This is a genomic window from Tropicibacter sp. S64 (assembly GCF_049803835.1).
Taxonomy (GTDB): Bacteria; Pseudomonadota; Alphaproteobacteria; order Rhodobacterales; family Rhodobacteraceae; genus Pacificoceanicola.
Genome location: NZ_JBNAGK010000002.1, coordinates 212804 through 268067, shown reverse-complemented (window position 1 = coordinate 268067; position 55264 = coordinate 212804). Strand labels below are relative to the sequence as shown.

Genomic DNA, 55264 nt, shown 5'->3' with positions numbered 1-55264 from the left:
CGCGAGCCGAAGCGGGCGTCGACCGATCTGGACCTCGGTCCGCTGGTCGAGACCCATATGACCCGCTGCATTTCCTGCACCCGCTGCGTGCGCTTCACCACCGAGGTTGCGGGCATCACACAGATGGGCCAGACCGGGCGCGGCGAGGATGCGGAGATCACCTCCTATCTTGGCCAGACGCTCGACTCGAACCTGCAAGGCAACATCATCGACCTCTGCCCGGTGGGTGCGCTGGTCTCGAAGCCCTACGCCTTCACCGCCCGTCCGTGGGAGTTGACCAAGACGGAGTCCATCGACGTGATGGATGCCCTGGGGTCCTCCATCCGTGTGGATACGAAGGGCCGCGAAGTCATGCGATTCCTGCCGCGCAACCATGACGGCGTGAACGAAGAGTGGATTTCCGACAAGACGCGCTTTGTCTGGGACGGGTTGCGCCGCCAGCGCCTTGACCGGCCTTACGTGCGCGAGAACGGCAAGCTGCGGCCTGCAAGCTGGGGCGAGGCTCTGGCAAAGGCCGCGGAGGCGATCAAGGGCGCTAAGGCGCTGGCCGGGATCGTTGGCGATCTGGCACCTGTGGAGGCGATCTATTCGCTGAAGACGCTGATCGAGGGGCAGGGCGGCGTGGTGGAATCGCGCACCGACGGGGCGAAGCTGCCCGCCGGGAACCGCTCCGCCTATGTCGGCACCGCGGCCATCGAGGATATCGACACGGCCAACGGCATCCTGCTGATCGGCTCCAACCCGCGCGAGGAAGCGCCGGTGCTGAACGCCCGCATCCGCAAGGCCTGGGCGCGGGGTGCCAATGTCGGCGTGATCGGGCCGGTCGTGGATCTGACCTATGACGTGCACCACTTCGGCACTGGCCGCGCGGCGCTGGCCGAGCACCTGGAACTTGCGAAGAGCGAGCCGGTGGGCGAGGGCGAGCGCGGCATCGTGATCGTGGGCCAGGGCGCACTGACCGAGGCGGATGGCGCGTCGGTTCTGGGTTATGCCATGGCAATTGCCGAGGCGCGGGCGGCGAAGTTGCTGGTGCTGCACACGGCGGCCTCGCGTGTTGGGGCGCTCGACGTCGGCGCAGTCAATGACAAGGGCATGGAGGCGGTTCAGGCCGCCGATGTGATCTACAACCTTGGCGCGGATGAGGTGGAAATTGGTGACGGGGCCTTTGTCATCTATCAGGGCAGCCACGGCGACCGGGGCGCGCACCGCGCGGACGTGATCCTGCCGGGTGCGGCCTATACCGAGGAGCAGGGGCTCTTCGTCAACACCGAGGGCCGTCCGCAGCTGGCGCTGCGTGCCGGGTTTGCCCCGGGCGAGGCGAAGGAGAACTGGGCGATCCTGCGGGCGCTGAGCGCCGAGCTGGGGGCGACCTTGCCGTGGGACAGTCTCGCGCAGCTGCGTCAGGCGCTGGTGGGCGACGTACCGCATCTGGCGGAGATCGACACGGTGCCGGAGAATGACTGGCAAAAGGTGGACGCGGGCAAACTGGGCGACGCGGATTTCCGCCACGCCATCAAGGACTTCTACCTGACCAACCCGATTGCCCGCGCCTCGACGCTGATGGCAGAGCTGTCGAAGAACGCAAAAGACCGGGCCAGCGCCCCGCTGGCGGCCGAGTGATCTTGCGCGGTCTCCTCCTCATAAGCCTGATGGCGCTGCCGGTCGGCCTTGCCGCCTGTGCCGCGCCGCAGACCGGGCCGTTCACGCCCGTCTACGAGGGGATCGAGACCCGCCTGCTCGAAGGCGATCTGGTGCAGTTCGACGTCACCATGCGCGGCGCTCGGAACAACACGGACGTGGCGGATTACGCCGAATGCGCGGCGGCGCAATATGCGCTGATCCGGGGGTACGGCTTTGCCCGGCACCTCAGGACCAACGTGACGCAAGAGGACGGGACATGGCGCGGGGATGCGGTCTATACCATCTCCGCCGCGCTGCCCGAGGGGCTGAGGACCATCGACGCCGAAGTCGTCGCGCTGGCCTGTGCCGAAAACGGAATACCGATGGTGTGAGGACCTGATGGCAGAATTCTTTACCACGCCGCTTGGCACCCTGGTGATCATCTTCGCGCAATGCCTTGCGGTCTTGGGCTTCGTGATGATCTCGCTGCTGTTTCTCGTCTACGGCGACCGCAAGATCTGGGCCGCGGTCCAGATGCGCCGGGGGCCGAACGTGGTCGGGGCCTACGGGCTGCTGCAATCGGTTGCCGACGCGCTGAAATATGTCGTCAAGGAAGTGGTCATCCCCGCCGGGGCGGACCGTCCGGTCTTCATGCTGGCGCCGATGACCTCCTTCGTGCTCGCCGTGATCGTCTGGGCGGTCATTCCCTTCGCGGACGGCTGGGTGATCTCGGACATCAACGTCGCCATCCTCTACGTCTTCGCCATGTCCTCGCTGGAGGTCTACGGCGTGATCATGGGCGGCTGGGCGTCGAACTCGAAGTATCCCTTCCTCGGCTCGCTGCGCTCCGCCGCGCAGATGATCTCCTACGAGGTTTCCATCGGCCTCATCGTCATCGGCATCATCCTCTCCACCGGCTCGATGAACTTCGGTGACATCGTGCGGGCGCAGGACGGCGACTTCGGCTTCTTCAGCTGGTACTGGCTGCCGCATTTCCCGATGGTCTTCCTGTTCTTCATCAGCGCGTTGGCGGAGACGAATCGCCCGCCCTTCGACCTTCCCGAAGCGGAATCGGAACTGGTCGCGGGCTATCAGGTCGAATATTCGGCAACGCCGTTCCTGCTGTTCATGGCCGGGGAATACATCGCCATCTTCCTGATGTGCGCGCTGACCTCGCTGCTGTTCTTTGGCGGCTGGCTCTCGCCGATCCCGGGCCTGCCGGACGGGGCGCTCTGGATGGTGGCGAAGATGGCCTTCTTCTTCTTCATCTTCGCGATGGTCAAGGCGATCACCCCGCGCTACCGCTATGACCAGCTGATGCGTCTGGGCTGGAAGGTCTTCCTGCCGTTCAGCCTCGTCTGGGTGGTCTTCGTCGCCTTCGCGGCAAAATTCGGCTGGTTCTTCGGGGCGTATGCCCGTTGGACGACGGGAGGGTGAGGATGTTGTTCATCGCAGGAACAGTCTTGTTGCTGGCGTCGTCTGCCTTCGCAGTTTCTGCGGCTTCGAAAGTCCGCGCTGCGGAAACCATCGGTGATCTGGAGACCTCGGTTTGCCGAAGTGAGTTCAAGGACGTAGCGAAATCGCTCTACGGTCTCGGCGGATATCGGTCTGTGACGGATTTCTACGTCGCCGAATATGAAACGAACAAGACGCCAGCTGGCTTCGGAACCGTCATCGAAGGAATGGTTTCGCTTGCACGACGCGCGGCCACTGTTCGCAATGCGGATCGCTGGGACGCTTTGCATGCGTGCCTGTCGAGGCAGCTTGGAGGGAAAACACAATGACCCAGATCGACTACGGCCGCGCGGCCAAGTATTTCCTGCTGTTCGACTTCATCGAGGGCTTCCGGCTCGGCCTGAAGTATTTCTTTGCGCCCAAGGCGACGCTGAACTACCCGCACGAGAAGGGGCCTCTCAGCCCGCGCTTCCGCGGTGAACACGCGCTGCGCCGCTATCCCAACGGCGAAGAGCGCTGCATTGCCTGCAAACTGTGCGAAGCCATCTGCCCGGCGCAGGCGATCACCATTGACGCCGAGCCGCGCGAGGATGGCAGCCGCCGCACCACGCGTTACGACATCGACATGACCAAATGCATCTATTGCGGCTTCTGTCAGGAAGCCTGCCCGGTGGATGCCATCGTCGAAGGGCCGAACTTCGAATTCTCGACCGAAACCCGCGAGGAGCTGTTCTACGACAAGGACAAGCTCTTGGCGAACGGCGAGCGCTGGGAGGCGGAGATCGCCCGCAACCTCGAACTGGACGCGCCGTACCGATGAGCGATCCCAAGACCCCCTTCGAGCTGATGATGGAGCAGGCGCAGGAGATGGCGAAGGCCTTCAACCCGGCGCTGTCCTCGTTTGATCCCAAGGGCTTCGAGAAGATGTGGCCCACCATGCCGAAGGACGCCATGGAGATGTGGTTCGGCAAGGGCATCTCGAAAGAGGGCCTCGATGCCAAGACCCGGCTGCTGCTGACGATCGCCGGTCTGACCATGCAGGGCGCACAGGCGGAGACGCCGTTCCGGATGACCGTGCGCCATGCTTTGGAAGCGGGCGCCACGAAAGAAGAGATCGCCGAGACCATCGCCCAGATGTCGATGTTCGCCGGCATTCCCGCCATGACCCGCGCCATGGATATGGCCAAGCAGGTCATGGAAGACAAAAAGGATGACGAGACATGATGGCCTTTGCCTTCTACCTCTTCGCGCTTGGCGCCATTGCGGGGGGCCTGTTCACGGTCGTCAGCCGCAACCCGGTGCACTCGGTGCTCTGGCTGATCCTCGCCTTTCTCTCGTCGGCGGGCATGTTCGTGCTGATGGGCGCGGAGTTCGTCGCCATGCTGCTGGTGATCGTCTACGTCGGCGCGGTGGCGGTGCTTTTCCTCTTCGTCGTCATGATGCTCGACATCGACTTTGCCGAGCTGAAGGCGGAAATGGCGCAATACATGCCGCTGGCCCTGCTGATCGGCATCGTGATCCTGATGCAGCTGGCCATGGCCTTTGGCGTCTGGGAAGCCTCCGATCTGGCGGCGGGCCAGCTGGCCAACCCGGTCCCGGCGGATGTGCACAACACGGCGGCTCTGGGGCTGATCCTCTATGACAAGTACTTCCTGCTGTTCCAGCTGGCCGGTCTGATCCTGCTGGTCGCGATGATCGGCGCGATTGTCCTGACCCTGCGCCACCGCGCGGACGTCAAGCGGCAGGACATCGTCAGCCAGATCCTGCGCGATCCGAAACAGCAGATGGTGCTGAAGGACGTGAAGCCGGGGCAGGGGCTCTGACATGATGGGCCTTCTGGCATCGCTCAAGGGGACCTTGGCGGTGCTGGGCGTCGGCGGGATCGCGGCGCTCTATGCGGTAAAGCTCTTGCTGGGCGTGGCGCTCTGGCGCTGGTGGAAGGCAAGGCGGGCGCCCCGGGTCTGAGGCCCGCGCGACGCAGACCCGGACCTGATCCGGGTCCTCCCCGGATGGGCCGGGGCAAGACATGAGGTCCCGGGTCAGGCCCGGGACTGCGGTGCGCCAAGGCGGGCCGTGACGAGACAGAACGACAATCGGGCAAGACCCGGAGGGACGTGAGATGATCGGATTGGAACATTACCTGACGGTGGCGGCGGTGCTGTTCGTCATCGGAATTTTCGGGCTTTTCCTGAACCGCAAGAACGTGATCATCCTGCTGATGAGCATCGAATTGATGCTGCTGGCGGTGAACATCAACCTCGTGGCCTTCTCCACCCATCTGGGGGATCTGACGGGGCAGGTGTTCACGCTGTTTGTTCTGACCGTGGCCGCCGCCGAGGCCGCCATCGGCCTTGCGATCCTCGTCTGCTTCTTCCGCAACCGCGGCACCATCGCCGTGGAAGACGTCAACGTGATGAAAGGCTGAGTCCATGGCAACGATCATCCTCTTTGCGCCACTCATCGGTGCGCTGATCGCGGGCTTCGGCTGGCGCTACATCTCCATTACCGGGGCGCAGTATGTCACCACGGGTCTGCTGTTCCTCGCCTGCCTGCTGTCGTGGATCGTCTTCTTCACCCACGGGCCCGAGACGCAGCACATCCAGGTGATGCGCTGGATCGAGAGCGGCTCGCTGTCGACGGACTGGGCGATCCGCCTCGACCGTCTCACCTCGATCATGCTGATCGTCGTGACGACCGTCTCCTCGCTCGTGCACCTCTACAGCTTCGGCTATATGGCGCATGACAACAACTTCAAGAAGGGCGAGGAGAGCTACCGCGCCCGTTTCTTCGCCTACCTGTCCTTCTTCACCTTCGCCATGCTGATGCTGGTGACGTCCGACAACCTCGTGCAGATGTTCTTCGGCTGGGAGGGCGTCGGCGTCGCCTCCTACCTGCTGATCGGCTTCTACTACCGCAAGCCTTCGGCGAACGCGGCGGCGATCAAGGCCTTCGTGGTCAACCGCGTGGGTGACTTCGGCTTTGCGCTCGGCATCTTCGCGCTGTTCTATCTGACCGACTCGATCAAGTTCGACGATGTCTTCGCCGCCGTGCCGGAGATCGCGAACACGCAGCTCGATTTCCTTTGGGGCACGTTCAACGCTGCCGAAGTGGCCGCTCTGCTGCTGTTCATCGGCGCGATGGGCAAGTCGGCGCAGCTGATCCTGCACACCTGGCTGCCGGACGCCATGGAAGGCCCGACCCCGGTGTCGGCGCTGATCCACGCCGCGACCATGGTGACCGCGGGCGTCTTCCTCGTCTGCCGCATGTCGCCGCTGATGGAATACGCGCCGCACGCGACGGCCTTCATCACCTTCCTCGGGGCGACCACGGCGTTCTTCGCCGCCACGGTTGGCCTCGTGCAGAACGACATCAAGCGCGTGATCGCCTATTCGACCTGTTCGCAGCTGGGCTATATGTTCGTGGCCGCAGGCGTCGGCGTCTACTCGGTCGCCATGTTCCACCTCTTCACCCATGCCTTCTTCAAGGCGATGCTCTTCCTCGGCGCGGGCTCCGTGATCCACGGCATGCACCACGAGCAGGACATGCGGAACTACGGCGGCCTGCGGAAAAAGCTGCCTTATACCTTCTGGGCCATGATGATCGGCACGCTGGCCATCACCGGCGTCGGCATTCCGCTCACCCACATCGGTTTTGCCGGTTTCCTGTCGAAGGACGCGGTGATCGAGAGCGCCTGGGCCGGAACGGCGGGCGGCTATGCCTTCTGGATGCTGGTCATCGCGGCGCTGTTCACTTCCTTCTACAGCTGGCGGCTGATATTCCTCACCTTCTACGGCGAGCAGCGGGGCGACAAGCATACGCACGATCATGCCCATGAAAGCCCGATGGTCATGCTGATCCCCCTGGGTGTTCTGGCGCTTGGCGCGGTGTTCTCGGGGATGATCTGGTACAACAGTTTCTTCGGCGATCATGCCCGGGTGAATGCCTTCTTCGGCATTCCAGCGCACCATGAGGAGACCGCGGAGGCTGGGCATGGCACCGAAGAGGCGCAGAATGCGCCGGCCACCGCCGACAGCGGCGAGGGCGCGATCGAGGCGGCGGAAGCGGCCCGTGCGGACAGCGAGACCGCAGCCCTGCACGACGAGACGATTGAGTCCGAGGGCGAGGCGATGGGCGATCACGCCACGCTGACCGACGGCACCCATGTCGCAATGCCGGGCACCGCACCGGAGGGCGCGATCTTCATGGGAGCGGACAATCACGTCATGGACGAGGCGCACCACGCGCCGGTCTGGGTCAAGATCAGCCCCTTCATCGCGATGCTGATCGGATTTGCCGTGTCCTTCTGGTTCTACATCGTGAACCCGGCGCTGCCGAAGCAACTCGCGGAAAACCAGCGGCCGCTGTACCTGTTCCTGCTGAACAAGTGGTACTTCGACGAGATCTACGACTTCCTGTTTGTCCGCCCGGCGAAGGCGCTTGGCCGGATCCTGTGGAAGCGCGGTGATACGGATGTGATCGACGGCACCATCAACGGTGTCGCCATGGGCATCGTGCCGTTCTTCACCCGGCTCGCGGGCCGTGCGCAGTCCGGCTACATCTTCACCTATGCCTTTGCGATGGTGATCGGCATTGCCGTGCTGATCACATGGATGACGCTCAGCGGAGGAGCGCACTGATGGATAACCTTCTTTCCATTGTCACCTTCCTGCCCGCGCTGGCGGCGTTGATCCTCGCGGTGTTCCTGCGCGGCGAGGATGCGGCGGCGGATCGCAATGCGAAGTGGCTGGCGATGATCGCAACCTCCGCGACCTTCGTGATCTCGCTGTTCATCCTGTTCCAGTTCGACCCGGCGGACACCGGCTTCCAGATGGTCGAGGAGCGCGGCTGGCTGCTTGGCATGACCTACAAGATGGGCGTCGACGGGATTTCCGTGCTCTTCGTCATGCTCACCACCTTCATGATGCCGCTGACGATCCTCGCCAGCTGGGGCGTCGAGAAGCGGGTGAAGGAATACATGATCGCCTTCCTGCTGCTGGAGACGCTGATGCTCGGCGTGTTCATGGCGCTGGATCTGGTGCTCTTCTACCTGTTCTTCGAAGCGGGCCTGATCCCGATGTTCCTCATCATCGGCATCTGGGGCGGGGCGAACCGCATCTATGCCTCGTTCAAGTTCTTCCTCTATACCTTCCTCGGGTCGGTGCTGATGCTGGTGGCCATGGTCGCGATGTATTCGGACGCGGGCACGACGGATATCGTCAAGCTGCTCGACCACAACTTCGCCTCCGAGAGCTTCTCGATCCTCGGCATCCAGATCGTCGGCGGTTTGCAGACGCTGCTGTTCCTCGCCTTCTTCGCCTCCTTCGCGGTCAAGATGCCGATGTGGCCAGTACACACCTGGCTGCCCGACGCACACGTGCAGGCGCCGACCGCGGGCTCCGTGGTGCTGGCGGCGATCCTCCTGAAGATGGGCGGCTACGGCTTCCTGCGCTTCTCCCTGCCGATGTTCCCGGTTGGCTCGGAGGTCATGCAGACCCTCGTCTTCACCCTCTCGGTCGTGGCGATCATCTACACCTCGCTGGTGGCGCTGGTGCAGGAGGACATGAAGAAGCTCATCGCCTACTCCTCCGTCGCACACATGGGATACGTCACCATGGGTATCTTTGCCGCGAACCAGCAGGGCGTGGATGGCGCGATCTTCCAGATGCTCTCGCACGGCTTCATTTCCGGTGCGCTCTTCCTCTGCGTCGGCGTGATCTATGACAGGATGCACACCCGCGAGATCGACGCCTACGGCGGCCTCGTGAACCGCATGCCGGCCTACGCGCTGATCTTCATGCTCTTCACCATGGCAAACGTCGGCCTGCCGGGCACCTCCGGCTTCATCGGCGAATTCCTGACGCTGATGGGCGTGTTCCAGGTCAACACCTGGGTGGCGGCGGGCGCGACGACCGGCGTGATCCTCTCGGCGGCCTATGCGCTCTGGCTCTACCGCCGGGTGGTCATGGGCGACCTGATCAAGGAAAGCCTCAAGACGATCACCGACATGACCCCGCGCGAGAAGTGGATCTTCGCACCGCTCGTCGTCATGACGATCTGGATGGGGGTCTATCCCGCGCCAATCCTCGACCGCATCGGGCCGAGCGTCGCGGCGCTGGTGACCGAGTATGACACGGCCGTGGCAGCCGCCAACCTTGGCGGCGGGACCGACGTTGCCGCAGTTCAAGAACACTAAGGGGGCAGGGACATGATCTCGGCTGATCTCAACACCATCCTGCCGGAAATCGTGCTGGCGCTGTTTGCCATGGGTGCGCTTGTGGGCGCGGTCTACACCGGCAAGGACAAGCTGGCCCCGGTGCTGGTCTGGACGACCTCGGGGCTCTTCATCCTCGTCGCCCTCTGGATCGGCACCGCCGGCGGCACCGGCGGCGCGGCCTTCGACGGCATGTTCATCGACGATGCCTTTGGCCGGTTCGCCAAGGTGACGCTGCTGCTCTCCGCCGCCGCCGTGCTGCTGATGAGCGAGGGCTACATGGCCCAGCGGGGCCTGTTGCGGTTCGAATATCCGCTGCTTGTCGCGCTGGCGGTGGTCGGCATGATGATGATGGTCTCGGCGGGCAACCTGATGTCGCTCTACATGGGGCTGGAGCTGCAATCGCTGGCGCTCTACGTGGTCGCGGCGCTGCGCCGGGATTCGGTCAAGTCGACGGAAGCGGGCCTGAAGTACTTCGTCCTCGGCGCGCTCTCCTCGGGCCTGCTGCTCTATGGCTGCTCGCTGATCTACGGCTTTGCCGGGACCACGGATTTTGCCGGGATCGTCAAGGCGACGGGTGAGGGCGACCTCAGCGTCGGCCTGCTGATCGGCCTCGTGCTGTTGATCTCCGGCCTGGCCTTCAAGGTGTCCGCCGTGCCGTTCCACATGTGGACCCCGGACGTCTATCAGGGCTCGCCGACGCCGGTCACCGCCTTCTTCGCCACCGCGCCGAAAGTCGCCGCCATGGGCCTCTTTGCACGGGTGATGCATGACGCCTTCGGCGGTGCCACCCATGACTGGGGACAGGTCGTGGCGCTGCTCTCCGTGCTGTCGATGTTCTACGGCGCCGTTGCGGCGATCGGCCAGACCGACATCAAACGCCTGATGGCCTATTCCTCGATCGCGCACATGGGTTTTGCCCTGATGGGGCTCGCGGCGGGCTCGGCGCTCGGCGTGCAGGCGATGCTGATCTACATGGCGATCTACGTGACGATGAACGTCGGCACCTTCGCCTTCATCCTGTCGATGGAGCGCGACGGCCAGCCGGTGACGGATATCGCGGCGCTCGGCATGTACTCGAAGAAGGAGCCGGGCAAGGCACTGGCCATGCTGGTGCTGCTCTTCTCCCTCGCGGGTGTGCCGCCGCTGGTCGGCTTCTTCGGCAAGCTCTATGTGCTGCGTGCGGCCTATGAGGCGGACATGGCCTGGCTGGCGATTGCGGGCGTGGTGGCCTCGGTGATCGGCGCGTTCTACTACCTGCGGATCGTCTACTACATGTACTTCGGCGACGACCGGGAGGATGCACTCGATGGCGGCAAGTCGCCGGTGCTCTGGGGCTTCCTGATGGCCTCGGCGCTGATCATGGTGGTCGGGGTCGTCAACCTCTTCGGCATCGAAGGGGTGGCGCAGGCGGCAGCGGCGACGCTGGTGAACTGACGCCGCGCAGCGGTTGTCAAAAGGGGACGCGCCTTCGGGCGCGTCGCTTTGTTTTTGGATGAAAGGCCTGCGGCCTTCTGGAGCGCTGCTCCAGACCACGGGATATTTCAGGCAATTGGAAACAAGGGGCGGCACAGATGGCTTGGCCGGACGGATATGGGCGGCGGGTGCTGGCGGAGGTGGACAGCACCAGTGCCGAGGGGGCCCGGATTGCCGGGGCGCTGGCCGGGCCGGAGTGGATCCTCGGGCTGAGGCAGACCGCGGCGCGGGGGCGGCGGGGGCGCCCCTGGGTCAATCCGCCGGGGAATTTCGCCGCGTCGCTTGTGCTGCGTCCGCAGGAGCCTCCGGAGGTGATGGCGCTGCGCAGCTTCGTGGCGTCGCTGGCCCTGTACGATGCGCTTGAGGCCTTGGCGGGTGATGCATCCGGTCTGGCGCTCAAATGGCCGAACGATGTGCTCCTGCATGGCGGCAAGCTGGCGGGTATCCTGCTGGAGAGCGTGGCCGGGCATCTGGTCATCGGCATCGGCGTCAACCTGATCGCCGCGCCGGGGGTGGACCAGGTGGAGCCGGGGGCGGTGGCGCCTGTCTCGCTCCTGGCCGAGACCGGCAAGCGGGTCCTGCCGGAGCAGATGCTGGAGGCGCTGGCGGCGGCCTATGCCGTGCGGGAGGTGGCTTTTGTCACCTACGGCTTCGGGCCGATCCGGGAGGCCTGGCTTTCCAGGGCGGCGCGGCTGGGCGAGGAGATCACTGCGCGTACCGGGACACAGGTGTTTCGTGGTACATTCGAGACGGTGGACGAGAGCGGCAATCTTGTCCTAAAGACCAGCGAAGCCCGCCGCGCGATTGCCGCGGCGGATGTTTTCTTCTGAAAGGGGCGGCCATGCTGCTTTGCATCGACTGTGGCAACACCAATACGGTGTTTTCCATCTGGGACGGCACGAAGTTCCTTTGCACCCTGCGCACCTCGACCCATCACAGCCGCACTGCGGATGCCTATTTCACCTGGTACTCGACGCTTGTGACCCACTACGGCATCAAGGCGAAGATCTCCGATGTGATCATCTCCTCGACCGTGCCGCGCGTGGTCTGGAACCTGCGTGTCTTTTCGGACCGGTTCTTCGGTTGCCGCCCGCTCGTCGTCGGCAAGCCGGAATGCCGGCTGCCGAACGCGCCGCGCGTCGATGCCGGAACCGGGGTCGGGCCGGACCGTCTGGCGAATGCCGCGGCCGCGTTCGACCGGCACGGTGGCGACTGCGTGGTGGTGGATTTCGGCACGGCGACGAATTTCGACGTGGTGGCCGAGGACGGGGCCTATGTTGGCGGCGTGATCGCCCCGGGCGTGAATCTCAGCCTCGAAGCGCTGCACCAGGGGGCGGCGGCGCTGCCGCATGTGGACATCACCCAGCCGGACAAGGTCATCGGCACCAATACGGTTGGCTGTATCCAGTCCGGCGTGTTCTGGGGCTACGTCGGGTTGATCCAGGGGATCACGGAGCGCATCAAATCGGAGTACGGCAAACCGATGAAGGTCATCGGCACCGGCGGCCTTGCGCCGCTTTTCGCCAGCGGCGAAGTGCTCTTCGACGTGATCGAGGATGACCTGACCATGCATGGGCTGACCGTCATCCACACCTACAACAAGAGACTGACCGAGGCAGAGGCCAAAGACGTATGAGCGATGAACGACTGATCTATCTTCCCCTTGGGGGTGCCGGCGAGATCGGCATGAACTGTTATGTCTACGGCTATGGCAAGCCGGGGGAGGAGCGGCTGATCGTCGTCGACCTCGGCGTGACCTTCCCGGACATGGACGGCACTCCCGGGGTGGACCTGATCCTGCCGGACATCACCTGGCTCAAGGAAAACCGCAACCGCATCGAGGCGGTCTTCGTGACCCACGCGCATGAGGACCACGTCGGCGCCATCGGCCATACCTTCGAAGCGCTCGGCGCACCGATCTATGCGCGGGCGTTCACGGCGAACATCGCGCGGCACAAGCTGAACGAATATGGCATCGAGGGGAAGGCGGTCCGGACCGTGTCGAAATGGCCGGAGACCGTGACGGAGGGGCCGTTCACCGTGGGCTTCCTGCCGATTTCGCACTCGATCCCGGAAAGCAGCGCTCTGGTCATCGACACGCCCGCCGGACGGGTGATCCATTCGGGGGATTTCAAGCTCGATCCGACACCGCTGGTGGGCGAGCCATGGGACCCGGAGCTCTGGGCCGAGGTGGCGAAACCGGGCGTGAAGGCGCTGATCTGCGATTCCACCAATGTGTTTTCGCAGCATCCGGGGCGCTCGGAGGCCGAGCTAGGCCCGAACGTGCAGAAGCTGATCGCCGACGCGCCGCACATGGTGGTGGCGACAACCTTCGCCTCCAACGTGGCGCGGGTGAAGACGCTGGCGGATGCGGGTGCGCGGGCCGGGCGGTCGATCTGCCTCATGGGCCGGGCCATGCGGCGGATGATCGAGGCGGCGGTTGAAACCGGCGTCCTGAGCAGCTTCCCCACGGTGGTCTCGCCGGAAGAAGCCAGTCAGATCCCGCGCGAGAACCTGCTCTTGCTGGTGACCGGCTCGCAGGGCGAACGTCGCGCCGCTTCGGCGCAGCTGGCGCGGGGCAAGTACAACGGGATTTCGCTGAAGGAGGGCGATCTGTTCCTGTTCTCCTCCAAGACCATCCCGGGCAACGAGCGCGGCGTGATCCGCATCATGAACCAGCTCTCGGAGATGGGCGTGGATGTGGTGGACGATTCCAACGGGCTCTATCACGTCTCGGGCCATGCCAACCGGCCGGATCTCGAGACCCTGCAGGACGTGGTGCAACCGCAGATCGTGGTGCCGATGCACGGTGAGCACCGGCACCTGCGTGAGCACGTCAAGCTGACGGCGAGCAAGGGGCGCACCGGGGTCCTGGCGGTCAACGGCATGATGATCGACCTCACCGGCAACGCGCCGACCGTGGCGGAATACATCGAGACCGGGCGGACCTATCTCGACGGGTCGGTGCAGATCGGGGCGCTGGACGGTATCGTGCGGGATCGCATCCGGATGGCGCTCAACGGCCATGTGGTGGTGACGGTGCTGATCGACGAGGATGACGAGGTTCTGGGCGAGCCCTGGTGCGAGCTGATGGGGCTGGCGGAGATCGGCCGGTCCAATGCGCCGCTGACGGACATTCTCGAAGAGGACCTGTCGCAATGGCTGGGCCGTGCCGGGACAAAGACGCTGACCGACGATGACAAGATCGAGGAGGGCCTGCGCCGGATCGTGCGGCAGACGGCCCAGACCGAGATCGGAAAGAAACCCGAAGTGACGGTGGTGATCAGCCGCCTCATGTGAGGCGGCGGCGCTCAGAAGTATTCGGCGAGTTTCCGGCGGAGTGCGGACTGGTTCAGTTCGGACAGCGTGAAGATCACGCCGCCGCGGTCCCCGGCACGCCAGCGAAAGGTGGCGGGCAGTCCGCCGATGTGCGGGATGTCGAGCACTATGGGGCGGTCATGGATGGACTGCGTCGAGAGCGAGTCGAACTGCAGCTTGGCACCGCCGGGCGAGATGTCGAGGACGGTGCAAGGCACCCGGTAACCATCCTGCACCGCATGGGCGGCAATGTGGCAGTCGATCCGGTCGTCGGACCGCATCTTGCGATATTTGTCTTCGAGCGCGTCGGCGCGGCCTGGTCGCGCGCCGTCGGCTGGAAGGGGATTTGTCAACTCGGACATTGGTCGTTCCACTCATTACCATCGGGTTGACGGTACGGCATGGAACGTAAAGCTAGCCTTAACAGTGCATGACCATACGACCGGGGCCGGCCGAGATTTGCCTGCAGATTGAAGTGGATTGTCCGAAGCGTCCGCCGCGCCTCAGCTGGCGCGGCGTTCGTCGAAACTGAGCGCGATGAACTCGGGCATGTGGTCGCCCATTCCGACAACCGCACTGTCGCCGCCGCGGCGTTGGCCCCGGTCGCTGCGGTCATTGCGGTCCGGGCGGGGGGCGCGTTCGGCGCGGGGTTCGCTGCGGGCTTCGGACGGGGAGTCCTGGCGTGGTGCGCGGTCTTCGCTTGCGCGGGACCGGCTCCGGGAGCGGCTGGGACGGCTGCGGCCCTCGTCCTTCGGTGCGTCATCGGCTTCCGGTGCGCCGGTTTGAACCGGGCTTTCGACGCGCGTGATTTCTCTCTGGATCAGCGCCTCGACGGCGGCAAAGTTCTTCTCGTCGCGCGGCACAACGATGGTCAGCGCCTTGCCCGAGCGCCCGGCGCGGCCGGTGCGGCCGATGCGGTGCACATAATCCTCGGCATGACCCGGCACGTCGTAGTTGAACACATGGCTGACCGAGGGCACGTCCAGTCCGCGCGCCGCCACGTCAGAGGCGATCAGCAGCCGCAGCCGCCCTTCGCGGAAGCTGTCCAGCGTCCGGGTGCGTTGCGACTGGTCGAGATCGCCGTGGATGGGCGCCGCGTCATAGCCGTATTTCGACAGGGATTTCGCAACGATATCGACGTCGACCTTGCGGTTGCAGAAGATGATGCCGTTGGTCAGTTTCTCGCCCTCGCCGTCGATCAGGCCCCGCAGAACGCGGCGCTTCTCGGTGGCCTCGCGGTCCTTGCGGGACGCCTTGAAGATCACCGCGCCCTGGTCAATGGTCTCGGAGGCGGTCGCCTGCCGGGCCACCTCGATGCGGGCGGGCGAGGAGAGGAAGGTGTTGGTGATGCGCTCGATCTCCGGTGCCATGGTGGCGGAGAAGAACAGCGTCTGGCGGGTGAAGGGCGTCAGGCCGAAAATGCGTTCGATATCGGGAATGAAACCCATGTCGAGCATCCGGTCGGCCTCGTCCACGACCATGACCTTCACGTCCGAGAGGATCAGCTTGCCGCGCTCGAAATGGTCAAGCAGGCGGCCCGGCGTGGCGATCAGCACGTCGACGCCCTTGTCGATCAGGGTGTCCTGTTCCTTGAAGCTCACGCCGCCGATCAGCAGCGCCTTCGTCAGCTTCACGTGCTTGGCGTAGGTGTCGAAGTTTTCCGCCACCTGCGCCGCCAGTTCCCGCGTCGGGCAGAGCACCAGCGAACGCGGCATCCGCGCCCGGGCGCGGCCACGGGCCAGCATGGTGATCATGGGGAGGGTGAAGGAGGCGGTCTTGCCGGTGCCGGTCTGGGCGATTCCGAGTACGTCGCGGCCTTCGAGGGCCGGGGGAATTGCGCCCGCCTGAATCGGCGTTGGGGTCTCGTATCCGGCCTCTTCGATGGCCTTCAGGACCTTGGGATTGAGATTGAGATCCGCGAATTTCGGGGTGATATTGGTATCCGTCATGCCTGTCCGATCAATGCAGGCACTTGAAACCATGGCCTGCGCGTCCGTATGAGAGTCAAGGCCCGTATGACCCCGCGATGTGCCGCGTTCGTGACTCGTGTGCGCTGCCTTAGTCAAATTGTGCACAAAGGTCAATTGCAGGCTGGATTGCATTGGAAGCAACCGCCGCCGATTGTGTCCGAAACGGGGACAGTTCCCGGTTTCAGGCCGGAGTGTAGCCGGGGAAGTGCTTGTGCCGCAGGCCGGGCAGGGCCATGACGCGCCGCCTCAGCAAGCCATGCGCCTCCAGTTTGTCGCAAAGCGCAGGGGTGGCGGTGCAGACCTCGGTGTAGAACGCGCGGAGCGCATCCTCGCCGCCGTTCGCTTCGATCCGGGTGAACAGGTCGTGCAGGCTCAGCGCACCGTCCTTGCGTACCTGCGGTTTCAGCTCGGCGCGGTAGGAGCCTTTGGAGAGGCGGAAGCGGAAGGCGTTCAGGAAGTGCTCCCAAGTCGCTGCGTGGAAATGGCCCAATTCGCAGGAGGTCAGGTCCACCTGTCCGGGGTTCTGCACGCCGTCGAGGGTGACGTTGTGGATGCGGATGTCGAGGCCCTTCAGGCCGCTGCGGAAGAACAGCTTGCCCGCCACATGGCTCAGGAACCCGCCGGAGAGATGTGCACCCCAGGTCGGGAAACAGTCCTCCGCCGCCCGCTGGCGCTCGTGCTGGTCGAGGTGAAAGGCCTTGAAGGCGGTATCCTGCGGCGCGGTGCCTTTGCCGGGGGCGAGCGCTTCGACCGGGCGGATGCGGGCGCAGAGGGTGTTCAGGTCCAGCTCTGCCAGTTGTTCGGCAATCGGGTAGGCGGGCAGCAGGAATTCGTCCACGTCGATGTGACAGAGCCAGTCCACTTCCGGCGTGCGGTTGTTGGTATGTCGGGCGTTCCTGCACTGACGGACCTGGTGCTTCTCCGGCCTGCCGCCGCGCTTGTGCCACCAGGCCGCATCGGTTTGCCAGACCCTGATCTTCGGATGCGCCGCGAGCAGCGCCTGCGTCTCGGGCGCGGGATCGTCGAGATAGAGGTAGAGCCGATGCGCCCCGAGTTCGAGATGCCAGGCCGCGAAATCGAGCACGGCGGGCAGCGGCGCCTTGATGGTGGAGATCACGCCCCAATGCGGCAGGTCACTCATGGCAGCTCTCCGAACACACGCATCACGGCGGCGTCGAAGTCGAAGGCATGGGTCAGCAGCATGCCCCGTTCCGCGAGGCGGTCGCGCAGCTCCGGCGTATCGGCGCAGACCTCCTCGAAGACGGTGAACAGCCCCATGTCGCCCTCTTCCTCAGCGACGAATTTCAGCAGCTCCGCCTGTCCCAGTTCGGTCCGCTCCGAGCGCGGACGGTAGGAGCCTTTCTCCTGCCGGAATTTCAGGTGACGGCGGAAATGGTCCCAGCTGGGCGCGTGGAAATGCGCGAGGTAGAGGCCGGGCGGTTTGGTCCGGTTGGTGGTATCTTCGCCATTGTATTTCATGGTGTGGATGCCGAGGCGGGTATCGGGAATGCCGGTGCGGGCGAAGATCTTGCCCGAGGTGTGCGACAGGAACCCGCCGTAGAGGTGCATCCCGAAGGTGGGATAGACATCCTGCAGGACGGCCTTTGGCACGCCCGCCTGCTTGTGGGTCAGCTTGAAGTGCCGGGCCGTGCCGTCCTTCGGGGCCAGCGCCTCGGCGGGCGGGATGCGGGCGATGACGGTATCCGGATTGACGGTCGCCAGCTTGTCGGCGATGGGCGTGTCGCAGATCAGGAACTCGTCCACGTCGATGTGACCGAGCCAGTCGAGGCTGTCACCGACCTGCCGCAGCACGCGCGTGGCGTTGTAGGCCTGCCGGCGCTGGTGTTCCGCCATGCGGGCGCGGCCGGTGGCCTGCCAATAGGCATCGTCGCACTGGATGACGTGGATCGCCGGATGCCGGGAGAGGAAGGCGGCGGCCTTTGCGTCCGGCTCGTCCAGATGAATGTGCAGAGCATGGGCGCCCAGGGTGATGTGATGCGCGGCGAAACGGGCGATCTCCGGGAGCGTGGCCTTGATCGTGCTGACGAGGCCCCAGCGCAGCGTATCGGCGGTCAGAGACGCGGCGCGGGCGGGGGAGGGCGCGCTGTTCGATCCGGTCTTGTGCGCGGTCTCCCGCCGGGCCTTGCGCTGGCGCATGGTCATCAGGCGGCGCATCACGGTGCGGTCGTCCTCGATCAGCAGGGTCAGGAGGCGGTGGGCGAGGGGGCGGATCACCGCGTCCTGATCCGCCTCCTGCCAGAGGCGGGCGATCAGGTTGACGTCAAGCCCGCCGGAGGTGAGCGCGTAGCTGTCCATCTCCATCGGCAGCTTGGCCCGCGCCTTGCCGTCCAGAGTGAAGGGCTGGTCGGGCGTGTGACCGGAATAAAGACGCTCGGACTCGTAGAGCTTCATCGCCCCGAAGAGTGTGGAGAGCGCAAGGCCGGTGCTGCGCTGCGCGGGCGTTTCGCCATGGTCGCCGAATGTGGTGACGGCGGAGACAAGCCAGCGGGCGTCCAGCTGGTCGATCAGATGCGCCGCGTGCTCCGCCCAGAGACGGCGGAACAGCGCGGGGGCGTGATCGGGCCAGTCCCGCTTGCGCAGATGCGCGATGAGGATGCCGTTGAGACAGGCGAGTTCCGACAGGCCGGTGAGTTCCTGCCGGAGCGCAAACCGCTTGCGGTGGTAGGAGGACCGGAACGGCGGTGCTTCCGCCGGGTCCTGGCCTGGGTCGATGACAAGGCGATCCGCCAGCGGTGCGAGGGCGATGTCACCGGGCGGCAGCCCCTCTCCGGGGGCGTAATCGAAGGCGTCGCGGCGGGTCTCGTATTGCGTCAGAAGTGCGGGCATGCCGCCGGGGTATGTGCTGCTCATGGCTCCACTCTGGCGGGGCGGCGGGCGTTCGGCAAGCGGGTCTCTCCCACGCGGAGTGCCTTCGGCACGCTTTGTTCTGGCGCTGTGTGGCGAGGGAGCTGTGTTCCACGGGCGGCGGGGGCCGGGGCAGAGGGTGTTCTGGGGTATTTGGACCAAGAAGAAGCACAGGGGCTTTCCAAGGCCCTTGGCGTGGGGCTAATGGGAGGCATGACACAGACATCCTTCGAAGTTCAGGCGCGGGACGGGCGGGCGCGGCTTGGCGTGATCTCCACCCCGCGCGGCGAGATCCGGACCCCGGCCTTCATGCCGGTTGGCACGGCGGCGACAGTGAAGGGCATGTTGCCCGAGAGCGTGCGGGCAACCGGGGCGGATATCCTGCTCGGCAATACCTACCACCTGATGCTGCGGCCCGGGGCGGAACGGATTGCGCGGCTCGGCGGCTTGCACAGGTTCATGAACTGGGAGCGGCCGATCCTGACGGATTCGGGCGGCTTTCAGGTGATGAGCCTGGCGAGTTTGCGGAAGCTGACGGAGGAGGGGGTCCGGTTCTCGTCTCATATCGATGGGTCGAAGCATATGCTGAGCCCGGAGCGCTCGATGGAGATCCAGAAGCTGCTGGGCTCGGACATCGTGATGGCCTTCGACGAATGCCCTGCCTTGCCCGCGGACCGGGACCGGATCGCGGAAAGCATGCGGCTGTCGATGCGGTGGGCGCAGCGCTCGCGTGATTCCTTTGGGGATCGTCCGGGGCATATGCTCTTCGGCATCATGCAGGGCGGTCTCGAGCAGGACCTGCGCGAGGAGAGCGCGGAGGCTTTGAAAGCGATTGGCTTTGACGGCTATGCCATTGGCGGGCTGGCGGTGGGCGAGGGGCAGGAGGCGATGTTCGGTTGCCTGGATTTTGCGCCGGGGTTCCTGCCGGAGGACAGGCCGCGTTACCTGATGGGCGTGGGCAAGCCCGACGACATCGTCGGCGCGGTGAAGCGCGGCGTCGACATGATGGACTGCGTCTTGCCGTCACGCTCGGGGCGCACGGGGCAGGCCTGGACCCGGCGAGGGCAGGTCAACATCAAGAACGCCCGACATGCGGACGATCCGCGTCCTTTGGATGAAACGTGCAATTGTCCCGCATGCAGAAGCTATTCCCGTGCGTATCTGCATCATGTGTATCGCGCCGGGGAGATGATTTCCGGCATGCTGCTGACCTGGCACAACCTGCATTACTTTCAGGAGATCATGTTGGGGATGCGGGAAGCCATTGCGGCAGGCCGGTTCGACGCGTGGGAAGCGGATTTCCATGCAGAGCGGGCACTTGGGGATATCGAGGCGGTATGATGCGGATCGCGGTTTGTCTTGCGCTCTTGCTCCCCGGGATGGCGGCGGCGGAGGGGTTTTGCAACGTCACCGATGCGGCAGAGGTCTTTGCCCGGATCGAAGGGGCGTGGCTCAGGCGCGGCAGTCTTTCCATCGAAAGCGCAACCGACTCGCAGCTGATGGCGTCCCAGGTCTACAAGCTGACGCTGGATGGGGCGGGCATGGCGGAGTCCTCCTTCCTCGACGGCGTGCTCGGCGCACCGCAGCAGATGATGCTGGCCGATCCGCGTCCCTATGACGTGGACCGGGTGGACGATGTTCTCGACACCACGGAACGGCCTGACATCGCCGATACCCTGTCCGATACGCTCTGCGGACCGGAGGCCTTGCCGCAGCTGGTGATCCCGGTGGCGATGGCCTTTGGTGGCACGAAGATCGACGGGCAGGTGACGCTGATCCCCTATTTTGACGACCGTATTCTGGAAATCACCGAGTACATGGCGACGCTGGACGAGGGTGTCCTGCACGTCACCGAGACAGTGCTGCTGCGCCCCTGGCCAAAGCGGTAACCCAGACAGCCATTTCCCCGCAGGCCGACCATTCTTGTCCTTGCGCCGGATCGCGGCAAGCGGCATTCTGCCAGCCATCCCGATGGGGATGCGCGGGTTGATAATCCGTTAACCCACCCCATCTACATAATCCGAGACCGGAGGGTCCCGAGGCTGCCGCAATTCGGGGCCGGGACCCTTGCCAAGAACAGGATACGAGCATGAAACTTCCCCTCAATCCCTCTTACCCGGTGCTGCCGCTGCGCGATATCGTGGTGTTCCCGCATATGATCGTGCCGCTCTTCGTGGGGCGCGACAAATCCGTTCGGGCGCTGGAAGAGGTGATGAACGACGACAAGCAGATCCTGCTTGCCAGTCAGATCGACCCGTCCGAGGACGATCCGGAGACCTCCGGCATCTACAAGGCCGGAGTGCTGGCGAGTGTGCTGCAACTGCTGAAACTGCCCGATGGCACCGTGAAGGTGCTGGTCGAGGGGCAGAGCCGCGTGCGCATAACGCAATATCTCGACAATCCGAACTTCTTCGAGGCCTCCGCCGAGTATCTGACCGAGATGCCGGGCGATGAGGCCGCCGTGGAGGCGCTGACCCATACGGTCGCCGAGGAATTCGAGCGCTATGCGAAGGTCAAGAAGAACATCCCCGAGGAGGCGCTGACCGCTGTCGGCGAGGCGCAGGAACCGGCGAAACTCGCCGACCTCGTGGCCGGCCATCTCGGGATCGAGGTGCCGCAGAAACAGGCGCTTCTGGAGACGCTGGCGGTGAGCGAGCGGCTGGAGAAGGTCTATGGCCTGATGCAGGGGGAGATGTCCGTCCTGCAGGTCGAAAAGAAGATCAAGACCCGCGTCAAGAGCCAGATGGAGAAGACCCAGCGCGAGTACTACCTGAATGAGCAGATGAAGGCCATTCAGAAGGAACTCGGTGACGGCGAGGAGGGCGAGGGCGAGATTGCCGAGCTCGAAGAGAAGATCGGCCGCACGAAACTCTCCAAGGAAGCCAAGGACAAGGCAGAGGCGGAGCTCAAGAAGCTGCGCAACATGAGTCCGATGTCGGCCGAGGCGACGGTGGTGCGCAACTACCTCGACTGGATGCTCTCGATCCCGTGGAACACCAAGAGCCGGGTGAAGAAGGACCTGAACAAGGCGCAGGAGATCCTCGATGCGGATCACTACAGCCTCGACAAGGTCAAGGAGCGCATCGTCGAGTATCTCGCGGTGCAGGCGCGCTCGGCCAAGCTGAAGGGGCCGATCCTCTGCCTCGTCGGCCCTCCGGGTGTCGGCAAGACCTCGCTCGGCAAGTCCATGGCGAAGGCCACGGGCCGTGAGTTCATCCGCATCTCGCTCGGCGGCGTCCGGGACGAGAGCGAGATCCGCGGCCACCGCCGGACCTACATCGGCTCCATGCCGGGCAAGATCATCCAGGCGCTGAAGAAGGCGAAGACGACCAACCCGCTGATCCTGCTCGATGAAATCGACAAGATGGGTCAGGATTTCCGGGGCGATCCGGCGTCGGCCATGCTTGAGGTGCTCGATCCGGAGCAGAACTCGACCTTTGTGGATCACTATCTTGAGGTGGAATACGACCTCTCGAACGTGATGTTCGTGACGACCTCGAACAGCTACAACATGCCGGGGCCGCTGCTCGACCGGATGGAGATCATCCCGCTCTCGGGTTACACCGAGGACGAGAAGCTGGAGATCGCCAAGCGGCACCTGCTCGACAAGCAGATCAAGAACCACGGTCTGAAGAAGAAGGAATTCGTGGTCGACGATGGCGCTTTGGTGGACATCATCCGCTACTATACCCGCGAGGCGGGGGTTCGGAACCTCGAGCGCGACATCGCCAAGCTGGCGCGCAAGGCCGTGACGAAGATCGTCAAGAAAGAGGTGGAGACGGTGCACGTCACCTCCGAAAACCTCGACGACTTCCTTGGTGTGCGCAAGCATCGCTACGGTCTGGCGGAAGAGGAGCACCAGGTCGGTGTCGTGACCGGGCTGGCCTATACCTCCGTGGGCGGCGATCTGCTGCACATCGAGGCGCTGCGCTTGCCGGGCAAGGGCCGGATGAAGACGACGGGCAAGCTCGGCGACGTGATGAAGGAGTCGATCGAGGCTGCGTCTTCGTATGTCCGCTCCATCGCGCCGCAGATCGGGGTGAAGCCGCCGCGCTTCGACAAGATGGACATCCACGTGCACGTGCCCGACGGCGCGACGCCGAAGGATGGCCCGTCTGCCGGTCTCGCCATGGTGACGTCGATTGTGTCGGTGCTGACCGGCATTCCGATCCGCAAGGACATCGCCATGACCGGCGAGGTCTCGTTGCGGGGGAACGCCATGCCCATCGGCGGCCTCAAGGAGAAACTCCTCGCGGCGCTGCGGGGCGGTATCAAGACGGTGCTGATCCCGGAGGAGAACGTGAAGGACCTGGCGGAACTGCCGGACAACGTGAAGGACGGGCTGGAGATCATCCCGGTCAAGCACGTCTCCGAAGTGCTCAAGCTGGCGCTGATCGACACGCCGAAGCCCATCGAATGGGACGAGGAAGCCGAAGAGGCCGCCGCCGCTGCCGCCGCGAAGGCGAAAGAGGCGGAAGCGGGCGTCACCGCCCACTGAGCCGCCTGTCGGAAAAAGGAAAGCGCCGCGTGGATCACGCGGCGCTTTCGCGTTTCAAACCCAGCCCCGGGCTGTCAGTCGTAGAACAGTCGGTCAGATCCGCCGGAGCCGGACGAGACCGCCGCCGCGATAACGACGAGCAACATCAGCGGCACGAGGATGCCCGGTGCCGACGAGGATTGCTGTTGCCGCGTCGAGACGATCAGGTCGGAGAGCAGCGCGTCCTTCGTCATGGCGGGTTTGGCGGAGTCGGCATAGGCGTCGCTCGCCAATGCGCCGGCGATCACGCCAGCGATCAAGATTCTCATCATGGTGTTCCCCTCAGGTTGTTTGTCCGTGTACCGGATCACCATGTACCGACCATCGGCCCCCGCCGTGCCATCGAGACGCACCGCGTGGGGCCATGCCGCCCCGTCACAGGCGGCACAGTGTCTCTTGTCCGGTTGTGACCGCGCCCGAGCGCCGATCAGCGGATCAGCTTCAGTTCGGCGTCGATGGCGTCGTAGTTGACCAGCAGAACACCGGATTTGTGCCGCTTCACCGCCTCGGGCCGCAGCTCCAGCAGGTCCTGCGCCATGACGCCTTCGAAGACGTTCGGATAGCCCTTGTAGCGATAGTGATAGAGCGGCAGGCCAGAGGCGGTCTGGCCGACGCGGGTGATGTCGGTCTTCATCGACGCGTCGCTGACGTAGTAGCCGTAATCGCTCGGGTTGATGTAGTAGTGACCGCCACCGCCGCCGCTGGCCGCAGCGACCCCGAGGATCACGAGGAACATGAGCGGCACGAGCAGGCCGACGCTGGATGAGGATCCTGCCGATTGCGACGAGACGATCATGTCGGATCGCAGCGTCTCCTTCGCCATTCTCGGCTGTGCCTGTTCGGCATATCCCGCCCCGGCAATCCCGGCGGTCAAGGCAGTGGTGAGCAAGAGTTTTTTCATGGTGTCCCCCGACAACGGATTGTTTGAAAAATGGGTTTTGCGGACTCAAGGCAGCGATCCCGCATGACGTAGGGTAACTCCAAGTTGGCATTCTGCAAAGGAATTCTTTGAAACAAGAGAAAACGCAGCGGGCCGGGACCTGCTGCGTTCACATCGTCTTGCCGGGTTGGGGCGCGGTCTCAGTGGGACAGCGCCGCCCCGAAAACCGTCAGGGTGGCGAGCACCATGACGAGCGTCGCCGAGGGCGCGCTGCTCTGTGCGGCGGCCTCGCGGATCACCACGGGTTCGACGATCGGGTCGGCGTAACCATCCGCGCAGGCGGCGGTGGCGGCGACGGTGAGAGCCATGGCAGTGGCTAGGTTTTTCATGTCAGTCCCCAGTTTCGTTAAAGCGCTGCAAAGACTGCCGCCGCTCGCCATGCCCTGTCAAGCAAGTGCTGGTTATTTTTACCTTTCCGCGCTAGCATGACGCTGCAGCGCTGTGGCAATCCGCTCCGGCTTTCCGCTTGATCGAGGCAGGAAACCGGCGGGCACCGCGGCGCGGCGGGACAAGAAGAAAAACAGGCATGGGGCCGGCCCACGGTCCCGAAGGTACTCTTTGTGGAAGAGACGAGCATGGACATGACACGCGACACCGACGCCGAACCGATGTTCGGGGTGGAGGGCGATACGATGGACGAAACACGGCCCGAGGAAACGGCTCCGCGCCGCAAACGCCCGGGCAAGGCCCGCCGCGGCAAGGCGCGCGCGGCACAGGCGGTGACCGGGGCGGTCCCGGTCGACCCGGACGCCGCCGCGGCCGCGACCTCCGCCGAGTCGCCAGACCCGGCCGAGACGAGCACGCCGTTGGCCGAGGCCCTGAACAAGGCCGAGCTGATCGACCTCGTCGTCGAGCGCAGCGGCCTGCGAAAGCGCGATGCCAAACCTGCCGTCGAGGCGACGCTCGCGATCCTGGGCCAGGCGCTGGCGGATGGCCGTGCGCTGAACCTGCGCGGCCTTGGCAAGGCGCGGCACGTGGCGGTGAAGGAGCGGGACAATGCCCGCGTGATCAACCTGCGCCTGCGTCAATCGAAACAAGTTGAAAATTCCGCGCAGGACCCTCTTGATCCTCTTGGCGAGGAAGGCTAAGACCCGCCGCACGGGTGATTAGCTCAGTGGTAGAGCGCTTCGTTCACATCGAAGATGTCAGGAGTTCAAATCTCTTATCACCCACCAGTTTCCAGGGCCTCGGCACATCGCCGGGGCCCTTTTGGTTTGCCCGGCAGTCGCCCCGGGCGGAGCGGGGAGCGCTTGGTCAGGGGGGAGGGGGAAAAGCACATTTCCGGTCGGCATCCATCTTGCCAGCCCCGTCCCGGACCGCTAAAAGCCCCGGCACCGGGTGATTAGCTCAGTTGGTAGAGCGCTTCGTTTACACCGAAGATGTCGGGGGTTCGAGTCCCTCATCACCCACCAGAAAACATTGAGTTTTTGCCGGATTTGCGTAGTGCTTTGCGGTTCTTTGAACCCAAGCTGGTCGAGAGTTCCGCTCTCGCAGGCTGAAGTCCAGCGCGGGCACCGCATCCGCCATACGCTCCGGCAGGGAGGGGCCAAATGTCCGACAGGTCACCGAGATGTCCGGGTGTCCGAGGACCTGGGCCACCTTCGCGACGGGGATGCCTTCGGACAGTGTCCAGCCGGCGGTGGTGTGCCGAAGGTGATGGATGTGCAGTTTACCTATTCCGGCCTGTCTGACGGCGGCTTTGAGTCCGGTCCGGATGGCTTCCAGGATGACCGCCGGTTCGGGTTTCCGGACCGTTCATCGAACATTCGTTCTCCAACCTCTCCAAGCAACCGGAGTCGCCGCGTATTGCGTGTCCGGGCGCCAGCGAAGGCGCGCCGTGAATTTCCGTGACACGCAACCGGCAGATGGCTTCGGTGGATGGCGGGCCGTCCAACCAGCCGGTTCTCCGAAGCGCTCAGGCAGAACGGCGGGCGGCCTGCCTGTTCATGGCCGATGCGTCCTTGTTGCTGTCGGCTGCGGGTGTGCGCTCATCGGGCGAGGTCCGGAACGCGGCAGTTTGCCGGGCGAGTTCGCGAGCGTCCCTCTTGAGGACCTGACTTGCGGCGATGGCCTGTTGCACCATCGCGACGTTTTGTTGCGTGACCATGTCCAGGTTGCCAACACCCGCGTTGATCTCCGAGAGCGAGGCAGACTGTTCTTCCGCGCCCCGCGCAATTTCGGCAATGCTGCCGGAAATCTTGAACACACTTGCCACGATCTTTTCCAACTCGGACCCGGCATGGTTCACGTGCTTGGCGCCGGTGGATACATGTTTCGTGCTGTCCTCGATGAGCGCCTTGACGTTTTGCGCGGCTTCGGCGGACCGTTGCGCCAACATGCGCACTTCTGCAGCGACGACGGCAAAACCCAGTCCGGCCTTGCCGGCGCGTGCCGCTTCGACACCGGCATTCAACGCAAGCAGATTGGTCTGGAAGGCGATGTCGTCGATGACGACGATGATCTGACTGATTTGTTTCGACGATTTTTCGATGTTCGCCATGGCCAGGACGGCATCCTCGACCACCTTGCCGCCGCTTTCCGCTGTCGCTTTCGCGCCGTCCGAATACCTTTCGACATCCTTGGCGGCGGCGGCCGCGGCCTTGACGGTCGATGTCAGTTCGTCGATGGCGGCGGCCGTCTCCTCCAGGGTCGCCGCCTGGGTTTCCGTCCGCGCGGAGAGGCTGGAAGAGGCGGTGCCAAGTTCGTCGGCGGTGTTGGCGACGGTATCGGATACATCCTTCACCGCAGCGATGGCGGATGACAGTTTCTCGACCGCCGTGTTGAAGGCATCGTTCAACGTTCTGATGTCCGGCACGCCGCAGTCGGGAACACGGTGGCTGAGGTTGCCAAGGCTCAGCTGATTGATGCCCTGCGACAGGTTTTCGATCCCGTTTTGCCGCTCCGTGATGTCGGTCGCGATCTTGATTACCCGGGAGATGCTGCCGTCCTGTTCGATGTAAGGGGCGTAAGTCGCCTGAATCCAGACGACGGATCCATCCTTTGCGACCCGCGGGAATTGGTCGGTGAAGAACTTTCCCGCGGCGAGGTCTTTCCAGAACTGCCTGTAGCTGTCCGATTTCACGTAGTCGGCATCGAGGAACATCGAGTGATGTTTCCCGACCACTTCATCGAGGCTGTATTTCAGGGCTTTCAGAAAGTTCTCGTTTGCCGTGATGATCGTGCCATCGGTCCTGAACTGGATGGTTGCCTGCGTGCGGTTCACCACCGAAAAGAATGCCTGTGCCAGGGCGGCTTCGCTCTGCGGGTTCGTCTTTTGCTTCGATCTTGTGAACATCGGGCTGACTCTGATTCGGGTTGCGCTCGGGAATGTGTAATTCGGCCACGGAAAGGATCCCCTAATGTTAGAATTGTCCGTACTCCCGCATGCCCGGGCGAGGAACGGACGACAGATCCGGGACAATTTCTCCCTGGAGAGCGGTGGGTCCTGCGGTTTTCCAAAGGCTTGTAGCCCGTCGCAGTCGCAGAACCCACCGGCTTATGGCAGGACGTTGCCGACCAGCCCGGGGTCGGCCGTCGTCAAATTTTCCTTCGAAGTCTCCATGCGGATGGTTTGGAGCGGCGCAAGATGAGGCTGTCTTCCCGGCGCGCCCTCCCGGCCTAGGCGTTTGCCTCGCGTGCCCCATTCCGCGTTCCGCGGCGCGGTCTCCTCCGCCTTCAGCCGACCTGCGCGAGCGTCCGGTCTGTCCTGATCGGCGCGGTGCGCAGGAAGGCTGGCTGCGCGGCCCCGAGCAGGAAGCCCTGCTGGATGGCGATTCCCAGCTCCCTGAGCTTGTCGCTTTGTTGCGCGGTTTCGACGCCTTCGGCGATGACCCCTACGCCGAAGGTCTCGCAGATCTGGTGCATGTGCCGAAGCAGCTCGGCGGATTTCTCGTCCTGGTCGCTGCGCGAGACCAGGCAGCGGTCGAGTTTCAGCCATTGGATCGGAAGGTCGATCAGCCGGTCGAGATTGCTGGCCTCACGGCCGAAATCGTCCAGCGCGATCTCGAACCCGTAATTGTGCAGCCGGACCAGTTCCTCCCGCAGCACGGCGAATTCCAGCCGCTCGGTCATGCTCTGCTCGGACAGTTCCAGCACCACGCGACGCTGCGACAGCAGCGGCCCCCAGACCGAGAAGATGCGCCGTGCCGCACCGGGGTAGGACACGAAGGACACTGGCAGGTTCACGCTCAGGAAAGCGTCTGGATATCCTTCGAGCCCGGCTGCCGCCTTCGACAGGACGCGATAGGGATACCCCTGCCATTTCCTCTGGCGTTTGAGATTGAGATAGGCCTCGAGGAAGTAGTCGGGGTGCTTGACCTCCCCGTTCGGCAGGACCCAGCGTGCCAGCGCCTCGAAACCGACGGTGGTGCCGCCTTCGACATCGACGATGGGCTGGAAATGGTAGGTGATCTCTTCTGCCACCATCGCCGCCTCGACCTCTTCGAGCGTCGCGCGTGAGCTTCGGATCGACTGGGCGAAGTCTTCGTCCGCGAGCACGACCATGTTGCGTCCGAGCCGTTTCGCGGTCCGCAGGGCATGGTCGCAAAGCGAGAGCGCCTCGTCGAAGGTCATCCCGTCCGCCCAGTGCGCCACCCCGACGCTGACGGTGCGGCTGATGGTGCCCTGCGCGACCCCGATCTCGATTTCCGCGATGGCCTCGCGCAGCGCCTCGGCGACAACCCGCGCCGCACGCCAGCCCATCCACTTGGTCATCACCGCGAATTCCTCTCCCCCCATGCGCAGGGCAACGCCCTGTGCGGGGATCAGATCGCGCAGGACCGCCGCAACCCGCCGCAGCAAGTCGTCGCCGATCGCATGGCCGAAGGAATCGTTGACCGACTTGAAGTAGTCGAGGTCGAGCGAGATGATGCAGCGTGCCTCGCCGTCCCCTGTCATGAAATCGGTCAGGTAGCGGCGCGAATAGAGGCCGGTCAGCGGGTCCTTGGTCAGGACATCCGCCAGCTTCTGCTTCGCCAGTTCCTCTTCCGTCAGATCAGTCAGCGTGGACATCACCAGCGGATCGCCGGTGAGCAGGCTGCGGGTGGAGACGGCGTCTCGACGCATGAGCAGGACGCGCCCGTCCTTGGTGCGCACGCGCCGGTGGTCGGTCCGCAGCAGGCCGAACGGATGAGCGGTCCGGCGCTGTTCCAAAATCGCACCGCGATCCTCGACCGGCACAAGCAGGCTCGCGTCCTGTCCGATGAGGTCGGCGTCGCTGTAGCCGGTCAGCCGCTTGAAACCGTCCGAGACGGCGAGAATGGTGAAATCCTCGGCCTGCACCAGCATCGGGGCAGGGCTGTCGTCGACGAATTGCATCCGCGCCCTGTGCTGTGTTTCGAGGTCGGTCACATCGGTCAGGGTCATGACCGCCAGCGTCTCGCCATTGACCACATGCCGGCCACAACGGACGTGGAACACGATGCGGCGCCCGTCCGTGGCCCGGATCTCGCGGCGCAGGTGGCCGCCGTCGATCTGTGACGCCCCGGTGTTTCCATGGTCGCCGGGCAGGGGGGCAGGCTGGTCCTGCGGCGTCGCGGCGCCTGCCGGATCGAAGCCGACGGTGTCCTCGAGCGTGTAGCCGGTGCACCGGGTCCAGGCATCGGAGACCGCCCGCACGCGCCCGTCCTCGCCCTGAACCACGATGATCGCATCGGTCTGGCTCAACAGGGCCTGACTGAACGCTTCGGCCGCCTTGCTGTCCGAGACGTCGGTGAACTGCACGGCGCAGCGGAAGGCGAGGCCAGGTTCCGCGTTGGGCTGGAGGTCAAGGATCACCGCCCGCCGTTGTCCGTCCGCGCGGCGAAGGCTGCCGGTGACCACGACACGCTCCATGCTGCCGGAGTCGAATGCCGCCTGCACGCGGGCGGCCGCGTCGGAATCCAGCGTCAGCAGCCCGTCCTCGCTCAGGCTGCGCCCGAGCAACCGTGCGCGCGGACGTCCGACGAAGGTGGCCAGCCGCTCGGAGACCGAAAGGATCTTCGCCCGCGCGTCGTAGGTAGCCAGCATCGCCGGGCTCTGGTCGGCCAGCGCGATGCCGGTCCGGACCTGCGCGGTGTGTACCTGCTTGACCACCGCGCCAAGCAGGAAGGCGATCTCGCCGCTCAGGACCGCGCTCCAGGCGAACCCGTGCGGGCCGGCCTGTTGCAGGCTGGTCACGAGACAGAACAGGAAGGTGCAGGCGAACAGGCCCTTGGCCGCCTCCCATACCGCGTTGTGCAGCAGCGACAGCGCCAGCACCAGCGTGATGCCGAAGGTCGCGATGTCGTGCAGCAAGGGTTCGGGCCGCGCCGCGAGAAAGCCGCAGGCGGCGGCGAGGGCCCCGAGGACCATGTGCAGCACCGGCGTTGGCAGAAGCTCCCGGTTTGCCAGGGCCTGCCCGGTGTGCAGCACCCGGATGGCACCGCCTGCCAGCGCAAAGACCGCGAGAGCCCCGGTCATGTCGCCGATCATCCAGGCCTGCCAGATCGCCGCGCGCTCCGGGCCCTGCATCGGGGCGAGGAATGCCGAGGCGACGGCCCCGCCGGCGAGGCTGACGAGGGCATAGGCGAGCAGCAGCATCACCAGCGTGCCGGGCGTCATCTCGTAGGGCTGCACCCGGCGGTCCACAACCGTGATGTTGACTTGGTGGCGCAGGAAGAAGGCAAAGATAACGGCCTCGACCAGGTTGACGAGGGTCATCAGCGCCGCGGCTGTCGCCGGATGCCCGGACGTCATGTTGGCCGCCAGCATCGCTGCCCCGCTTGCCAGAAGCGCCAGCGGCCAATCCCCGAGCGGGCGCGAGATCATCAGGTAGACCGTTGCCGCATTCGCCCACCACAGGGTCGCCAGCCCCTCGGACTGTTGGCTCATGGCGCTGGACACGACGCAGAGCAGATAGATGAGCAGGAGGTCGTGCAAGGCCCGCCCGAGCGCCGACGCGCCGAAGGTCACCCGACGCTCCAGCCCCAGCAGCGACACCCTGGCGGGCGGCACGGGCACAAGCGCCTGCGGCTGGTCGGCGCTGGCTCCGGTTCCGGTTCCGGCGGGCGTGCGGCTGCTCTCGACCGGGCGCCACAGCACCTCGACGACGAGCAGGGCGCCGAGTGCGAAGGGCAGCAGCGTGAGCACCAGGCCAAGGTCCGCCGCGCCCCTGCGGATTTCCAGCAGCGACCACAGAACAAGCACCCCGGCAATGGTCCACAGCGCGAGATTGGCCCGCGGCGTATCCGGGTTCCAGAAGATCCGCCGCGTGCCGGGAGCGCTCGCTTGCAGGCAGGCGAGGCAGAACAGCATGATGGCCTCGGACGGGGGCAGGCCCGGCGTATGCCGGTCCGTCTGGCCGAGAAGCCATTGTTCGAGGTGGACGAAGGCCGTCAGCGCCACCACGGTCAGCAGCGCGGTCGACAGATAGCACGCGGTGCGCCTGTTGCCGGCCAGCGTCTGAAGCAGACCGGACGCTGACAAGAGCCCGAATCCGAGCAGCGTCGCCGTGCCGGCATGGCGGGGCGCCCCGGCGACTCCGATCAACTCCAGCAGCCGGTCCGGCGCCACGCCCTGTGCCTCCCATTGCCGGACCTGCAGGAAGAGCGCGCTCGCCAGCAGGAGGATCAGGAACCCGGCACGCCTGACCGGCCTTGCCGCGTGGTCGCCGTCGTACCGCAATGCGTGCAAGGCCAGGAGCACCAGGTCGAAGGCGAGGGTGCCGGGGTGGATGGACCACGCAGGGACCCAGTCCGCGATCCAGTCGGGCGGCATCAGGGTCGCCGCGCTCTCGGCAAGCAGGAAGATACACAGACCCAGCAGGGTGATCCGGGCAAAGGCGGTGTGTGGAGCCTCGTGTCTCGCGTCTCGGTTAGACGATGTGAAGTGTAGCACGCGGTCCTGACCTCGGTTGGCTGTCCAGACCACCGGAGGCCTGACTGTTCCGTGGTAAAGCAAGGTTGGTTAATGAATCGTGAAGCGCCGACGCGGGTGCCGTTCGGTCGGGCCGCGATTCCGTCAAAGCATTCCGCGCAAGTCCATGGGCCAGAGCGCCGTGGACCTGTTGGCAGGCCGCCCTGGCAAAGGTCCCGATACAGGACCCCGCGTCGATGTTGCCAGTGGCCCGCGGGCCGGGAGCCGTGCCATCATGGGGCCGGTGCATCGCAGCCGGAGATCCCGCCATGACACGCCCCCTGACACGGTTCCTCGCCTTGTTTCTCATCACGCTCGCGCCGCTCGTTGCGACGGCGGAGCCGCTGCCTGCCCCGGATGGACCGGTCGTGCTGACGGTGACCGGGGCCATTACCGAAACCAACGCCGAGGGCGCGGCGCTGTTCGATCTCGAGATGTTGCGAGCGCTCGGGGCGGCCGAAATCGCGACCGACACGATCTGGACGCCCCGCACGCACAGATTCACCGGCGTGCGGCTGAGCGCGCTGCTGGAGCGGGTCGGGGCCACGGGCACGCGCCTGTCCGCCACCGCGATCAACGATTACAGCGTCGAGATCCCGGTTTCCGACGCGAGAGCGGACGGGCCGATCGTCGCCTACGAAATGGACGGAACCGTCATGTCCCGCCGGGACAAGGGGCCGCTCTGGGTGATCTATCCGTTTTCCTCTTCCGCCGCCTACCGCACCGAGGTCATCTACGCCCGCAGCATCTGGCAGCTTGACCGGATGACCGTGCTGGATTGACGGGCGACGCTTGCCGGGTGATGCCGCCAAGGCGCTGCGAACCTGCCATCCCGCCGGTTCGTCCGGGGTTGCCCGGCTTTTCCGGCTCACAGCACAGGCCTCCGCTCAGACCCGTTCCCGCGGCTTGAGCAGACGCCAGACCTTCCGCTCCGCGAAGGCCCGCGCCAGCGCCGCCAGGATCAGCACGCAGAGCAGCGCCTTCGTCACCGCGCCCATGGTGCCCTCGATCAGCACCGCATGCAGGATGCTGAACAGGGCGATGGACAGGGCCAGCCCGCTGTGCGCCAGCCGCCACGACCGCGGGCGCAACCTGCGCCGGACCAGCGCGAGGGCCCCCGCCGCGAAAATCGCCCACATGGCGAGCGCGCCCCAGAGCGAGAAGGGCGTCGGCGAGCGGAACAGCAGCACGTCGATCACATCCGGCGGGCTGGTGATCCACAGACCGGCGATATGCAACACGACAAGGGTAATGAGCAGAGCGCCCACGCGCCTGTGCCAGACGCGGGCCGCGCGTGGATCGACCGGCAGTTGGCCCCCGACCAGCGCCGGCTGGACCAGCAGCAACCAGAGCGCCACCACCCCCGCCACCCCGGCGGCGATGTAGATGCCGGAACGATAGGCCAGCCAGGGGCTGGTCAGCGCCACGCCCAGCGGCACCATCAGGGCCCCGGCGAGCAGGAGCCACATCAGGGCCGGGCGCAGCCTCACGTCAGGCCGGCTCCAACACGAAATGCGCTTCGAGGCTGGTCTGCCGGACGCTCCGCATCACCGGACGCAGGAAGACGGTGCGGAAATCGCCGCTGTCATAGGCGAGATGCCCGTGCGGCTGGCCCAGGGCGGGCACGATCTGCGGCATTTCCAGCCGGAACACGCCGTCCGCGTCGGTCAGCGTCGCGCCATGGCTGTGCGGATCGCGCTCGTAGCCTTCGACCGTATGCGCCCAGATCTGGATGCGGATGCCCTTGAGCGGTGCACCATCCTCCGCGCGGCGTACGGTGCCGCTCATCCAGAACCCGCCGTTCCCGATGCGCTCCACGATGGGTGCGCCGGGGCGGTAATTGTTGGCGCCGCCGCCCATGGTCCGGGTCGGCTTCAGCCCGGCGGCCCGGGCCGGGACCATCAGCCCCGTACTCAGAAAAGCCGCCCCGGTGGCGATGGCGGCGCGGCGTGTCAGGGGTGTGTGCATGGCTTCGACCTCCTTCGGGCTTGGGTGGCTTGCGGCAAGTATGGCACAACTTACCCTACGGAAAACACCCTGCACGCGAAGTTTACCCGGGGCGGTGACGGGCCTTGGCCGAAAGTCTCGCATCTCCGCGCCGCATTCCGTGGTATCCTGCCGCGCAGGGAGAGAGGTCTGACGATGATCCATCATCGCCACGTGGACGAGATCGAACGCGTGCTCGACGGGCGCGCGACGGGCCGCGACAGCGCGGTCTCCGCCTCCTGGCGGCGCTGCGTCGAGCTTTATGGCATGGACCCGACCCGTAGCGATCCGGCGCATATCGTCACCGAAGCGGAGCTGCGCGAGCACCGCGACCAGGCGGAATGGATGATCGGCGCGGCCCGCTCCGGGCTGCAATCGCTGTTCCGGCAGGTGGCTGGGCAGAACTACGTCCTGCTGCTGACCGATGCGCAGGGCGTCTGCGTCGATTTCTTCGGCGACAGCGGGTTTACCGATGATCTGCGCGGGGCCGGGCTCTATCTCGGCTCCAACTGGTCCGAGGATCTCGCCGGGACCTGCGGTGTCGGCGCCTGCATCGTGACGGGCGAGCCGGTGACGATCCATCAGGACGACCATTTCGGCAACGCCCACACCATGCTCTCCTGCACCGCCGCGCCGATCTATGACAGCCTCGGGCAGATGGCCGCCGTGCTCGACATATCGCTCCTGCGCTCGCCGGCGCCAAAGAGCAGCCAGAACCTGGCCATGACGCTCGTGACCTCCGCCGCGCGGCGGGTGGAGATGGCCAACCTGATGGCCGGAAGCCGCCGCGACTGGGTGCTGCGGCTGTCCTCCTCCCCCGAGTTCCTCGACGTCGATCCCGAGGCCGCCGTGACGCTGGACGGGGCAGGGCGGGTCATCGGCTTCACCCGCGCCGCGGGGCGGATGCTGGGCGAGGGGCGGCCGCTGCTGGGCCAACGCATCGACACGCTGCTCGACCTGACCGTCGACGATCTGCCGGACCTGATGCGCGACCGGCCCACGGAAGAGCGGATCGTGCAGATGCGGGACGGCGGCGCGATCTTCGGTCACGCCATCGCGCCGCAAAGCCCGCGCAGCGCCGCGCCGTCGCGGCGTCCGGTCGGCGGGGCGCTTTCCGGGCTGAGTGGCGGCGATCCCGGCATGGCGCGGCTGCTTGCGCAGGGCGAAAGGCTGGCGGCCACGGCGATCCCGCTGCTGATCTGCGGCGAGACCGGGACCGGCAAGACCAAGCTCGCCCGCGCCCTGCACATGGCCTCCCGCCGCGCCGGGTTCCATTGCGTCGAGTGCGCCGGGCTGGACGTTGCGCGGCTGGCGACGTTGACGGAGGCGGACCAGCCGGCGAGCTTGCTGCTGCGCCGCGTCGAGGACCTGCCGCAGGAGGCCCGCGCAACGCTCCCCGGGCTGCTCGACGCCCGCCCGCAGCTGCGCGTCCTTGCCACCAGCGGGCAGGACGCTGCCGCTCTAACCGCCCCGGACGGCCTGCCGCCCGCGCTCTACCACCGCCTTGCCGGGACCACGCTGAGCCTGCCGCCGCTGCGGCAACGGCAGGACCTCGGCTGGCTCATCGACCGCCTCTTGCGGCGGGGCAGCGGCGGCGACAAGCGCCTGACCCCCTCCGCCCGCGCCGAACTCATGGGCCGGGACTGGCCCGGCAACCTGCGCGAACTGGCCAACGTGCTCGACGTCGCCGCCGCCCTTGCGGAAAGCGACGTGATCGACCTGCCGGACCTGCCCGCCGCCGCCGCCCGGGCCGCGCCGGAGGAGGAGGACCTCGAAGCGGTGCTCGACGCCTGTGGCTGGAACATGGCCCGCGCGGCGCGACGGCTCGGCGTCAACCGCTCCACCATCCTGCGCCGCATTCGCAAGGAGGGGTTGCACCCGCCCGCCTGATCCGTTGCGCTCGGTTGCACACGCAACATGCTGCGCCGCCGCATCACGCTGTGCCGCGAAAAGCCCCGGATTCCCGTGGATCGGAGCCGTTCGCCGTGCCGATACTCCCGCCATCCATTGCCGACGAGGAGGACACGCAATGCTCGATTCAACCGCCACCACGCAGGTCCAGGAGACGCTGGACGCGCTGAACGCCGCGCTGGAGGCCGGCGACGCCGATGCCGCCAGCAGGCTTTTCGCCACGGACAGCTACTGGCGCGACCTGATCGCCGTCACCTGGAACCTTAAGACCGTGGAGGGCCCCGCCGGGGTGAAGGACATGCTCACCGCGCAGCTTGGCCATACCAAACCGCGCGGCTTCGCCATTCAGGACGGGGAGGTCCCGGCGGAGGACGGCGGCGTCACCACCGCCTGGATCACCTTCGAGACCGCCGCCGGGCGCGGCTGGGGGCTGATGCGGCTGAAGGACGGGCGCATCTGGACGCTGCTGACATCCCTGCAGGAACTGAAAGGCTTCGAGGAGAACAAGGGCAAGCGGCGTCCCATGGGTGTCCAGCACGGCGCCGACAAGCACCGCACCACCTGGAAGGAAGCGCGGCAAAACGAGGCCGAAACGCTCGGCTACACCGAGCAGCCCTACACCGTGATCGTCGGCGGCGGGCAGGGCGGCATCGCCCTTGGCGCCCGGCTGCGGCAGCTTGGCGTGCCGACCATCGTTCTGGACAAGCACGACCGCCCCGGCGACCAATGGCGCTCGCGCTACAAGTCGCTCTGCCTGCACGATCCGGTCTGGTATGACCATCTGCCCTACATCAAGTTCCCCGACAACTGGCCGGTCTTCGCGCCGAAGGACAAGATCGGCGACTGGCTGGAGATGTACACGAAGGTCATGGAGCTGAACTACTGGACCCGCTCCGAGGTGACTTCCGCGCAGTTCGACGAGACCAGCGGCACCTGGACGGTCAAGGTCAACCGCGACGGCGAGGAAGTGACCCTGCACCCCACCCAGCTTGTCCTCGCCACCGGCATGTCGGGCAAGCCGAACATCCCGACCTTCCCGGGCATGGAGAGCTTCAAGGGCACGATCCAGCATTCTTCCCAGCACAAGGGCCCGGACGACTGGGCGGGCAAGAAGGTGGTCGTCGTCGGCTCCAACAACTCGGCCCATGACATCTGCGCCGCGCTCTGGGAAACCGGCGCGGATGTGACCATGGTGCAGCGCTCCTCCACCCATATCGTGAAGTCCGACACGCTCATGGATATCGGTCTCGGGGCGCTCTACTCGGAAGAGGCGGTGGCCAATGGGGTGACAACCGAAAAGGCGGACATGATCTTTGCCTCGCTGCCCTACCGCATCCTGCACGAGTTCCAGATCCCCGCCTATGAGCAGATGAAGGAACGCGACGCGGAATTCTATGCCGGGCTGGAGAAGGCCGGGTTCGATCTCGACTGGGGCGACGACGGCTCCGGGCTGTTCATGAAATACCTGCGGCGCGGGTCCGGCTATTACATCGACGTGGGCGCAAGCCAGCTCATCATCGACGGCGAGATCAAGCTCGCCAAGGGGCAGGTGGATCGCTTCGACGAGACCGGCGTGGTACTCTCGGACGGCACCCATCTCGACGCCGATCTGGTGGTTCTCGCCACCGGCTACGGTTCGATGAACGGCTGGGCGGCGGACCTGATTTCACAGGAAGTCGCGGACAAGGTCGGCAAGGTCTGGGGCCTCGGGTCCGACACCACGAAGGACCCCGGCCCCTGGGAGGGCGAGCAGCGCAACATGTGGAAGCCGACCCAGCAGCAGAACCTGTGGTTCCACGGCGGCAACCTGCACCAGTCGCGGCACTATTCGCTCTATCTCGCGCTGCAACTGAAGGCGCGGATGGAGGGGCTGGAAACCCCAGTCTACGGCCTGCAGGAGGTTCACCACCTGAAATGACATGGCAGGCGGCGCGTGGCTCCCCCCGATGCGCCGCCTGTCGCGATGCCCCGGCAAAGCTGCTTCACAGCGGTTCTGGTTTGACCGGAAACGCTTCAGTGCGGCGCAAGATCCTCCCGCCGGGGCATCTCCTTCACCCGCCGCGCGGCCTGCTGCAGGTCCTGCAGCAGCGCGGCCCTCGCATCTTCCGCCTCGTGGCCGCTGAGCCGCAGGATGTAGCTCGGGTGATAGGTCACCAGCACCGGCCCGCCGTCCCGCGCGACCTCCACCGTGCCGCGCCGCGCCTTCATCGCCGTGTGCGATCCGGTCAGGGCATAGGCCGCCGTCGCCCCGAGCGCCACGGTCAGCCTCGGCTTCACGAAGTCCCGCTCAATGTCCAGCCACCAGCGGCACTGGTCGATCTCGTCCCGCTCCGGGTTTTGGTGCAGCCGTCGCTTGCCCCGTGGCTGGAACTTGAAGTGCTTGACCGCATTGGTCAGATAGGCCGGGCCAACCCCGGCCTCCGCCATGACCTCCCGCAACAGCCGTCCCGCCGGGCCGACAAACGGCTCTCCTGCAAGGTCCTCCTGATCCCCCGGCTGCTCGCCCACGATCATAAGCGGCGCGTCCTGCGGTCCCGGGCCAAACACCGTCTGCGTCGCCGCCTCGCACAGCCCGCAGCGGCGGCAGGCCAGCGCCGCCTCCCGCGCGTCCTCCAAGGTCTCCGGACGCTCCGGAAAGGTGTTCTGCGGCAATCGCTCCAGAATGCGGGCCGCCCGTGCCGGGGCCTCGCCGGGCATCGCCTCGCGCATCGCCTGCACTCGCGCCTCCGCCGCCTCCAGCATGCCCGGGATGAGCCGCGTTTCCGGCAGGTTCTTCCAGTATTTCACCGGCATTTCCGAGCGCATGGCGTTCAGATGAATCCGCGCCGGGTTGAAGATATTGGCGAAATACGTTCCCCAGAGCGCCTCCGACGCATCCTCCGGCAGGTCCGGGCGCGGGGCAGGTGGGTGGAACGTCAACTGCCCCGCGTCGAACCGCGCCACCCCCTGCGGCGTCGCGATGGTCCAATCCATGTCGGCGAAGCGTTTGGCAAAGAACGGCGTGCCCTGTTCGAGGATGAAATGATCGGGCTCGAACCACGCGCCGAAGCGCCGCCGTTTCCCCTCGGCGGGCAGTTCCCGGAACCGCACGAAGGCGTGCATCTTGTGCACGTCCCGCCCGACCGCCTTCGACAGCTGCGCCAGCTGCCGCACCAGCGGGTCGGCGGGGTTGGACAGGGCCTTGCGGTCCTTCTGATGCCGGTGCAGCGCCGCGTAGAGCAGGGCGGGCGCACCGGGATCGGTGTGACACAACACGCTTTTCGCCAGCGCCGGGAACGTCCGCGGCGCCGACACGTAGTGTACGCCATTGCCGCGGGGCAGGGGTTTGCCGCCGAACAGATCCTCCCCGCCGCCCCGGCTCCAGGTCACCTCCTCCGGCGCAACCCCATGGCTCAGGAGGCACCGTGCCGCCGTGCGCCAGACGTCGAAGAACCCGAGGCCGGGCAGGTCCACCCGGTACATCAGAACAGGCTCAGCTGCTGCGGCTGCGGCAGGAACCGCGCCCGCAGCCCGTCGCTGTCGACAAGCGCCCCGGGCGACCAGTCCGGCGTCGAAACGAAACTCTTCGCCTTGCCCATGATCGCCCCGATCCGCAGCAGGTCCGCATAGCGCAGAGCCCCGGACCGCCGCGCCGTCAGGATGCGCCCCACGGTCTTCGTGCCAAACCCCGGCACCCGCAGCAGCATCTCCTTGCCTGCCTTGTTCACATCCACGGGGAACAGGCCGCGATGCGCCAACGCCCAGGCCAGCTTCGGGTCGATCTCCAGATCGAGATTGCCGGAGGGGGCAACCCCCGCGATCTCCCCCACCTCGAAACCATAGAAGCGCAGCAGCCAATCCGCCTGATAGAGCCGGTGCTCGCGCATCAGCGGCGGCTTGATCAGCGGCAGGGCCTTCGAGGCATCCGGGATCGGGGAGAACGCCGAGTAATACACCCGCCGCAGCCGGTAGCCGGTGTAAAGCCTTGATGCCGTTGTGAGAATGTCCCGGTCGTTGGCCGCATCCGCGCCCACGATCATCTGTGTCGACTGTCCCGCCGGGGCAAACCGCTGCGCCTTGCGGCCGCGATAGGTCCGCTCCTTGCTCTCTTCCTGCCTCAACCGCACCGAGGCCATGGCCGAACGGATCGTTTCCGGCTTCTTCTGCGGCGCAAGCTGACGCGTGCTGTCATCGCGCGGCAGTTCGATGTTGACGGACAGCCGGTCCGCGTACAGCCCCGCGTCGTCGATCAGCTCCTGCGCCGCCTCCGGGATGGTCTTGAGGTGAATGTATCCCTTGAAGCCATGCTCCTCGCGTAGCATCCGTGCGATGCGAACCATGTCCGCCATGGTGCTGTCCGGGCTGCGGATGATGCCGGAACTCAGGAACAGCCCTTCGATGTAATTGCGCCGGTAGAACTCCAGCGTCAGGCTCACCACTTCCTCGGGCGAGAACCGCGCCCGCTCCACGCCGCTGCTCACCCGGTTGATGCAATAGGCGCAATCGTAGATGCAGAAATTCGTCATCAGGATCTTCAGCAGGCTGATGCAGCGCCCGTCCGGCGTATAGGCATGGCAGATCCCGCTGCCCCCGGCGCTGCCGATCCCGCCCTTGACGGAATCGCGCCGGGTGGTGCCGGATGAGGCACAGGAGGCGTCATATTTGGCGGCATCGGCGAGGATGGCCAGCTTGTCCTGAAGGCTGCGTTGCATGGGAACGAAAATAGAACATTAACCACGCTGCGCAAGCCCGCGCGTCGCGTCATCCGCCGGGTTCACGCTGTCTTGCAACAAAGTCGCGGACTCGGGAGTTGACCTGCGGGCCGCCTGTGGCGCCCGTTGGATGAGGGGAGCGCCGCAATGGGATCGCAACACGCAGCAGAGGACGCCATCGCCGTGGTCGGCATGGGGCCGCGCGGTCTCGGTGCGCTGGAGGCGCTGGCAGAGCGGCTTTGCGAGACCGGCGGGCGCATGACCGTCCACGTCTACGAGCCGTTCCACGCCCCCGGTGCCGGGCCGAACTTCGACCCGGACGAAAGCCCGCTCTGCCTGCTGAACATCCCGCACCGCGACAACGCGATCCGCCCGCCGTCCTTTTCCACCGTTGGCCCCTTTGCCGACTGGCTCGGCGGCAGGCCGGACCCGGACGCCTTCCCGGAGCGTGCCGCGCTTGGCCGCTACCTGCAGGCCCGCTTCGACGACCTGCGCCGTACCGGCGTGCTTGACATACGGATCATGCCTCACCGTGTCGCCAGCCTGCGGCGGCTGGAGGGCGATTGGGTGCTGATCACCGAGGACGGCAGCGCCGGCCGTCATCGCGAGGTGCTGCTCACCCTCGGTCAGCCCGCCACCCGCCCGGACAACCAGCTTGCCGACTGGCAGGCCCATGCCGCCGATGGCCGGGCAATCGTGGCGCAGGCCTATCCGGCGGCGGCCCTGCAGGCGGAGGCGGGCGCATGGGCCGGGCGCACCGTCGCGATCCGCGGTCTCGCGCTCTCCTGCTTCGACGTGCTGCGGGTGCTCAGCGCGGGGCAGGGCGGCCGTTTCACAGCCGATGGCTACCGGCCCTCCGGGAAGGAACCGGCGCAGATCCTGCCGTTCTCCCTGGACGGACACCCGCCGTTCCCGAAACCCTTGACCGAAGCGCACGATGCCCGCTTCACGCCGCTGGACACTGAGACGCGGACTTTCGCGGAGACGCTCTCCCGGGCCGTGACGCTCGATCCCGACGGCCTGCGGGCGGCTGTCTCCGATGCTTTGACGCCCGTCGCGCACCGCATCCTGCATGCCATGGGCGCTTCCGCTTCCGACACCGATGTCGCGGAGTGGCTGGACACCGAATGGCACGACCCCGGCAGCCAGGAACGGGGCAGCGCGCTGGACATCCTGCACGAGGGCCTCGCCCTCGCCACCGGCACCATGCCGCCCACCATCGGCTATGCCGTGGGGCAGGTTTGGCGCAAATGGCAGGACGAGATCCGCATCGGGTTCAACCGCGTCTACCACGCGCCGGAAACCGCCCGCGCCCTGCTCGGCTTCGACGAGAGCCTCAAGCGCTACAGCTACGGCCCACCGGTCAGCGCCGTTCGCGAGATGCTGGCGCTGGTTGCATGCGGCCTCGTCGATCTCTCCTGTGCCGCCGATCCGGAGATCGCCCTGACCCCGGACGGCTGGCGCCTGAACGACAGCCCGGCCTCGGTCATGATCGACGCGGTTCTGCCCGCGCCGGACCTCGGGATGCTGGCCGCGCCCCTCGTTGCCGGCCTCATGGACCAGCACATCCTGCACCCCCGGGCCGATGGCCTCGGTGCCGACACCGCCGCCGACGGCAGCCTGCTGGACACCGATCACCGCCGCGCCCCCGGCCTGTGCCTGCTCGGCCGCCTTGCGCTCGGGTCTGTGATTGCGGCGGACAGCCTGCACGATTGCTTCGGCGCCTCCTCCCGCCGCTGGGCCGAGGGGGTCCTGCGCCGACGCGGCTGACGCCGCGGGGTCCGCGCCGGTCCGGTACCGGCCTATTCCTCCGTATAGGGAATGCCATCCGGAATCAGGGATGATTTTTTCGCCTGATGCTGTCAAACGTCAGGTGTTCGCGCGCGTCGGAGAACCCGCCTGCCGAGCACGCCGCACCAGCCGTCCTGCGACGCGCTGGCGCGATGCGTCCGGACCGGCCGTTGTCGTATGTGCGCCGGAAAGGAATCGTTTCATGACCTCTGCCTTGCCTGCTGTCGCTGCCGTCTCCCTTTTCGCGGTTCTGACCGCCTCGCCCTGTCCCGCGGCCGATCTGCCCATGCCGGAAGGGCCCGTCGTGCTGACCATCACCGGCGCCATCGGCAACACCAATGGCGAGGGCAGGGCCGATCTGGACTTTGCCATGCTCGAGGAGATCGGCGGCGCGGAGATCGTCACCGACACGATTTGGACGACACAGGCGCATCGCTTCACCGGGGTGCGCCTGAGGGACCTGCTCGATTATGTGGCCGCAGACGGCGAGACCGTCATCGCGGCGGCCATCAACGAGTACAAGGTGGAGATCCCCCTGTCCGACGCCACGGAAGACGGGCCCATCGTGGCCTATGCCATCGACGGCGAGCGCATGTCGCGCCGGGAGAAGGGGCCGCTCTGGGTGATCTACCCCTTTGCGCGCTCTCCGGATTTCCGGACCGAGGTGATCTATACCCGTTCCATCTGGCAGCTGAGCCGCATGGAAATCACCGACTGACCGTGGCTCCGCCGGTCCGGCGCGTCACTCTGACAGCATCAGGAAGACGATCTGGCTGCCCTCGCGCACGAACAGCATGTCCTGCGTATCCGCCACGCGTCGGTCGTCGACCAGCACCACCAGTTGCCCGCGCACCAGCGCCCGCTGCATCCGGTGCAGCCGCGCCCGGAGGGACGCGCCGTCGCCGCGCAGCGAAGGCGACCGCAGCGACTCGTCGCGGGTCAGCCGCTTCACGAACAGCTCGGCAAGGCTCAGCCGGGTCGAGGGCACCGTCAGCGGCGCCGCCGTCCGGCGCGGCTGGGTCAGGCTCTCATCGCGGATGTACACCGTTACGCCGCCTCTTTGCCCCGGTGGGTCTTCGTCAGACATGGCGCGCCGCCGACTGCGTGGTTTCAGACAACCGCAGCGTGCATCCGACGCGCCATCACGACAAGAGGGAAAAACCGCCGCGGCGCAGCACATCTGACACAGCCGGTGTGCGATGCCGCCTGTCCTCGCCGGACCTCAGGCGGCATCCGCTTCGTCGAACATCACGATCTCCGAGCGATAGCGGAACCGCGCCACCAGGGACTTGAGCTTCTCCCCCTGCTCCAGAAGCGCCTCGTTGACCCCGTTGGTCTGCTGGAACATCGCCGCGTTCTTCTGCGTGGTCTGGTCGAGTTCGGTGACCGCCACGTTGATCTCCGACAGGCTCTGCCGCTGTTCCAGCGCGAGGTTCGCAATGGTGCTGATCTGCTGCGTCACGCCCTCCACGGCGGCCACGATCTCGTCCAGCGCGGATCCGGTGCGGTTGACCAGCAGCACCCCTTGCTTGACCTTTTCGCCGGAGGTGTTGATCAGCGACCCGATCCGGCCCGCCGCGTCGGCGGTGCGCCGCGCCAGCGCCTGCACTTCGGACGCCACCACCGCAAAGCCGCTGCCCGCCGATCCGGCCCTTGCCGCCTCCACCCCGGCGTTGAGCGCCAGCAGGTTGGTCTGGAACGCGATGTCGTCGATCAGGTCGGTGATCCGCGCGATTTCCTCGGCGGAGTCGTCGATCGCGGTCATGGCGCGCACCGTTTCCGAAACCACCTCCGCACCGGACCGGGCCTTCTCGATGGCGCCGGCGCCGGCGTTGCTGGCGTTCTGCGCGCCTTCCGTCGTGGTGCGCAGGTTGCCGGTCACCTGTTCCAGCGCCGCCGCCGTCTGCTCGAGCGTCGCCGCCGAGGTCTCGGTCCGGTTCGACAGGTCCACCGCGGCTTCCGACAAATCCTTCGCCCGGTCCGTCACCGTCCCCGCCACACCCGCGATGGCCGAGATCAGCTCGTTCAGCCCGTTCGCAGCGGCGTTGAAATCCGTCACGAGCTGGGCATAGCCTTCGCCGAAATCCTGCGTGATGCGTGTGTCGAGCGCCCCGTCCGCCAGGCCCCGCAGCGCCTTGGCCAGTTGCGCCACCACCGCGCTCTGCTCCTCCTGCTGCGCGGCCTGCTCCAGCCGCAACTGTTCTGCCTCGAGGAGGCCATCGCGGAACACGATCAAGCCGTCCGCCATCTCGCCGATCTCGCCTTGCTTCGGCAGCCCGTCCAGCGGCAGATCCGTCTCCCCCGCCGCCAGCCGCCGCATCCGGTCCGTGACCCTGTGCAATGCCGTGGTCAGGCGACGTCCATAGACCCAGGCCATCAGCGCGCTGAGCACCAGCGCAGCGAAAGCCGCGCCGATGGCCAGTTCCGTCATCCGCTCCGAGATGGCCGCCGCCGAAACCTGCGGCACCAGCACATGCGCCAGCGCCACCGGGGCGCCGGAGAAGTCGTCGATCACGAAGGTCGTCCCGGCAAAGGGCGCACCGTCGATCCGCACGGTGCGCGTCATGCCGTCCTCCCCAAGATGGGCCCCTACTTCGTCGCGGGTCAGCAACGCCGGCCCGGCGTAATGCCCGGTGATCCGGACAAGGTCGGTCTCGGTGCCCTCGAACGTGTCGATGCCGGTATCCGGCAGGACGTAGACCTCCATATGCATGTCGCTGTCCGCCAGGATCGAGTCCAGCAGGGCTTGGTCGAAGTCGAGTCCGATCTCGACCGTGCCCAGGTGCTCGCCATCGTCAGTTACCGGCGCGATGCCACGAATGCCGAGCCCGGCGCGGCCGCGCTCCAGCCCGGACAGCGCCACGCTCCCCGCGTTGGCCTCGACCACTATCGGGCGGATCGCGGACAGATCGTCGCCGAACACGTCGGGATTGTGAACCCGCAGGATCGAAACGGCCTGCGGCGTGTGGAACTGGAACTGCGCCACGCCGGTTGCCGCACTCAAGGCCGCGAAATCCTTGACGAACAGGCGGTGCAGCCCCTTGGTGTCGGCATTTTCCACCGCCCGCTGCACACGCGGGATCGCCGCGATGGTCCGCGCCATGGACAGCGCCGTCGCGATACGCGACTCGAGCCCGGTACGCACCTGCGTCCGTGCCTGCATCACCTCACGCGCCCCCGCGTCGCGGATCAGTGACTGGGTCCCGAGATAAAGTGGTGCCGAAACCATCAGCACCGAGGCACAGGCACAGACCAGGATGGCCATCATGATCCGGTATTTCAGTGACATTGCGTCCGCTCCACATATTTTCCCACACCGCATCCGTCTTAGGTCCCCGGGACTTGACCAAAGATGAACGGTCCCCGGCAGAAGCGGCGGCATTTGACTCGAAATGCCGCCAACCTTCGGCGAACCCTTGTCCGGCACCGGGCGGGATCGAGAAAATGTTTTGTAATTGAAGGGCTTGCGGTTCCGGGTGATCCCCGCCGCCAAGGTCGGAAAGGGTCAATTTCCGGCAAATCGCGATCAATTCGCAGGGCAGGGAGGGCGCTACTGGCTGAGCAGCTTCATCCCCCGGTCGATCCCTTCGAGGGTCATCGGCACCATCCGGTCCTCGAAAATTTCCCGGATCATCCCGATGCTCTGGGTGTACTCCCATTGCCGTTCCGGCACCGGGTTCAGCCACAGATGCCCGGCCCACTGCTGCCGCGCCCGCCCGAGCCAGACCTGCCCGGCTTCTGCGTTCCAATGCTCGTTGGCGCCGCCGGGATAGGCGATCTCGTAAGGGCTCATGCTGGCATCGCCCACGAAAATGCACTTGTAATCAGGCCCGTAGGTGTTCAGCACTTCCCAGGTCGGGGTCTGTTGGTCCCAGCGCCGCCGGTTGTCGCGCCAGACGCCTTCGTAAAGGCAGTTGTGGAAATAGTAATATTCCAGATGCTTGAACTCGGCGCGCGCGGCGGAAAACAGCTCCTCCACCAGCCGGATATGGGCGTCCATGGACCCGCCCACGTCGAGGAACAGCAGCACCTTGACCGCGTTGCGCCGTTCCGGGCGCACCTTCACGTCGAGATAACCGTGCTCTGCCGTCGCGCGGATCGTGCCATCGAGGTCCAGCTCCTCCGCCGCCCCATCCCGCGCCCACCGCCGCAGGCGCTTCAGCGCCACCTTGATGTTGCGCGTGCCAAGCTCCACCGTGTCGTCGAGGTTGCGGAACTCCCGCTTGTCCCAGACCTTCACCGCCCGCTGGTGCCGGCTCTTGTCCTGCCCGATCCGCACGCCTTCAGGGTTGTAGCCATAAGCGCCGAAGGGCGAGGTCCCGGCGGTGCCGATCCACTTGCTGCCACCCTGGTGGCGGCCTTCCTGCTCCTTGAGACGCTGCTTCAGGGTCTCCATCAGCTTGTCGAACCCGCCAAGCGCCTCGATCGCGGCCATCTCCTCGGGAGACAGGTGCTTTTCCGCCTGCCTGCGCAGCCAGTCTTCCGGCAGCTTCACCGCCTCCAGCACCTGCTCGTATCCGATGGACTCCAGCCCGCTGAACGTCGCCGAGAACGCCCGGTCGAAGCGGTCGAGATGGCGCTCGTCCTTGACCATCGCGCTGCGGGCGAGGAAGTAGAACCCTTCGACGTCATAGGTCACCAGCCCCGTCTTGAGTGCCTCCAGAAAGGTGAGGTACTCACGAAGACTGACCGGCACCGCCGCCTTGCGCAGGTTTTCGAAGAAGGGCACGAACATGCCCCACACCTAGCCGTGCGCAGAGGCCAAAGGCAAGCGCCGACCTGTGACTTCTCCGGTCAGAGAATACCGCGCGGAGTCGCCGCTCGACGGGGCGTCGTCCATTGGTTGCTCGGACCAATGGCGCAACCAAGGACGACACCGAAGAGAATAATTTCAGACTGAAATTATTCTCAACCTCACGCCGCGAGCTTCTCGATGCCGATGGTCAACGCCAGTCCGATCAGCGCCAGGATGATCGCGTAGACCACCGCGTATTGCGCAATATCGAAGCCGTTGCCCTTGCGGCGGGCGGCGGTGACGCCGCCCAGAACGGCTCCGACAAGGGCAAGGACAATTACGATCATAGCGCGCTGCGGCTCCGTCTGAGGGGGCTGAGCGAGCCGATCTCACGCAGTTTGGCCCGCACCGCCCAGTCCGAGCCGAAGCCGTAGCGTGCCCAGCCCAGACTGTCCAGACGCACCTGCCGCCCCTCGGTGACCTGTCCGGCCATTTCCAGCGCCTCGGCCCGCAGCATCATCAGCGTCGCCAGCAGCGCGGCGTTCTCGTGCCGCTCCGCCGTCGCCAGGTGCGGCGTGATCAGGTAGAGCGCATCCTCCGGCCGCCCGGCGCTGATCGCATAGGCCGCCAGTTGCGAGGCCACATAGGCCCGGTGCAGGCGCGTTTCCTCGGAATTGCCGAAATACCGCTGCGCCAGCACGAACTGGTCCTGCGCCGCCTCCGGGTCGATCGACTGCAGCAGCCGCCCCATGGCGTAATGCGAGAACGCCCGGCGATGGTCGGTCCAGCCCATGGCGCTCGCCACCTTCAGCGCCTCGGTCGCCGCCGCCCGGCGCTCCGCCGGAGAGGCGCCCGGTCCGAGCGCGGTCTGCACCGCGTCGATCCAGACCCGCGGCGTCTTGGTCACGCGCTGCGGCGTGCCGCCGATCCCGGCGGGGTTGATCCGCGCCAGGATGCCCGGCAGCCGGTCCGCCACCTCGCCCCGGCTCATGCCGGTCTTCAGCGACGGGTCGTAATAGGCCCGCAGGATCAGCATGTCGAAGCCGGTCAGCACCGTATGCACATTGTCGTCGTTGAACACCGAATCCGGCAGGCGGTAGAGGTCGTTCAGCGGCCCCAGCGCCTGTGCCAGTTCCTCGTGCAGGCAATCGCGTGCCTCCTGCGGGCTCGAGTCGTTGGGCACGAAGATCGCCAGCCGCTCGCGGCTCTTCAGCTTCGACCAGCTTACCCGGGGCGAGCGCCGCGCCGCCGCGTATTCTTTCAGCGAACTCACGTTCGGCACCACGAAGCAGGCCGCCGTCGGCAGCTGGTCGCGGATCTCGGCGCGGGTCACCGCCTGGATCGTCACGTTCGAAGGCCCGCTCCCGGCGAGCGCGATGTCGATGCCCGCCTCGGTGCGCAGCCGGTGCAGCAGCCGGGCGAGGTCGGCCTGCAGCGTCGCCGGCGGCTCGCCGGTCACGCGCACCCGGATCGGCCCCTCGAAGCGCGTCAGGGTCTGCAATCCGCGCCCGGATTCGAGCGAGAACGACAGGTCGAGGAAATCCCGGGCGATGTCCGAGTTCGAGCCATGCGGCGGCTGCGGATGCGGCACGGCAAAGCTTTTCATCGCGGGCAGGGTGCTCTCCGCCGTGGTGGCGGCGCGGGTCGCGGTATCGGTCTGCGACACCGGCATGCAGGCGCCCAGCATCAGGTACAGCGGGATGAGGTAACGACGGGCTTTGCGCATCACGACCTCTGGTACTTGATGAAGGGGGTGACGGTGCCGATGCGGTCATAGAGCTGCCGCGCGGTGCTGTTGAACTCCTGCGTCAGCCAGTAGACCGTCGGCGCCCCGGCGGCATCGGCGGCGGCATAGACCGCCTCGATCAATGCCCGGCCCACGCCCTTGCCGCGCACGGACGGGTCGGCATAGAGGTCCTGCAGGTAGCAGACATTCTCCACCCGCCAGCAATGGCGGTGAAACAGGTAATGCACGAGGCCGGCTACCTTGCCGTCCACCTCTGCCACAAGCCCATGGAAGTCCTGCGGGTCATCCCCCAGAAGACGGGCAAAGGTGCTCTGATACACCGCTTCGCGCACGCTGCTTTCGTAGAAGGTCAGATAACCCGTCCACAGCGCACGCCATTGCTCTTCGTCCTCGCCGCGCAGCGCGCGGACGACCACGTCATTCGTTTGGGACATTAAAGCCTGCCTGCTCGTTTTTTCTAACTCGGATGCTCAAGACATCCGGTGTTTTTCTGTCCTCTGTTTGAACACTATAGGGCAACATCTTGGTATCTGCACAGAGCCGCCGCACCGGCCCAGGATTTTTTTCAACCATTTCTTAAGGATTTCATGAAATTTATTGTTTTCAATGTCTTACCCTGTGCAGAGGCGCAACAATCGCGCGGATTTCCGGGCATTGTCTGCGCGTCAAACGCGGCCGAATTGCGGCCCCGCGCCGCGCCTTCGTCGCTTTTGGCGGGACAATGGCCTGACGTATGCGCCGCAAAGGTAAACTTCGGATGAATCCCGGCAAAGCGCGGCGGGCAGCGCCCGGGACCGGCGCTCAGGCCAGCGCCGCCAGCGAGATCAGCGACAGGACGCTCGTCCAGATGATCACCGGCGCAATCGCGTCGGTGCGGACCCCGTGCAGCATCGCCAGCGCGAAGGCCATCGCCCCGGACGGTCCCGCCGCGTTCAGCACGAACATCTGCGCCCAAGTGCCGGGCAGGGGAACCACCTGCAGGGCCGTGAAGACCAGCGCCGGGAAGACCAGCAGCTTGATCGCACTGATGCCGATCACCGTGCCATCGGGCACGATACGCTGCCCCGACAGGATCACGCCGAGGGCAAACAGCGTCAGCGGCGCGGCCCCGGCACCGGCGAAATGCATCGCCGTCAGCACCGGCTCCGGCACCGCGAGGCCCGCCAGGTTCACCGCCGCCCCGAGCAGGATCGCCCCCAGCACCGGGTTCGACCCGACCCGCCGCAGCGATTGCGCAGCGCTGGCGCCCCGGTTCGACATCAGGTCCGTGGTGATGATGAAGAAGGCAAAGCTCACCGCGGAATCCCAGGCCACGATGGCGGTGATCGGCAGCGCCGCGGCTTCGCCGTAGATCAGAAAGGAGATCGGCCAGATATAGAGCAGCGAGTTGACGAAGACCGTCGCCATCGCCAGCAGCCAGGCCTCCACCGGCTCCCGCCCGAAGACCTTCCGCGCCACCATGAGTGCCAGAAGGAAGGTCCCGGCCTGACAGAGCGCGTAGACACCCAGCGCGCCGAGTTGGAAGGCCCCGAAATCGACCCGCGCGATCAGCGGCAGGATCAGCGCCGGCTGCAGGACGAGGAAGGCCACGCGGTTGACCGCCGCCGCCTCCTCCCGGTTGATCTTACCCAGGCGCCCCAGCAGGAAGCCGAGTGCCAGCATGGAGAACACCGGCAGGATGTCATGGGTCAGGATGTGCAGCATGGGGGCAGGGCCTTTCTGCCCGGATGCAAACCACGGGCAGGCCGCCGCCGCAAGGGGGCTACTCCTCCAGCAGCCCCTCGTACCGCCGGTCCGTCAGCGTCCTGAGGAAGGCGACCAGCGCATCCACCCGCTGATCGTCCAGCGCCGGACCCTCCATCAGCGTGTCCATCTCCACCGTCTCCCTAACCTCCGGCGCGGCGAAGGTCTCGCCTGTCTCCGGGTTGATCTTCCGCTTTTCGTTGCGCGTGTTGTACTGGTTGTAGAACAGCACCACCGTGCGCAGGTCCGCGAACACGCCGTTGTGCATGTACGGCCCCGTCACCGCCACGTTGCGCAGGGTCGGGGTGCGGAACTTGCCGCGCTGCGCCGGGTCGTCCACCTGCGGATTGGCCAGAAGCCCCGCGTCGATCACCTCCGGCGACACGCCGTTCTGCGCCCGCAGCGCCGGGTTCGGCGGCACGCCGATGTTGTGATAGCGGTAGTCGGTGAAGGTCTCCCGCGGGTCCACCGCGCTCTGGCTCACCTGGTGGCAGGCATTGCAGTTGGTGAACTGCTGCGAGAAGAACAGCAGCCGCCCGAGGTCCTCCTGTTTGGTCAGCTCGGCCTCTCCCCGCAGGTAGCGGTCATATTTGGAATCGAAGGGTGCGAAGACGTCCGTCTCCTCGAAGGCGGCGATGGCGTCGGTCATGGCAAGATAGGCCCGGGCGTCATCCTCCCAGACCGCCGCGCCGTAGAGCGCCGGGAAGGCGGCCGCATAGGCGGGATCGTCGCGCAGCCGGGCGACCACGGCGGATTCATCCGCCATGCCCATCTCGATTGGATTGAGGAACGGCCCCGCCGCCTGTTCCGCCAGGCCCGCCGCCCGCCCGTCGAGAAACTGCCCGCCGATCCATTCGCCGTCCTCGCGCTGGTGAAAGCGCGGCGAAAAGCGGGCATAGGCCGCCGTCGGCGCGTTGCGGTCGCCGAGCGAGACGCCGTCGTCCCCGGGCGAGGCCATGCCGCGCGGATCGGCAAAGCCGCGCGACGGATCATGGCAGGAGGCGCAGCTTTGCGTGCGGTTCAGCGAAAGGTTCACATCGTGGAAGAGCAGGGCGCCAAGCGCGACCTTGTCCTGCGGTACGGACTCGGACCCGCCGCTTGCCGCACCGTATGCCAACGCACCGAGCCCGAAGGCCAGAACCACGCCGGTCAGCCTGCCTGTGCCTGTCAGACCCATGGCAACCCCCATTTACCTGACGAAATTTATCGGTCTTACACCATCGCCGCGCCCGCCTGTCAATCGCCCTGCACTGCGACGAATCTGCACGGCGTTGGAACGCCAGCCTGCGGTGCGCGTTGTGGGACCAGACGCCGAAGCCGAGAGAGACACACGCGCGCCGTCGCGACACGGCAAACCACCATCGCGGCGCGCATGCGTCGGAGGTCACGCAGGGCAGGGAAAACAATGCTGATCTGGTTACAGACCTACGCCCCCGCGCTGAACGTCGGCCTCAATGCGTTGATGCTCGTGGTCTGGCTGGCTTACCTGCACCTTTTCTACTCCAGCTTTCGCCGGGCCAACCGGGCGGTGATCCACATCGGAATGGCGGCGCAGCAGGGGCAGGACGCCCGCTGCCTTGTGACCAACATGGGATCGGACACGGTCTATGTTCTGGCGATCAAGGTGGATCTGGTCTGCGGCGACAGGACGGTTTCGGCCTTGGTGACGGACCGGCTGGAGAAGGACGAGGTGCTGGGGGGCGACTTTCGCGAACGCACCAACCAGGGGCCGCTGGCCGGGGGCGAGGCGCTCGACATCGGCAGCTTCCGCAACATCCTCAAACGCGTCAGCCATCAGCAGGAGGGCGTACCGGACATCGAAACCTGCGAGGCGCTGGAAATCACCGTGGTTGTCGCCGCACAGCAGGCGAACCGGCTGATGGGCGGGACCAAGCGCTACGAACTGACCCGGCTCGGCATGGGCATCCAGTTCCACCCGGCCGAGGTGCTGACCCGCCAGATCACCAGCCGCCGCCGCCGTGCGGAACTGCACCAGCTGATCACCCAGCGTGCCGGGTAAGGGGTGGGGCGGGCCTTCCGGACGCCCCGACTGCGCCCCGCGGGCCGCAGCGGCCCGCCCTCCAGTCCACGCCCGACAAGGGTGGCAAGGCCCACCGTTACGCGGCGCCTGGCGCAGAAACCCGCGCCGGATCAGCCGCTTGCCCTTCGCGCTCAGGGTCAGCGGCCCGGCCTTACCGCCCTTGCCGCCGCGCCATGAAGGCCAGCCGCTCGAACAGATGCACGTCCTGCTCGTTCTTCAGCAGCGCCCCGTGCAGCTTTGGCAGCGCGCTCACGCCGTCGCGCTTGAGATCCTCCGCGTCCAAGTCCTCCGCCAGCAGCAGCTTCAGCCAGTCCAGCACCTCAGAGGTCGACGGCTTCTTCTTCAGTCCCGGCTGCTCGCGCAGTTCGTAGAACTGCGTCAGGGCGGTGGTCAGCAGGGCGGGCTTGATCCCCGGGTGGTGCACCTCGACGATCCGGCGCAGCACCTCCGGCTCCGGGAACTTGATGTAATGGAAGAAGCACCGCCGCAGGAAGGCGTCGGGCAACTCCTTCTCGTTGTTCGACGTGATGATCACGATGGGGCGCACCGCCGCCCGCACCATCTCGCCGGTCTCGTAGACGTGGAACTCCATCCGGTCGAGCTCCTGCAACAGATCGTTCGGGAACTCGATGTCTGCCTTGTCGATCTCGTCGATCAGCAGCACCACCTTCCGCCCGGCCTCGAAGGCCTGCCAGAGTTTGCCCTTGCGGATGTAGTTGCGCACGTCGTTGACCCGTTCGTCGCCGAGCTGGCTGTCGCGCAGGCGGCTCACGGCATCGTACTCATACAGACCCTGCTGCGCCCGCGTGGTGCTCTTGATGCTCCACTCGATGATCGGTAGATCGAGCGCCCGCGCCACCTGTCGCGCCAGCTCCGTCTTGCCCGTACCCGGCTCGCCCTTCACCAGCAGCGGCCGCTCCAGCGTCACCGCCGCGTTCACCGCCATGGTCAGATCGCCCGTGGCGACGTAGCTCTCGGTTCCTTCAAAGCGCATGGCTCATCTCCTGTTCCTCGGCCCAAGGGGTACGGCGCACCCGCCGCCAATGCAAGCCGCCGCCCGCCGGGTCCCAAGCCTGTTGAAACGACTTCGGAAGGGGCGATCCAGCCGCCAGCCCGTGCCGCGGGCAGCCAACCGCGAGCGGGAAACAATCGCACGAAAAACATCAGACCGTGCACGAAAAAGCATCAAACGCGGCGCGACCGCATCCATTCCACGCGCATGGTTAATGACATCCGCCGCGAGACTCCGGTGCACCGTCTGCCGCCGCCTTGCGTCAATTCCCCGGCGGAACGCCCGCATGGTAGGCAGCGACGGTTTCCCGCTGCCGATACGCTCACGTTTCGTTTCACGTCTCTCGGGAAATCAAAGCGCTAACGCCCGGATTGTGTAGTGACAACCCCCGGGGCATGGGGTAAGTGCACCACATATGGGGTGCCAGATATCTGAAGGATTTGCGATGACGGATATTGGCCTTGACGAGGATACCAAGATGAAAGCGGAAAGTTTTCTTCCCGAGGATTATCGTCCAGCCGAAGACGAGCCTTTCATGAATGAGCGGCAACTGGAGTACTTCAGGCGCAAGCTGCTCATGTGGAAAAACGATCTTCTGGCCGACAGCCGGGATACCATCGAAACGCTGCAGGAAGGCACCCGGAACATCCCGGACGTGACTGACCGCGCCAGCGAAGAGACCGACCGGGCGCTGGAGCTCCGCACCCGCGACCGCCAGCGCAAGCTGGTCAACAAGATCGACGCCGCGCTGCGCCGCATCGACGAGGGCGAATACGGCTACTGCGAAGTGACCGGCGAGCCGATCAGCCTCAAGCGCCTCGACGCCCGGCCGATCGCCACCATGAGCCTCGAAGCGCAGGAACGCCACGAGCGCCGCGAAAAGGTCCACCGCGACGACTGAGCGCCGCGCCGCCACAAGGGATCGGGGAACGCCGGGGCCGTGGCTCCGGCGTTTTCACATGAGACGCCCCGCATGACACAGACGCATTCGCATATCGCCGGCCGCTCGGTCACCGTCCTCGGCGGGGGCATCGGCGGGCTGACCGTCGCGCTGGCGCTGTCCCGGCAGGGTGCGCAGGTGCGCGTTCTCGAACAGGCCGAGGCCATCACCGAGGTCGGCGCGGGCATACAGGTCAGCCCCAATGGCCTGCGCGTGCTCGAAGCGCTCGGGCTCGGCGACGCCTTTCGCGCGGTTTCGGTCAAGGGCAGGGCGGTCTCCCTCCGCGATCACCGCGCGGGCCGCGAGGTCACCCGTCTCGATCTCACCCGCCTACCTGCCGGGCAGGACTACCGCTTTGTCCACCGCGCCGACCTCATCGACCTGCTGGCCGAGGCCACCCGCG

50 protein-coding genes and 2 tRNA genes (2 of these 52 cut by a window edge) are annotated in these 55264 nt (G+C 65.9%); 29 read left to right on the top strand and 23 right to left on the bottom strand.

Going from position 1 to position 55264, the window contains the following annotated elements:
* The 15 genes from nuoG to ACP159_RS04390 form a co-directional block, all read left to right on the top strand.
* On the top strand, positions 1–1620 hold the 3' portion of the coding sequence (gene nuoG, locus ACP159_RS04460) for an NADH-quinone oxidoreductase subunit NuoG (RefSeq protein ID WP_425098430.1). Its footprint begins 405 nt before the window's first position; only the last 1620 of its 2025 coding nucleotides appear in the window; its start codon lies off the left edge, out of view; it ends in the stop codon at positions 1618–1620.
* Between the two features lie 29 nt (positions 1621–1649).
* Positions 1650–2012 (top strand): hypothetical protein, encoded by a 363-nt coding sequence (locus ACP159_RS04455; RefSeq protein ID WP_425098429.1) that lies wholly within the window; start codon positions 1650–1652, stop codon positions 2010–2012.
* Positions 2013–2019: 7 nt separating this feature from the next.
* Positions 2020–3057, top strand: coding sequence for an NADH-quinone oxidoreductase subunit NuoH (gene nuoH / locus ACP159_RS04450; protein WP_425098428.1), 1038 nt, complete (start codon positions 2020–2022; stop codon positions 3055–3057).
* A gap of 2 nt (positions 3058–3059) precedes the next feature.
* Entirely contained in the window at positions 3060–3404 is a 345-nt protein-coding gene (locus ACP159_RS04445) for a hypothetical protein (RefSeq protein ID WP_425098427.1), read from the top strand.
* Positions 3401–3895 (top strand): NADH-quinone oxidoreductase subunit NuoI, encoded by a 495-nt coding sequence (gene nuoI / locus ACP159_RS04440; protein ID WP_425098426.1) that lies wholly within the window; start codon positions 3401–3403, stop codon positions 3893–3895. Before ACP159_RS04445 ends, nuoI begins: the two co-directional genes overlap by 4 nt.
* Positions 3892–4299, top strand: a complete 408-nt coding sequence (locus tag ACP159_RS04435) for a carboxymuconolactone decarboxylase family protein (protein WP_425098425.1) — start codon at positions 3892–3894, stop codon at positions 4297–4299. Before nuoI ends, ACP159_RS04435 begins: the two co-directional genes overlap by 4 nt.
* Positions 4296–4898, top strand: a complete 603-nt coding sequence (locus ACP159_RS04430; RefSeq protein ID WP_425098424.1) for an NADH-quinone oxidoreductase subunit J — start codon at positions 4296–4298, stop codon at positions 4896–4898. Before ACP159_RS04435 ends, ACP159_RS04430 begins: the two co-directional genes overlap by 4 nt.
* Position 4899: 1 nt before the next feature.
* Positions 4900–5040, top strand: a complete 141-nt coding sequence (locus ACP159_RS04425) for a hypothetical protein (RefSeq protein ID WP_425098423.1) — start codon at positions 4900–4902, stop codon at positions 5038–5040.
* Between the two features lie 154 nt (positions 5041–5194).
* Positions 5195–5500 (top strand): NADH-quinone oxidoreductase subunit NuoK, encoded by a 306-nt coding sequence (gene nuoK, locus ACP159_RS04420; protein WP_419409083.1) that lies wholly within the window; start codon positions 5195–5197, stop codon positions 5498–5500.
* 4 nt (positions 5501–5504) lie between these two features.
* Positions 5505–7712, top strand: a complete 2208-nt coding sequence (gene nuoL / locus ACP159_RS04415; RefSeq protein WP_425098422.1) for an NADH-quinone oxidoreductase subunit L — start codon at positions 5505–5507, stop codon at positions 7710–7712.
* Positions 7712–9268, top strand: a complete 1557-nt coding sequence (locus tag ACP159_RS04410) for an NADH-quinone oxidoreductase subunit M (RefSeq protein ID WP_425098421.1) — start codon at positions 7712–7714, stop codon at positions 9266–9268. The genes nuoL and ACP159_RS04410 overlap by 1 nt, the downstream gene beginning before the upstream one ends.
* A gap of 12 nt (positions 9269–9280) precedes the next feature.
* Positions 9281–10723: an NADH-quinone oxidoreductase subunit NuoN gene (nuoN, locus tag ACP159_RS04405; RefSeq protein ID WP_425098420.1), complete on the top strand. Its 1443-nt coding sequence runs from the start codon at positions 9281–9283 to the stop codon at positions 10721–10723.
* Between the two features lie 137 nt (positions 10724–10860).
* A complete protein-coding gene (locus ACP159_RS04400; RefSeq protein ID WP_425098419.1) occupies positions 10861–11592 on the top strand; it encodes a biotin--[acetyl-CoA-carboxylase] ligase in 732 nt (243 codons plus the stop codon).
* Between the two features lie 11 nt (positions 11593–11603).
* Entirely contained in the window at positions 11604–12398 is a 795-nt protein-coding gene (locus ACP159_RS04395; protein ID WP_425098418.1) for a type III pantothenate kinase, read from the top strand.
* Entirely contained in the window at positions 12395–14062 is a 1668-nt protein-coding gene (locus ACP159_RS04390) for a ribonuclease J (RefSeq protein ID WP_425098417.1), read from the top strand. Before ACP159_RS04395 ends, ACP159_RS04390 begins: the two co-directional genes overlap by 4 nt.
* A gap of 11 nt (positions 14063–14073) precedes the next feature.
* Here ACP159_RS04390 and ACP159_RS04385 read toward each other — a convergent pair whose 3' ends face one another.
* From ACP159_RS04385 to ACP159_RS04370, 4 genes are all read right to left on the bottom strand, one after another.
* Positions 14074–14442: a PilZ domain-containing protein gene (locus ACP159_RS04385; RefSeq protein WP_425098416.1), complete on the bottom strand. Its 369-nt coding sequence runs from the start codon at positions 14440–14442 to the stop codon at positions 14074–14076.
* A 141-nt stretch (positions 14443–14583) separates the two neighbouring features.
* A complete protein-coding gene (locus tag ACP159_RS04380) occupies positions 14584–16029 on the bottom strand; it encodes a DEAD/DEAH box helicase (RefSeq protein WP_425098415.1) in 1446 nt (481 codons plus the stop codon).
* A gap of 202 nt (positions 16030–16231) precedes the next feature.
* On the bottom strand, positions 16232–17191 hold the full coding sequence (locus ACP159_RS04375) for a glycosyltransferase family 2 protein (RefSeq protein WP_425098414.1): 960 nt from the start codon (positions 17189–17191) through the stop codon (positions 16232–16234).
* Entirely contained in the window at positions 17188–18921 is a 1734-nt protein-coding gene (locus ACP159_RS04370; RefSeq protein WP_425098413.1) for a glycosyltransferase family 2 protein, read from the bottom strand. The genes ACP159_RS04375 and ACP159_RS04370 overlap by 4 nt, the downstream gene beginning before the upstream one ends.
* Before the next feature lie 207 nt (positions 18922–19128).
* Here ACP159_RS04370 and tgt point away from each other — a divergent pair, with 207 nt between their 5' ends.
* The 3 genes from tgt to lon all read left to right on the top strand — a co-directional run bounded on the left by tgt (position 19129) and on the right by lon (position 23413).
* A complete protein-coding gene (gene tgt / locus ACP159_RS04365) occupies positions 19129–20256 on the top strand; it encodes a tRNA guanosine(34) transglycosylase Tgt (RefSeq protein ID WP_425098412.1) in 1128 nt (375 codons plus the stop codon).
* On the top strand, positions 20256–20804 hold the full coding sequence (locus ACP159_RS04360; protein WP_425098411.1) for a hypothetical protein: 549 nt from the start codon (positions 20256–20258) through the stop codon (positions 20802–20804). Before tgt ends, ACP159_RS04360 begins: the two co-directional genes overlap by 1 nt.
* 200 nt (positions 20805–21004) lie before the next feature.
* Positions 21005–23413 (top strand): endopeptidase La, encoded by a 2409-nt coding sequence (gene lon, locus ACP159_RS04355; protein ID WP_425098410.1) that lies wholly within the window; start codon positions 21005–21007, stop codon positions 23411–23413.
* Between the two features lie 74 nt (positions 23414–23487).
* Here lon and ACP159_RS04350 read toward each other — a convergent pair whose 3' ends face one another.
* From ACP159_RS04350 to ACP159_RS04340, 3 genes are all read right to left on the bottom strand, one after another.
* Positions 23488–23724, bottom strand: a complete 237-nt coding sequence (locus ACP159_RS04350; RefSeq protein ID WP_425098409.1) for a ferrochelatase — start codon at positions 23722–23724, stop codon at positions 23488–23490.
* 155 nt (positions 23725–23879) lie between these two features.
* Complete coding sequence (locus ACP159_RS04345; RefSeq protein WP_425098408.1) at positions 23880–24353, bottom strand: tail fiber domain-containing protein; 474 nt, start codon at positions 24351–24353, stop codon at positions 23880–23882.
* A 179-nt stretch (positions 24354–24532) separates the two neighbouring features.
* Positions 24533–24721: a hypothetical protein gene (locus ACP159_RS04340; RefSeq protein ID WP_425098407.1), complete on the bottom strand. Its 189-nt coding sequence runs from the start codon at positions 24719–24721 to the stop codon at positions 24533–24535.
* A gap of 246 nt (positions 24722–24967) precedes the next feature.
* Between ACP159_RS04340 and ACP159_RS04335 the strand changes: the two genes are divergently transcribed.
* From ACP159_RS04335 to ACP159_RS04325, 3 genes are all read left to right on the top strand, one after another.
* On the top strand, positions 24968–25480 hold the full coding sequence (locus tag ACP159_RS04335; protein WP_425098406.1) for an HU family DNA-binding protein: 513 nt from the start codon (positions 24968–24970) through the stop codon (positions 25478–25480).
* A 12-nt stretch (positions 25481–25492) separates the two neighbouring features.
* A tRNA-Val gene (locus ACP159_RS04330) sits at positions 25493–25567 on the top strand.
* 161 nt (positions 25568–25728) lie between these two features.
* Positions 25729–25804: transfer RNA gene (locus tag ACP159_RS04325), tRNA-Val, on the top strand.
* Here the strand turns inward: ACP159_RS04325 and ACP159_RS04320 are convergent.
* From ACP159_RS04320 to ACP159_RS04310, 3 genes are all read right to left on the bottom strand, one after another.
* Complete coding sequence (locus ACP159_RS04320) at positions 25761–26108, bottom strand: tyrosine-type recombinase/integrase (protein WP_425098680.1); 348 nt, start codon at positions 26106–26108, stop codon at positions 25761–25763. The genes ACP159_RS04325 and ACP159_RS04320 overlap by 44 nt on opposite strands.
* A gap of 199 nt (positions 26109–26307) precedes the next feature.
* On the bottom strand, positions 26308–27687 hold the full coding sequence (locus ACP159_RS04315; protein WP_425098405.1) for a methyl-accepting chemotaxis protein: 1380 nt from the start codon (positions 27685–27687) through the stop codon (positions 26308–26310).
* Positions 27688–28067: 380 nt separating this feature from the next.
* Positions 28068–32246, bottom strand: coding sequence for an EAL domain-containing protein (locus ACP159_RS04310; protein ID WP_425098404.1), 4179 nt, complete (start codon positions 32244–32246; stop codon positions 28068–28070).
* A gap of 287 nt (positions 32247–32533) precedes the next feature.
* On the opposite strand from ACP159_RS04310, the gene ACP159_RS04305 reads away from it, so the two are divergent.
* Complete coding sequence (locus ACP159_RS04305; protein WP_425098403.1) at positions 32534–33046, top strand: molybdopterin-dependent oxidoreductase; 513 nt, start codon at positions 32534–32536, stop codon at positions 33044–33046.
* A 105-nt stretch (positions 33047–33151) separates the two neighbouring features.
* Here ACP159_RS04305 and ACP159_RS04300 read toward each other — a convergent pair whose 3' ends face one another.
* Both ACP159_RS04300 and ACP159_RS04295 read right to left on the bottom strand, forming a co-directional pair.
* Positions 33152–33754 carry a ferric reductase-like transmembrane domain-containing protein gene (locus ACP159_RS04300; RefSeq protein WP_425098402.1) on the bottom strand — a complete coding sequence of 201 codons (603 nt, stop codon included), beginning with the start codon at positions 33752–33754 and terminating at the stop codon, positions 33152–33154.
* 1 nt (position 33755) lies between these two features.
* On the bottom strand, positions 33756–34232 hold the full coding sequence (locus tag ACP159_RS04295; RefSeq protein WP_425098401.1) for a twin-arginine translocation pathway signal: 477 nt from the start codon (positions 34230–34232) through the stop codon (positions 33756–33758).
* Between the two features lie 174 nt (positions 34233–34406).
* On the opposite strand from ACP159_RS04295, the gene ACP159_RS04290 reads away from it, so the two are divergent.
* Entirely contained in the window at positions 34407–36140 is a 1734-nt protein-coding gene (locus ACP159_RS04290; RefSeq protein ID WP_425098400.1) for a sigma-54-dependent Fis family transcriptional regulator, read from the top strand.
* A 139-nt stretch (positions 36141–36279) separates the two neighbouring features.
* On the top strand, positions 36280–38079 hold the full coding sequence (locus ACP159_RS04285) for an NAD(P)/FAD-dependent oxidoreductase (RefSeq protein ID WP_425098399.1): 1800 nt from the start codon (positions 36280–36282) through the stop codon (positions 38077–38079).
* A gap of 95 nt (positions 38080–38174) precedes the next feature.
* Here ACP159_RS04285 and ACP159_RS04280 read toward each other — a convergent pair whose 3' ends face one another.
* On the bottom strand, positions 38175–39623 hold the full coding sequence (locus ACP159_RS04280; protein WP_425098398.1) for a UdgX family uracil-DNA binding protein: 1449 nt from the start codon (positions 39621–39623) through the stop codon (positions 38175–38177).
* The gene (locus tag ACP159_RS04275) at positions 39623–40852 is read right to left on the bottom strand and encodes a putative DNA modification/repair radical SAM protein (RefSeq protein WP_425098397.1); all 1230 of its coding nucleotides are present in this window, start codon (positions 40850–40852) and stop codon (positions 39623–39625) included. Before ACP159_RS04275 ends, ACP159_RS04280 begins: the two co-directional genes overlap by 1 nt.
* Positions 40853–40999: 147 nt before the next feature.
* Here ACP159_RS04275 and ACP159_RS04270 point away from each other — a divergent pair, with 147 nt between their 5' ends.
* Positions 41000–42622 (top strand): FAD/NAD(P)-binding protein, encoded by a 1623-nt coding sequence (locus tag ACP159_RS04270; protein ID WP_425098396.1) that lies wholly within the window; start codon positions 41000–41002, stop codon positions 42620–42622.
* Positions 42623–42845: 223 nt separating this feature from the next.
* A complete protein-coding gene (locus ACP159_RS04265) occupies positions 42846–43361 on the top strand; it encodes a molybdopterin-dependent oxidoreductase (protein WP_425098395.1) in 516 nt (171 codons plus the stop codon).
* Positions 43362–43385: 24 nt separating this feature from the next.
* Here the strand turns inward: ACP159_RS04265 and ACP159_RS04260 are convergent, their stop codons facing one another.
* From ACP159_RS04260 to ACP159_RS04225, 8 genes are all read right to left on the bottom strand, one after another.
* On the bottom strand, positions 43386–43730 hold the full coding sequence (locus ACP159_RS04260; RefSeq protein ID WP_425098394.1) for a hypothetical protein: 345 nt from the start codon (positions 43728–43730) through the stop codon (positions 43386–43388).
* Positions 43731–43865: 135 nt separating this feature from the next.
* Entirely contained in the window at positions 43866–45932 is a 2067-nt protein-coding gene (locus ACP159_RS04255) for a methyl-accepting chemotaxis protein (RefSeq protein WP_425098393.1), read from the bottom strand.
* A 261-nt stretch (positions 45933–46193) separates the two neighbouring features.
* Positions 46194–47378 carry a vWA domain-containing protein gene (locus ACP159_RS04250; RefSeq protein WP_425098392.1) on the bottom strand — a complete coding sequence of 395 codons (1185 nt, stop codon included), beginning with the start codon at positions 47376–47378 and terminating at the stop codon, positions 46194–46196.
* Positions 47379–47557: 179 nt separating this feature from the next.
* Positions 47558–47725, bottom strand: coding sequence for an apolipoprotein acyltransferase (locus ACP159_RS04245; protein ID WP_425098391.1), 168 nt, complete (start codon positions 47723–47725; stop codon positions 47558–47560).
* Positions 47722–49104 carry a DUF2927 domain-containing protein gene (locus ACP159_RS04240; protein WP_425098390.1) on the bottom strand — a complete coding sequence of 461 codons (1383 nt, stop codon included), beginning with the start codon at positions 49102–49104 and terminating at the stop codon, positions 47722–47724. Before ACP159_RS04240 ends, ACP159_RS04245 begins: the two co-directional genes overlap by 4 nt.
* The gene (locus ACP159_RS04235) at positions 49104–49559 is read right to left on the bottom strand and encodes an N-acetyltransferase family protein (RefSeq protein WP_425098389.1); all 456 of its coding nucleotides are present in this window, start codon (positions 49557–49559) and stop codon (positions 49104–49106) included. Before ACP159_RS04235 ends, ACP159_RS04240 begins: the two co-directional genes overlap by 1 nt.
* 367 nt (positions 49560–49926) lie before the next feature.
* Positions 49927–50829 (bottom strand): AEC family transporter, encoded by a 903-nt coding sequence (locus ACP159_RS04230; protein WP_425098388.1) that lies wholly within the window; start codon positions 50827–50829, stop codon positions 49927–49929.
* Positions 50830–50887: 58 nt separating this feature from the next.
* Positions 50888–52045 (bottom strand): cytochrome-c peroxidase, encoded by a 1158-nt coding sequence (locus ACP159_RS04225; RefSeq protein ID WP_425098387.1) that lies wholly within the window; start codon positions 52043–52045, stop codon positions 50888–50890.
* A gap of 228 nt (positions 52046–52273) precedes the next feature.
* On the opposite strand from ACP159_RS04225, the gene ACP159_RS04220 reads away from it, so the two are divergent.
* Positions 52274–52888 carry a hypothetical protein gene (locus ACP159_RS04220; RefSeq protein WP_425098386.1) on the top strand — a complete coding sequence of 205 codons (615 nt, stop codon included), beginning with the start codon at positions 52274–52276 and terminating at the stop codon, positions 52886–52888.
* Positions 52889–53060: 172 nt separating this feature from the next.
* On the opposite strand, the gene ACP159_RS04215 is transcribed toward ACP159_RS04220, so the two are convergent.
* Entirely contained in the window at positions 53061–53903 is an 843-nt protein-coding gene (locus ACP159_RS04215) for an AAA family ATPase (protein WP_425098385.1), read from the bottom strand.
* Positions 53904–54399: 496 nt separating this feature from the next.
* Here ACP159_RS04215 and dksA point away from each other — a divergent pair, with 496 nt between their 5' ends.
* Both dksA and ACP159_RS04205 read left to right on the top strand, forming a co-directional pair.
* A complete protein-coding gene (dksA, locus tag ACP159_RS04210; protein ID WP_425098679.1) occupies positions 54400–54822 on the top strand; it encodes an RNA polymerase-binding protein DksA in 423 nt (140 codons plus the stop codon).
* 72 nt (positions 54823–54894) lie between these two features.
* Positions 54895–55264, top strand: the 5' portion of a protein-coding gene (locus tag ACP159_RS04205) for an FAD-dependent monooxygenase (RefSeq protein ID WP_425098384.1). It continues 815 nt past the right edge of the window; only the first 370 of its 1185 coding nucleotides appear in the window; it begins with the start codon at positions 54895–54897; its stop codon lies off the right edge, out of view.

What these genes read in the sequence shown, in the direction of transcription:
- ACP159_RS04215 (WP_425098385.1), bottom strand. Translation starts at nt 53,903, where the DNA reads ATGCGCTTTGAAGGAACCGAGAGCTACGTCGCCACGGGCGATCTGACC.
- ACP159_RS04240 (WP_425098390.1), bottom strand. Translation starts at nt 49,104, where the DNA reads ATGCGCAAAGCCCGTCGTTACCTCATCCCGCTGTACCTGATGCTGGGC.
- ACP159_RS04345 (WP_425098408.1), bottom strand. Translation starts at nt 24,353, where the DNA reads ATGAAAAAACTCTTGCTCACCACTGCCTTGACCGCCGGGATTGCCGGG.
- lon (WP_425098410.1), top strand. Translation starts at nt 21,005, where the DNA reads ATGAAACTTCCCCTCAATCCCTCTTACCCGGTGCTGCCGCTGCGCGAT.
- nuoH (WP_425098428.1), top strand. Translation starts at nt 2,020, where the DNA reads ATGGCAGAATTCTTTACCACGCCGCTTGGCACCCTGGTGATCATCTTC.
- ACP159_RS04265 (WP_425098395.1), top strand. Translation starts at nt 42,846, where the DNA reads ATGACCTCTGCCTTGCCTGCTGTCGCTGCCGTCTCCCTTTTCGCGGTT.
- tgt (WP_425098412.1), top strand. Translation starts at nt 19,129, where the DNA reads ATGACACAGACATCCTTCGAAGTTCAGGCGCGGGACGGGCGGGCGCGG.
- ACP159_RS04220 (WP_425098386.1), top strand. Translation starts at nt 52,274, where the DNA reads ATGCTGATCTGGTTACAGACCTACGCCCCCGCGCTGAACGTCGGCCTC.
- dksA (WP_425098679.1), top strand. Translation starts at nt 54,400, where the DNA reads ATGAAAGCGGAAAGTTTTCTTCCCGAGGATTATCGTCCAGCCGAAGAC.
- ACP159_RS04315 (WP_425098405.1), bottom strand. Translation starts at nt 27,687, where the DNA reads ATGTTCACAAGATCGAAGCAAAAGACGAACCCGCAGAGCGAAGCCGCC.
- nuoI (WP_425098426.1), top strand. Translation starts at nt 3,401, where the DNA reads ATGACCCAGATCGACTACGGCCGCGCGGCCAAGTATTTCCTGCTGTTC.
- ACP159_RS04295 (WP_425098401.1), bottom strand. Translation starts at nt 34,232, where the DNA reads ATGCACACACCCCTGACACGCCGCGCCGCCATCGCCACCGGGGCGGCT.
- ACP159_RS04285 (WP_425098399.1), top strand. Translation starts at nt 36,280, where the DNA reads ATGCTCGATTCAACCGCCACCACGCAGGTCCAGGAGACGCTGGACGCG.
- ACP159_RS04445 (WP_425098427.1), top strand. Translation starts at nt 3,060, where the DNA reads ATGTTGTTCATCGCAGGAACAGTCTTGTTGCTGGCGTCGTCTGCCTTC.
- ACP159_RS04370 (WP_425098413.1), bottom strand. Translation starts at nt 18,921, where the DNA reads ATGAGCAGCACATACCCCGGCGGCATGCCCGCACTTCTGACGCAATAC.
- ACP159_RS04305 (WP_425098403.1), top strand. Translation starts at nt 32,534, where the DNA reads ATGACACGCCCCCTGACACGGTTCCTCGCCTTGTTTCTCATCACGCTC.
- nuoK (WP_419409083.1), top strand. Translation starts at nt 5,195, where the DNA reads ATGATCGGATTGGAACATTACCTGACGGTGGCGGCGGTGCTGTTCGTC.
- ACP159_RS04410 (WP_425098421.1), top strand. Translation starts at nt 7,712, where the DNA reads ATGGATAACCTTCTTTCCATTGTCACCTTCCTGCCCGCGCTGGCGGCG.
- ACP159_RS04430 (WP_425098424.1), top strand. Translation starts at nt 4,296, where the DNA reads ATGATGGCCTTTGCCTTCTACCTCTTCGCGCTTGGCGCCATTGCGGGG.
- ACP159_RS04270 (WP_425098396.1), top strand. Translation starts at nt 41,000, where the DNA reads ATGGGATCGCAACACGCAGCAGAGGACGCCATCGCCGTGGTCGGCATG.
- ACP159_RS04250 (WP_425098392.1), bottom strand. Translation starts at nt 47,378, where the DNA reads ATGTTCGTGCCCTTCTTCGAAAACCTGCGCAAGGCGGCGGTGCCGGTC.
- ACP159_RS04425 (WP_425098423.1), top strand. Translation starts at nt 4,900, where the DNA reads ATGATGGGCCTTCTGGCATCGCTCAAGGGGACCTTGGCGGTGCTGGGC.
- ACP159_RS04455 (WP_425098429.1), top strand. Translation starts at nt 1,650, where the DNA reads ATGGCGCTGCCGGTCGGCCTTGCCGCCTGTGCCGCGCCGCAGACCGGG.
- ACP159_RS04235 (WP_425098389.1), bottom strand. Translation starts at nt 49,559, where the DNA reads ATGTCCCAAACGAATGACGTGGTCGTCCGCGCGCTGCGCGGCGAGGAC.
- ACP159_RS04260 (WP_425098394.1), bottom strand. Translation starts at nt 43,730, where the DNA reads ATGTCTGACGAAGACCCACCGGGGCAAAGAGGCGGCGTAACGGTGTAC.
- ACP159_RS04400 (WP_425098419.1), top strand. Translation starts at nt 10,861, where the DNA reads ATGGCTTGGCCGGACGGATATGGGCGGCGGGTGCTGGCGGAGGTGGAC.
- ACP159_RS04230 (WP_425098388.1), bottom strand. Translation starts at nt 50,829, where the DNA reads ATGCTGCACATCCTGACCCATGACATCCTGCCGGTGTTCTCCATGCTG.
- ACP159_RS04395 (WP_425098418.1), top strand. Translation starts at nt 11,604, where the DNA reads ATGCTGCTTTGCATCGACTGTGGCAACACCAATACGGTGTTTTCCATC.
- ACP159_RS04360 (WP_425098411.1), top strand. Translation starts at nt 20,256, where the DNA reads ATGCGGATCGCGGTTTGTCTTGCGCTCTTGCTCCCCGGGATGGCGGCG.
- ACP159_RS04255 (WP_425098393.1), bottom strand. Translation starts at nt 45,932, where the DNA reads ATGTCACTGAAATACCGGATCATGATGGCCATCCTGGTCTGTGCCTGT.
- ACP159_RS04435 (WP_425098425.1), top strand. Translation starts at nt 3,892, where the DNA reads ATGAGCGATCCCAAGACCCCCTTCGAGCTGATGATGGAGCAGGCGCAG.
- ACP159_RS04275 (WP_425098397.1), bottom strand. Translation starts at nt 40,852, where the DNA reads ATGCAACGCAGCCTTCAGGACAAGCTGGCCATCCTCGCCGATGCCGCC.
- ACP159_RS04290 (WP_425098400.1), top strand. Translation starts at nt 34,407, where the DNA reads ATGATCCATCATCGCCACGTGGACGAGATCGAACGCGTGCTCGACGGG.
- ACP159_RS04335 (WP_425098406.1), top strand. Translation starts at nt 24,968, where the DNA reads ATGGACATGACACGCGACACCGACGCCGAACCGATGTTCGGGGTGGAG.
- ACP159_RS04280 (WP_425098398.1), bottom strand. Translation starts at nt 39,623, where the DNA reads ATGTACCGGGTGGACCTGCCCGGCCTCGGGTTCTTCGACGTCTGGCGC.
- ACP159_RS04340 (WP_425098407.1), bottom strand. Translation starts at nt 24,721, where the DNA reads ATGAAAAACCTAGCCACTGCCATGGCTCTCACCGTCGCCGCCACCGCC.
- ACP159_RS04245 (WP_425098391.1), bottom strand. Translation starts at nt 47,725, where the DNA reads ATGATCGTAATTGTCCTTGCCCTTGTCGGAGCCGTTCTGGGCGGCGTC.
- ACP159_RS04225 (WP_425098387.1), bottom strand. Translation starts at nt 52,045, where the DNA reads ATGGGTCTGACAGGCACAGGCAGGCTGACCGGCGTGGTTCTGGCCTTC.
- ACP159_RS04380 (WP_425098415.1), bottom strand. Translation starts at nt 16,029, where the DNA reads ATGACGGATACCAATATCACCCCGAAATTCGCGGATCTCAATCTCAAT.
- ACP159_RS04375 (WP_425098414.1), bottom strand. Translation starts at nt 17,191, where the DNA reads ATGAGTGACCTGCCGCATTGGGGCGTGATCTCCACCATCAAGGCGCCG.
- nuoL (WP_425098422.1), top strand. Translation starts at nt 5,505, where the DNA reads ATGGCAACGATCATCCTCTTTGCGCCACTCATCGGTGCGCTGATCGCG.
- ACP159_RS04385 (WP_425098416.1), bottom strand. Translation starts at nt 14,442, where the DNA reads ATGTCCGAGTTGACAAATCCCCTTCCAGCCGACGGCGCGCGACCAGGC.
- nuoN (WP_425098420.1), top strand. Translation starts at nt 9,281, where the DNA reads ATGATCTCGGCTGATCTCAACACCATCCTGCCGGAAATCGTGCTGGCG.
- ACP159_RS04390 (WP_425098417.1), top strand. Translation starts at nt 12,395, where the DNA reads ATGAGCGATGAACGACTGATCTATCTTCCCCTTGGGGGTGCCGGCGAG.
- ACP159_RS04350 (WP_425098409.1), bottom strand. Translation starts at nt 23,724, where the DNA reads ATGATGAGAATCTTGATCGCTGGCGTGATCGCCGGCGCATTGGCGAGC.